The organism is Geodermatophilus sp. SYSU D01105 (assembly GCF_054050095.1).
In genome coordinates this window covers 1-48,785 of the sequence record NZ_JBJGYR010000033.1, presented here as the reverse complement: position 1 = coordinate 48,785, position 48,785 = coordinate 1, and the positions used below count along the sequence as shown (strand labels likewise).

Genomic DNA, 48,785 nt, shown 5'->3' with positions numbered 1-48,785 from the left:
AGCGTTACGGCGGCCATGGCGAGAGGGAAACGCCCGGTACCATTCCGAACCCGGAAGCTAAGCCTCTCAGCGCCGATGGTACTGCCCTGGAGACGGGGTGGGAGAGTAGGACGCCGCCGGACAACCACTCCACGAAGGGGCCCCAGCACACGCTGGGGCCCCTTCGCGCATCCCCGACCACGGCCGGGGCGCACCCCGCAGGGGGCCGGCGCCCGGTGTGGGGGAAGCCCTCAGCGCCGGGACCGCGGCTCCTTCGACGTCGCCCCGACGTTGTCGGCGAACCAGGTGTTGAGCGTGACGAGGTCCCGCCACGCCGTCCGGACCTCCTCGAGGGCGCGTCGGTCGTGCAGCCACTCGGCGGGCTCCCAGCGGCGCGCGGCGTGCAGCGACCTGTGTCGCAGCAGGTCGGCGCGGTCGTCGTCCACGGCGAAGCCCGAGGGGACCCGCGTGTGTCGCTGCCCCTCGATGTCCCAGCCGCCCGACGCGAGCCGGTCCACCTCGGCGCGCAGCCGTCCGCCCTGGAGGTCGTCGGCGACGGCGCGGCGGTAGCGGGCCACCTGGTCGGACTCCAACCGCCAGCACCCCCCGGCCACCATGAGGCCGTCGGCGGAGATCTGCACGTACCAGGCGCCGGCGCCCCGGCCCTCCGGGTTCACCACCGCCCCCTGGTGTGTCTTGTACGGCGTCTTGTCCGAGCTGAACCGGACGTCGCGGTACGGGCGGAACACCTTGGCGGCGCCGAACTCCGGACCCAGTTCCTCGACCAGGGCCTGCAGCGGCGCCCGCACGCAGTCGTCGTAGACGGCGCGGTGGCGGGTCCAGTAGGTCTTGCTGTTGTCGGCCTCCAGGCCCTCGTAGAAGACCAGCCCCTCGTCGGGGAACCCCTCGAAGCTCATCGGCTCCCGTCCGTCTCGTCCAACAGCGCGTGCCAGCGCCGCTCCCGCAGCGGTGCGCCGCCGGTGTCGAGCGTGCGCACCCAGCCGTCCGGTGCCCAGCCGGCCGACTCGAAGAAGTCCGCCGACACCCGGTCCTGTTCCGCCAGCCACGTCTGCAGCCGCACCGCGCCGGAGGCCCGGGCGAGGTCGGCGACGGCGGCCAGCAGGCGGCTGCCGTGTCCGCGCCGTCCCCACCGTGGCTCCACGAGCAGGGTGGCGACCTCGGTGGTCGGCCCGCGCGCCGCGCCCTCGACGTCGGCGGCCTCCGGGGGCCCGTAGGCGGCGAAGCCGACGACGGTCCCCCGCTCGACGGCCACGAGCACGCCGTGCGCCGGTGTCGGCGGGGCGAGCACGGCCGATCGCCATGCCGCCGTGGCCGCCTCCTCGTCCCACGCGTCGAGGACGTCGGCGGGGAGCGCGGCCCGGTACGCCGTCCGCCAGGTGACGGCCTGGACCCGGGCGACGTCGGCGGCGTCCGCCGGGCGGGCGGGGCGGACGGAGACCTCGGCGCTGCCGGTCAGGCGCGGGAAGGGCGAGGTCGGGTCCACGCCGGGCAGCGTAGGGCCGCGCGGCGCGTGTCGTACCCAGCAGGCAGGATCGCCCGCTGTGGGCCTCCCCGTCGTCGACCGTCTGCCGGCTCCGCTGGCGCGCCGCATCGCGCTCGCCGCGCAGGGGTTCGCCGACCCTCGGCCCGACGGCGTCGTCGACGGGCGGCACCTGCGGCGGATGACCTCCCGGCTGGCCGTCGTGCAGATCGACTCGGTCAACGTGCTGTCCCGGGCGCACTACCTGCCGGCGTTCAGCCGGTTCGGGCCCTATCCCCGCGCGGCCATCGACGCGCTCGCGGGCCGCCGCCGCGAGCTGTTCGAGTACTGGGCGCACGAGGCGTCCTTCCTCCCCGTGCGCCTGCACCCGTACCTGCGCTGGCGCATGGCCGCCGCCGAGGAGCACGCCTGGGGGTCGATGGTGCGCATCCAGCGGGAGCGGCCCGGCTACGTCGCGGAGGTGCTCGACCGGGTGCGGGAGGGCGGCCCGCTCAAGGCCAGCGACCTCGCCGAACCCCGCCCCGACCGGCCGGGCAGCATGTGGAACTGGCACGCGGGCAAGGTCGCGCTGGAGTGGCTGTTCTACACCGGCGTCCTCACCACCCGCGGCCGCACCACGGCCTTCGAGCGGGTCTACGACCTGACCGAGCGGGTCCTGCCGGCCGCCGTGCTCCAGACGCCGACCCCGGAGCCGGCCGAGGCGGTGCGCGAGCTGGTGCGCACCGCGGCCCGCGCGCTCGGCGTGGCCACCGAGCGGGACCTGCGCGACTACTTCCGGCTCAAGCCCGCACCCACCCGGGCCGCGATCGGCGAGCTCACCGACGCCGGCGAGCTCCTGCCGGTCGAGGTCGCCGGGTGGGGCGCGCCGGCCTTCCTGCACCCGGAGGCGCGCCGACCCCGCTGGATCCGAGCCCGGGCGCTGCTCAGCCCGTTCGACTCGCTGGTCTGGGAACGACCGCGGGTCGAGCGCATCTTCGGCTTCCGCTACCGCCTGGAGATCTACACGCCGGCGGCCAAGCGGGTGCACGGCTACTACGTGCTGCCCTTCCTGCTCGGCGACCGGCTCGTCGCGCGGGTGGACCTCAAGGCCGACCGCCAGGCGGGGGTGCTGCGGGTGCAGTCGGCCTTCGCCGAGGAGGGCGTCGACCGCGCCGAGGTCGCCGTCGCCCTCGCCGCCGAGCTGGCCCTCATGGCCGGCTGGCTGGAGCTGGGGTCGGTGACCGTCGCCGAGCGGGGGGACCTCGCCGCGGACCTGGCCGTCGCCCTGCGCTGAGGGCCGGTCAGCGGCCCGCCAGCCGCTGCACGACCGCGAGCCCCGCGGGACTGCCCGGCCAGGCCCGCGCCAGGGCCGGTGCGCCCGCGGCGCGCACCACCGCCCGCAGGGCCAGGGCCACCACGACGACGTCGTCGGCGTAGCCCAGCACAGGGACGACGTCGGGCACGAGGTCGATCGGCGACAGCAGGTAGGCCAGCAGCAGCCACAGCCGCAGCCGCACCCCGCGGGGGAGCGACCGGTCGGCGGCCAACCTGCGCACCAGCCGGACCAGGTCGGGCAGCAGGCGCAGCGCCTCCCGGACGGTCAGGTCGGGTGGCCGCGTCCGCCACAGGACCAGCAGGAGCGCGGCCCACAGCACGAGCAGGCCGCCGGCGACCGCGAGCAACCCGCTCCACCACTCCACGGGACGAGTCTGACCGGTGGGGCAGGAGCGGTCCGGGTGCGGGACCTGCGTCGGGGGGCGGCCGTACCCTCGGGCGCGTGACGAGCGCGACCGACGGCCCCATCGACACCCAGTACGAGGACCTGCTGCGCCGGGTGCTCGAGCAGGGCACCCCCAAGCAGGACCGCACCGGCACCGGCACGGTCAGCCTCTTCGGCGAGCGGCTGCGGTACGACCTCTCCGAGCGCTTCCCGCTCGTCACGACCAAGCGGGTCCACTTCAAGTCGGTCGCCTACGAGCTGCTGTGGTTCCTGCGCGGGGACTCCAACGTCGGCTGGCTGCGCGACAAGGGGGTCACCATCTGGGACGAGTGGGCCTCGCCGGAGGGTGAGCTGGGGCCGGTCTACGGCGTCCAGTGGCGCTCGTGGCCCACGCCGGACGGCGGGCACGTCGACCAGATCGCCGCCGTCCTGGAGACCCTGCGCACCGATCCGGACTCCCGGCGGATGCTGGTCTCGGCGTGGAACGTGGCCGCGCTGCCGGAGATGGCGCTGGCGCCGTGCCACGCGCTGTTCCAGTTCCACGTCGCCGACGGCCGGCTCTCCTGCCAGCTCTACCAGCGCAGCGCCGACCTCTTCCTCGGCGTGCCGTTCAACATCGCCAGCTACGCGCTGCTGACCCGCATGGTCGCCGACCAGGTCGGCCTGACCCCCGGGGACCTCATCTGGGTGGGCGGGGACTGTCACGTGTACAGCAACCACGTCGAGCAGGTGACCGAGCAGCTCTCCCGCGAGGTGCTGCCCTTCCCGACGCTCGAGCTCGCGCCCGCGCCCTCGCTGTTCGACTACGCCTACGAGGACTTCACGCTCCACGACTACCGGCACCACCCGGCGATCAAGGCCCCGGTGGCGGTGTGACCGGGTGGGCGTCGCGCTGATCTGGGCGCAGGCCGCAGGCGGGGTCATCGGCGCGGACGGCGCGCTGCCGTGGCACCTGCCCGAGGACCTGAGGCTCTTCCGCACCCTCACCACCGGCTCGATGGTCGTCATGGGCCGGCGCACCTGGGAGTCGCTGCCCGACCGGTTCCGCCCGCTGCCCGGGCGGACCAACGTCGTCCTCACCACCGACCCGTCCTGGTCCGCCGAGGGCGCCCGCCGCGCCGGCTCGGTCGAGGAGGTCCTCGCCGACGGCGGGGACCTGTGGGTCATCGGCGGTGGCCGGGTCTACGCCGCCTTCCTCCCGCACGCCGACCGGCTGGTCGTCACCGAGGTCGACACGCAGGTGCACGGCGACACGTGGGCGCCGGTGCCCGGACCGGGGTGGCGGCGGGTGTCCCGCGAGCCCGCCGAGGGCTGGTCGACGTCGACCACCGGGCTGCGGTACGCGGTGTCGGAGTACCGCCGGGGGACGGCGTCCGCCGCGCCGGGGCGGAACACGGCCGTCCCCGATCGGTAGATTCACCCCATGACCAGCGACCCCGCTCGGCCCTTCGGGCGCGTCCTGACGGCGATGGTCACCCCGCTGGCCGAGGACGGCTCGATCGACCTCGCCGGCGCCCAGGAACTGGCTGCCCACCTGGTCGACCGCGGAGCCCACGACGGCCTCGTCGTCTGCGGGACGACCGGGGAGTCACCGACCCTGAGCGACGCCGAGCAGCGCGCCGTCCTCGAGGCGGTCCTGGACGCGGTGGGCGACCGGGCGACCGTCGTCGCCGGTGTGGGGACCAACGACACCGCCCACTCCATCGACAAGGCCCGGGACGCCGAGCGGCTCGGCGCGCACGGCCTGATGGTGGTGACGCCGTACTACAACAAGCCCCCGCAGGCGGGTCTGCTGCGGCACTTCACCGCCGTCGCGGACTCCACCGACCTGCCGGTGATGCTCTACGACATCCCGCCGCGCACCGTCGTCCCCATCGAGGTGGAGACGCTGGTCCGGGCCGCGGAGCACCCGCGGATCGTCGCGGTCAAGGACGCCAAGGGCGACCTCGGCGCGGTGGCCTGGACCCTCGCCCGCACCGACCTGGCCTACTACAGCGGCGAGGACATGCTCAACCTGCCGCTGCTGGCCGTCGGGGCGGTCGGTGTGGTGAGCGTCGTCGGCCACCTGGTCGGCCCGCGGCTGGCCGAGCTGATCGGTGCGGTCGAGTCCGGGGACCTGGTCAAGGCCCGGGCGGTCAACGAGAGCCTGCTGCCGGTCTACACCGGCATCTTCCGGACCCAGGGCGTCATCCTGGTCAAGGCGGCGCTGAACGCGCTCGGCCTGCCCGCGGGGCCGGTGCGCCCGCCGCTGGTCGACGTCACCCCCGAGCAGCTCGCCACGCTGCGGGAGGACCTCGCCGCAGGCGGGGTGACGCTGTGAGCGCGGCCCCCGGCGGCCCCATCACCCAGCCCCACCTCGACCTCAAGGCACCACCCCCGCTGCCGGCCGGCGGCCTGCGGGTGATGGCGCTGGGCGGACTCGGCGAGATCGGCCGCAACATGGCCGTCCTGGAGTACGACGGGAGCCTGCTGGTCATCGACTGCGGCGTCCTGTTCCCCGAGGCCGAGCAGCCCGGCGTCGACCTGATCCTCCCGGACTTCGGGGTCATCGAGCACCGGCTCGGGGACATCGCCGCCGTCGTCCTCACCCACGGGCACGAGGACCACATCGGCGCCATCCCGTACCTGCTGCGGATGCGCGGGGACATCCCCCTGGTGGGGTCGCGGTTCACCCTCGCCCTGGTCTCGGCCAAGCTCCGCGAGCACCGCATCGACCCGACGCTGGTCGAGGTCGCGGCCGGGGACGACCACGTGGCCGGGCCCTTCCACTGCGAGTTCATCGCGGTCAACCACTCGATCCCCGACGCCCTCGCGGTCGCCGTCCACACGCCGGCCGGGAGGCTGGTGCACACCGGCGACTTCAAGATGGACCAGCTGCCGCTCGACGGCGTCCTCACCGACCTGGGCGCGTTCGCCCGGCTCGGGGTGGAGGGCATCGACCTGCTGCTGGCCGACTCCACCAACGCCGAGATCCCCGGCTTCGTCACCTCCGAGCGGTCGATCGGCCCGGTGCTCGACGACGTCTTCGCCCGCGCCACGCAGCGGCTGATCGTCTCCAGCTTCGCCAGCCACGTGCACCGGATCCAGCAGGTGCTCGACTGCGCCGAGACCCACCGCCGCAAGGTGGCCTTCGTCGGCCGGTCGATGGTCCGCAACATGGGCGTGGCCCGCGACCTGGGCCTGCTGCGGGTGGCGCCCGGGCTGATGGTGTCCCTCGACGAGGCCGCGGCCATGCCGCCGGACCAGGTCGTGCTGGTCTCCACCGGCTCGCAGGGGGAGCCGCTGTCCGCGCTGGGCCGGATGGCGCGGGGCCAGCACCACCAGGTGACGATCGAGGCCGGCGACACCGTCGTCCTCGCCTCGTCGCTGGTGCCGGGCAATGAGACCGCCGTCTACAAGGTCATCAACGGGCTGGCCCGCCTGGGCGCCACCGTGGTGCACAAGGAGACCGCGCGGGTGCACGTCTCGGGGCACGCGCCGGCCGGTGAGCTGCGCACCCTGCTCAACGTCGCCAAGCCCCGCCACCTGATGCCGGTGCACGGCGAGTGGCGGCACCTGCGGGCGCACGCCGCCCTGGCCGAGGAGACCGGGATGAGCGCCGACCGGGTGCTCCTCGCCGAGAACGGCGTCGTGGTCGACCTGGTCGACGGCAAGGCCGCGATCGTGGGCAGCGTCCCGGTCGGGGACGTCTACGTCGACGGGCTCAACGTCGGCGACGTGGGGGAGGAGTCGCTGCAGGAGCGGCGCATCCTCGGCGACGAGGGGTTCGTCGCGCTCACCGTCGTCATCGAGCCCTCGACCGGCACGATCGTGCGCCCGGTGCACCTGTCCGCGCGGGGCTTCGCCGACGACCCCGCCGTCTTCGACCCGGCCCTGCAGCTGGTCGAGGACGCGCTGCGGCGCACCCTCGCCGACGGCGAGACCGACGCCCACCGGCTCTCCCAGGTGATCCGCCGGACGATCGGCAAGTGGGTGTCGGACACCCACCGCCGCCGGCCGATGATCATCCCGACGGTCCTGGAGGTGTGAGTGGGGTGGGACGGCGCGGACGACGCGCCCGTCCCACTCCGCTATCGCAGCTCGATCGGCGCGATGCCCTCCTCCTCGGGCAGGTCGAAGCCCCACACCTGCGCGTAGAAGGACAGCTCGCCGTCCAGCGCCGCGCGGATGTTCTCCGCCCGCCGGAAGCCGTGCTGCTCCCCGGGGAAGAGCAGGTAGGCGTGCGGTACCCCCTTCTCCCGCAGCGCCGTCACGATCGCCTCCGCCTGCTCCGGCGGCACGACGCGGTCCTCCTCGCCCTGGAAGACTGCCAGCGGCGTGTCGAAGGCGGCCACGTGCGAGACCGGGGAGCGCTCGGCGTAGACGTCGGCGCCCTCCGGCCACGGGGCGACCAGCGAGTCGAGGTAGCGGGACTCGAACTTGTGGGTGTCGGCGGCCAGCGCGGCCAGGTCGGCGACGCCGAAGTGGCTGGCGCCCGCGGAGAACACGCCGGGCCGCAGGCACAGCGCCGCCAGCGTCGTGTAGCCACCGGCCGAGCCGCCGCGGATGGCCAACCGGGCGGGGTCGACCCGGCCGCTGTCGGCGAGGAACCGGGCGCAGGCGACGACGTCGTCGAGGTCGACCACGCCCCACGCGCCGCGCAGGGCCTCGCGGTAGCGGCGCCCGTAGCCGGCCGACCCCCGGTAGTCGACGTCGGCCACGCAGAACCCCCGCGAGGTCCAGTACTGCACCTCGAGGTTCAGCACCGGCGTCGCCGCTGCCGTGGGGCCACCGTGGACGACGACCAGCAGGGGCGGGCGCGCCCCCTCCGGTGCGGTCACCTCGGGGTTGGTGGGCGGGTAGACCAGCGCGTGCGCCACGTCGATGCCGGTGCCGTCGTCCGGGGTCGGGAAGGTGAGGTGCTCGGGCTGGGCGAACCACGCAGGGTCCAGGCCCAGGTCGCGGGCGGGCCGCAGCACGTCGGCCGCACCGCCGTCCACCGGCACCCGCAGCACCACCGGCTCGCTGGCCGGGCCCCCGACCACGCACACCACCGCGCCCTCGGCCGCGGTCACGTACCGGAACGCTGCGTAGGGGACGTCGAGCTCACGCACCGTGCCGTCGGTCTCCCGGACGGCGAGCCGGTCGGCGCCCTCCCGCGCGAAGGCCAGGACGACGCGGCCGTCGGGCAGCAGCGCGAAGCGGCGGGCGCCGAAGACCCACTGCGGCCCGGCGATGTCCGCGCCGAGGTCGAGCACCAGGTCGGCGTCCCCACCCGGCCGCCAGCGGTACAGCGCCCACACGTCGGTGCGGTCCAGGCAGAACCACAGGCTGCCGTCGGCGGCCCACGTCGGCTGGACGGCGGACTCCGCGGTGCCGTCGGCCCGACGCCCGCCCGCGACGACGGTCTCGTCCTCGTCGGTGCGGACGACGAGCTGCGCGGCGTCCCACGGCATGTCCGGGTGGTCCCACTGCAGCCAGGCCAGGGACCGGGCGTCGGGGGAGGGGCGCGGGTCGGAGACGAAGTCCGGGCCGCTGACGAGGACCTCGTCCGTCCCCTCCGGCCCGATCCGGACGATCTCGTTGACCACGTCGGCCGCCGCACCGCCGGCCGTGTGCGTCTCCCGGACGGCGAGCAGCGCGCCGCCCCGCGTCGGGGTCAGGTCGGCGTAGCGGACCCCCGCCGGCAGGTCGGGCTCCGGCGTGACCGCGACCGGCTCGCCCGCTCCGGGGTCGAGCCGGTACAGCCGCTGGTCGGCGAACCCGGTGAACCACACGGTGCCCCCGGCGACGGTCCACGCGCCGCCGCCGTACTCGTGCACCCGCGTCCGGGCGTTCCACGGCGGCGGGAGGGCGTCCTCGACGGCGCCGTCCGCGGACCGGCGGACCAGGGCCGACCGGCCACCCTCCCCGGGCCGTGACTCCGACCACCAGACGTCGGTGCCGTCGACGGCCACCTCTCCCAGCCGGGCGGCCGCGCGGACGACGAGCTCCGAGGTGATCGGGGTGGGCCAGCTGCCGTGGGGGAGCGGAGGAGGAGTCGGCATGCCCTGACCGTAGGTGGCGGACACGAGGCGTCGCCTGCCGTCGGCGCGCACCTGCGGCGATTACCGTCTGACGCATGCCTGCTCGCACGACGACGACCCGCGCGTCGGGTAAGTCGCCGGCGCGCGGACGCTCCGGCTCGGGTTCGACCGCGTCCCGGAAGCGCCCGCCCGCGAAGCGGCCCGCCTCCGGCGGCCGCAAGCCCGCCGCCCGGAAGCCCGCGCCCAAGAACTCCGGCCCCGGTCTGTGGGGCGTCATCAGCGGCGGCTGGTCCCTGCTGGCCCGCGGGGCCGGCGGACTGGCCCGCTCGGTGGCCCGGCCCGAGGAGGCCGAGCCGCTCGCGCCGGAACACCGCCGCGACGGTGTCGGGCTGGCGGTGCTGGGCCTGGCCGTCGTGCTCGGTGCCGCGGCCTGGACCAACGGCATCGGCCCGGTCGGGGCCGCGCTGGCCGGCGGCGTCCGCTGGGTGGTCGGCGCGCTGGTCATGGTGCTGCCGGTCGTCCTCTTCGTCGCCGCCCTCCGGCTGCTCCGCCGCGGCCCGCGCCCCGAGGCCCGCGGCCGGCTGGCGATCGGCTGGCTGTGCGCCGTCGCGTCGGTCCTGGGCATCGCGCAGGTCGTCGGCGACGGCGCCGTCCCCGCCGAGGGCCGTCCCGGCACCGGCGGGCTGATCGGCTGGGCGGTCGGCACACCGCTGGTCGCCGGCGTCGGCAGCGTCGTCACCGTCGTGCTGCTGGTCCTGCTGGCCTTCTTCGGCCTGCTCGTGCTCACCGCAACGCCGGTGCACCAGATCCCCGAGCGCCTCCGCGAGCTCGGCGACCGGCTGCTGGGCCAGGCCTCCGACGAGGACGACTACGACGAGGACTGGGCGGACGACGAGGAGGAGCCGGTCCCGGCCCCGGCGCCGCGCTCCCGCCGCCGTTCCCTCGCGGACGACCTGATGGACACCGGACCGGTGGAGACCCTCCCGGCCATCGACCACGCCGCCTACGACGAGGCGCCCGATGCGGTGCACGTCGGGTCCGCGCCCGAGCCCGCCCCGGTGCCGGCGCGGCCGGTGGTCGTCGACCGCACGGCTCCGCCGGAGGACCTCCCCCCGATCGAGGAGCCGCAGCAGCTGCGCATCGAGCCGGTCGAGGGCGAGTACATGCTGCCGTCGGTCACCGTGCTGCGGCCCGGTGACCCGCCCAAGGCCCGCTCGAAGGCCAACGACGTCGCCATCGAGGCCATCCGGAGCGTCCTCGAGCAGTTCAACATCGACGCGGACGTCACCGGGATGACCCGCGGCCCTACGGTGACCCGCTACGAGGTGACCCTCGGGCCCGCGGTGAAGGTCGAGAAGATCACCGCGCTGACCCGCAACCTCGCCTACGCCGTCGCCAACGACAACATCCGCATCCTGGCGCCGATCCCGGGCAAGTCGGCCGTCGGCATCGAGGTGCCCAACAGCGACCGCGAGATGGTCAGCCTCGGCGACGTCATGCGCTCGCGGACGGCCAAGCAGGACCCGCACCCGATGCTGGTCGGCCTCGGCAAGGACATCGACGGCGAGTTCGTCTGCGCCAACCTGGCGAAGATGCCGCACCTGCTGGTCGCCGGTGCCACCGGTGCCGGTAAGTCCAGCTGCATCAACTCGCTGCTGACCTCGCTGCTGCTGCGGGCGACGCCGGACCAGCTGCGGATGATCCTGGTCGACCCGAAGATGGTCGAGCTGACCCCCTACGACGGCATCCCGCACCTGATCACGCCGATCATCACCGACCCCAAGAAGGCCGCGACCGCGCTGGCCTGGCTGGTCGAGGAGATGGAGCAGCGCTACCAGGACATGCGGGCCTCCGGTGTCCGGCACGTCGACGACTTCAACCGCAAGGTCGAGAAGGGCGAGATCACCGCCCCGCCCGGCAGCGAGCGGGTGTACCGGCCCTACCCGTACATCCTCGCGATCGTCGACGAGCTCGCCGACCTGATGATGGTCGCGCCGCGCGACGTCGAGGACTGCATCGTGCGGATCACCCAGAAGGCCCGTGCGGCCGGCATCCACCTGGTGCTGGCCACGCAGCGGCCGTCGGTCGACGTCGTCACCGGCCTGATCAAGGCCAACGTGCCCTCGCGGCTGGCGTTCTCCACCTCGAGCCTCACCGACAGCCGGGTCATCCTCGACCAGCCCGGCGCCGAGAAGCTCATCGGCATGGGCGACGCGCTGTTCCTGCCCATCGGGGCGGGCAAGCCGATGCGCGTCCAGGGCGCCTACGTGTCCGACGCCGAGATCGAGGCGGTCGTCGAGTTCACCAAGCGGCAGGCCGAGCCCGAGTACCGCGAGGAGGTCTTCACCGCCGGCGGCGGCGAGAAGAAGGAGATCGACGAGGACATCGGCGGCGACCTCGAGCTGCTCGTCCAGGCGGTCGAGCTCGTGGTCACCAGCCAGTTCGGGTCGACGTCGATGCTGCAGCGCAAGCTGCGGGTCGGCTTCGCCAAGGCCGGTCGCCTCATGGACCTCATGGAGAGCCGCGGGATCGTCGGCCCGTCGGAGGGCTCCAAGGCCCGCGACGTGCTGGTCAAGCCCGACGAGCTCGAGTCGGTGGTCTTCACCCTCCGCGGTGGCGGGGACGCGGCCTGACGGCAGCCCGGGCTGAGCTCACACGGCGTCGGCCCGGCCGGGTGGCGATGGGCGCCTAGGATGGGCCGGTGACAGCTCCGCCCAACCCTGCCCGCAGAGTGGCGGTGGTGACCCTCGGGTGCGCCCGGAACGAGGTCGACTCGGAGGAGCTGGCCGGCCGCCTCGCCGCCGGCGGCTACGAACTCGTCGAGGACGCCGACGACGCCGACGCCGTCCTGGTCAACACCTGCGGCTTCATCGAGTCGGCCAAGAAGGACTCGGTCGACGCGATCCTCGCGGCCACCGACTCCGGCGCCCCGGTCGTCGCGGTCGGGTGCATGGCCGAGCGGTACGGGTCCGAGCTCGCCGGCGCGCTCCCCGAGGCCACCGTCCTGGGCTTCGACGACTACGCCGCGATCGGCGACCGGCTCGACGACGTCCTCGCCGGCCGGTCCCTGGTGCCGCACGACCCGCGGGACCGGCGCACGCTGCTGCCGATCAGCCCGGTGGCGCGCACCGCCGCGGTGGCCGCCGGCCGGGCGGACGCCGGCGCCGCGCCGGTCATCCCCGGCCACGGCTGGGTGCAGCGCCGCCGGCTGGCGAGCGGGCCCTCCGCCGCGCTCAAGCTCGCCTCGGGCTGCGACCGGCGGTGTGCGTTCTGCGCCATCCCCGCCTTCCGCGGCGCGTTCGTCTCCCGCCCGCCGGCCGAGGTGCTCGGTGAGGCGCAGTGGCTGGCGTCCCAGGGCGTCACCGAGGTCGTGCTGGTCAGCGAGAACTCGACCTCCTACGGCAAGGACCTCGGCGACCTGCGCTCCCTCGAGCGGCTGCTGCCCCAGCTCGCCGCCGTGGAGGGCATCGCCCGGGTGCGGGTGGCCTACCTGCAGCCGGCCGAGCTCCGGCCGGGCCTGCTGGAGGTCATCGCGACCACCGACGGCGTGGCCCCCTACTTCGACCTGTCCTTCCAGCACTCCTCGCCGACGCTGCTGCGCCGCATGCGCCGGTTCGGCGGCACCGACGACTTCCTCGCGCTCGTCGAGCGGGCCCGCGCGCTGGCGCCCACCGCCGGATTCCGCACCAACGTCATCCTCGGCTTCCCCGGGGAGACCGAGGCCGACGTCGCCGAGCTCGAGCGGTTCCTCGTGGAGGGCCGGCTCGACGCGGTCGGGGTCTTCGGCTACTCCGACGAGGAGGGCACCGAGGCGGCCGGCATGCCCGGCAAGCTGGACCAGGCCGAGATCGACGCCCGGGTGCGGAGGATCACCGACCTCGTGGAGGAGCTGACCGCGCAGCGGGCCGAGGACCGCGTCGGCGAGCGGGTCGAGGTGCTCCTCACCGAGGACCTCGGCGACGACGAGGGCCCGGGCACGTGGCTCGGGCACGCCGCCCACCAGGACCCGGAGGCCGACGGGACGACGACGGTGACCGGGGTGCCCGCCGGGGCGGTGGCGGGGCAGCTCGTCGCCGCGGAGGTCGCGGGCACCGAGGGCGTCGACCTGGTCGCCACCGCGCTGGTCCCCGCGGTGGCTCGATGAACCCAGGCGCCGACCCCGCCGCCACGCCGCCGCAGTCGGTGCGGCTGGTCAACCTGCCCAACGCCCTGACGGTGCTGCGGCTGGCGGTGGTGCCGGTGTTCGCCGTCCTCCTGCTCACCGACGGCGGCACGGACGAGGCCCAGCGCTACTGGGCCACGCTGGCCTTCGGTCTGGCGATCATCACCGACCGTTACGACGGGATGATCGCCCGGCGGCGCGGCCAGGTGACCGAGTTCGGCAAGCTCGCCGACCCGATCGCCGACAAGGCGCTCACCGGCACCGCGCTCATCGGGCTGTCGGTGCTGTCCCTGGTGGCGTGGTGGGTGACGCTGACGATCCTGGTCCGCGAGGTCGGCGTGACCCTGCTGCGGTTCTGGGTGATCCGCCACGGCGTGATCGCGGCCAGCCGGGGCGGGAAGGCCAAGACCGTCGTCCAGGCGGTCGCGATCGGGCTCTACATCCTGCCCCTCGAGGGCGTGCTGGCCACTGCCCGCTGGTGGGTCATGGTGACGGCCGTCGTGCTCACCGTCGTCACCGGGCTCGACTACGTCTACCGGGCCCTGACCCTGCGCCGCACGAGCGCCCGGGCGATGCGCGCGGCCGCGGCACGCCGTGCCGCCGGCGGCTCGCGCACCGACGCCACCGCCTGAACCAGGGCCCTGCCCGTCACTGGTCCGCTCGGGGCGGGGCCCTGCGCGGCACCGCCGTCCCTCCCCGCGGCGCCGCCCGCGGGAAGGGACCGACGTCCCCGGGCGTTACGCCCAGAGCGGACGTGCCGGGGATGGCGCGGTGCCGGTCAGTGGCGCCGCGTACCGTGAGCGCACGGCGCCCTCGAGGGCGCCGCCGCTTCCGCACAGGCAGGACAGGAGACGGCCATGACGCTGCTGCGCACCCAGCTCGGGAACACCCTGCGCGGCCACCGGTTGCGTCAGCGCCGGACCCTGCGGGACGTCTCCGGCGCCGCCCGGGTGAGTCTGGGCTACCTCTCCGAGGTGGAGCGCGGGCAGAAGGAGGCCTCCTCCGAGCTGCTCGCCTCGATCTGCGACGCCCTCGACCTGGAACTGGCCGACCTGCTGGCCGAGGTCAGCCTGGAGTTGCGGCACGCCGGCGGGCTGCGCCCGCTGACCCCCGCGCCCGGTGCCGCCGCTCCCGCCGCGGAGCAGCCGGCCGAGGAGCAGGCCGCCGCTCAGCCGGTCGCCGAGCCGGCCCTCGCGCTGGTCGGCGCCTCCGCCCGTCCGGCCGCGCGCAGCGCCGTCTCGCTGGCGGCCTGACCGCCGCGACACGCCCCGGCGCGGCCGCGCGTCCTTGACTCACCGCCCCGGCGGTGCCAGACAGGGAGCCATGGCGACGGTCGACCCGGGGACGTCGGCGTGGGTGCCGCGCGGCCCCGCCCACGCGCCCGGGAGCCACACCCGCGGCGGCAACGCCATGGGCCGCACCCGCGCGGGGCTGCTCGAGGGCGCCGCCCGCGCCTTCGCCGAGCGGGGGCTGCGCCGCAGCACCATGCAGTCGGTCGCCGCGGCGGCCGGCGTCGCCAAGGCCACCCTGTACAACCACTTCCGGACCAAGGACGAGGTCGCCCGCGCGCTGCTCGCCGCCGAGCTGGACCGCCTAGGCGCGCTCGCCGCCGGCCGGCCCGCGGCGACCGCGCTGGCGGAGCTCGCCGACGAGGTCGCCGGGCACCCCGTGCTGCAGTGCCTCGCCCGGGACGAACCCGAGGTGCTCACCGGGCTGCTCGCCGCCCCGCCCGACCGCTGGGTGGAGGTCCTCGACCGGCTCGCCACGGCGCTGGGGACCGACCGGGGCACCGCCGGGGTCCTGGCCCGCTGGCTGGTCGGCCTGGTGCTGCAGCCGGGGGAGACCCCGGCCCGACGGACGGCCGCCGAGCGGCTCGCGGTCCTGGTGGGCGCCCCGCCGTCCTGACCGTGGCGTGGTCGCGACAGCGCCGTGGTGGCAGGGTGACGGTCGGATCCCGCCCAGCCGAGGCGGGTCGGCTGCTGCGACCAACGGAGTCCGCCGTGCGGTACCTCTTCCGGCCACCGGCCACCGACGGGGCCGCCCTGCTGGCGCTGCCCTGGCACCAGCCCCTCGAGCAGTGGGACCCCGAGCTGCTGCTCGAGGTCCCGCAGCGCGGCATCTCGCGGCACGTCGTCCGCTTCACCGCGCAGAACGGGTGCGTCTACGCGCTCAAGGAGATCGCCGAGTCGCTGGCCCGGCACGAGTACGCCCTGCTCGGCCAGTTCGAGGAGGAGGGCCTGCCGTCGGTCTCCGTCCTCGGGATCTGCGTCGACCGCCCCGACGGCCAGGACGCCATCCTCGTCACCCGGTACCTCGAGTACTCGATGTCCTACCGGTACCTGTTCTCCCGCCCGACCTCCGAGCACTCCGCCGACCAGCTGCTGGACACGCTGGTCGTCCTGCTCGTGCGGCTGCACCTGGCGGGGGTGTTCTGGGGGGACTGCTCGCTGTCCAACACGCTCTTCCGGCTCGACGCCGGCACGCTCGCCGCATACCTCGTCGACGCCGAGACCAGCGAGCGCCACCCGAGTCTGACCCCCGGCCAGCGCAACTACGACGTCGACCTGGCCCGGGAGCGTGTGGGCGCCGAGCTGCTCGACCTGCAGTTCGGCGAGCTGCTGCCGCCCGACATCGACCCCATCGAGGTGGCCGACAGCCTGCCGCCCCGGTACGCGGCGCTCTGGGACGAGGTCACCCGCGAGGAGGTCTTCGCCCTCGACGAGCAGCGCTACCGGGTGGCCGCACGCCTGCAGCGGCTCAACGACCTGGGGTTCGACGTCGGCGAGATCGAGCTGGTCACGACCCCCGACGGCGGCGCGAAGCTGCGGGTGGAGACCCGGGTCGCCGAGCCGGGGCAGAACCGCCGGGAGCTGTTCCGGCTGACCGGGCTGGAGGTCCAGGAGCGGCAGGCCCGGCGGCTGCTCAACGACCTGCGCGCGTTCCGGGCCAACCTCGAGCAGAAGACCGGTCAGCCGGTGTCGGAGACCGTGGCGGGCTACCGCTGGCTGGCCGAGGCCTACCAGCCCGTCGTCGACGCCATCCCGCCGGACCTCCGGGGCCGGCTGGCCCCGGCGGAGGTCTTCCACGAGATCCTCGAGCACCGCTGGTTCCTGTCGGAGAAGGCCGGCGCGGACGTCGGGACGACGCGGGCGGCGCGGTCCTACTTCGAGACCGTCCTGCCGCGCACCCCCAAGGAGCTGACCACGCCCTCGGCCTTCGTGAGCCCGTCCGGCTGACCTGCGGGGGAGGCCCCGAGGGCAGGTCACGGGCCGGTGTCGTTCGAGTTGCACGGTGTGGTGACCTGGGCCACGTTACGGGGACCGCGGTGATCACGGGTCGCCGCTCGCCGATGGGGAGGCGACAGAACGGTGTCGAACGACGAGAGGGAGGGGCCGCCGAGCAGCGGCTCCCCACGCCGGCGCGCGCGGTCCCGGAAGACGCTCGGGGGGTCCGCGGCCGCGCTGGTCCTGGCGTCCACGCTCGCCGCCTGCGGCGGTGGCGGTGAGGAGGGCGCGACCCCGACGCTCACCTGGTACATCAACCCCGACTCGGGGGGCCAGGCCGAGATCGCCCAGCGGTGCAGCGACGCCTCCAACGGCGCGTACACCATCGAGGTCTCCCAGCTGCCGCGGGAGTCCTCCGCGCAGCGCGAGCAGCTGGTCCGCCGACTCGCGGCCAGCGACGCCTCCATCGACCTCATGAGCCTGGACCCGCCCTACATCCCCGAGTTCGCCCAGGCCGGCTTCCTCGCCCCCGTGCCCGAGGACCTCGCCCAGCGGGTCAGCGAGGGCGTCGTCCAGAGCTCGGTGGACTCCGCGACGTGGGACGGCGAGCTGGTCGCCGTCCCGTTCTGGGCCAACACCCAGCTGCTCTGGTACCGGAAGTCGGTCGCCGAGGCAGCCGGGCTCGACATGACCCAGCCGGTCACCTGGGAGCAGCTGGTCACCGCCGCGCAGGACCAGGGGAAGACCCTCAGCGCCCAGGGCCGGCGCGCCGAGTCCCTGACGGTGTGGCTCAACGCGCTCATCGAGTCCGCCGGGGGCTCCATCATCGAGGAGAACTCGACCGACCCCGAGGACATCCAGCTGGGCCTCACCACCCCGGCCGCCGACCGCGCGGCCGAGGTGATGAACACCGTGGCGAACTCCGGCGTGGTCGGTCCGGCGTTCTCCACCTCGAGCGAGGACACCAGCGCCACGGAGTTCGAGAGTGCCGACGGCGGGTTCATGGTCAACTGGCCGTTCGTCTACTCCCGCGCCCTCGCCGCGGTGGAGGCGGGCACCCTGGACGCCTCCGTGCCCGAGGACTACGGCTGGGCCCTGTACCCGCAGGTGGACGCCGACCAGCCGAGCGCACCGCCGTTCGGCGGCATCGACCTCGCCGTCTCGGCCTTCAGCCAGCACGTCGACCTGGTCTACGACGCGACCGAGTGCATCACCAGCGACGAGAACCAGGCGTACTACATGACCACGAACGGCAACCCGGCGTCGTCGGCCGCGGTGTACGACGACCCGGAGGTGCTGGAGGTCTTCCCGATGGCCCCCACGATCCTGGACTCGCTGGAGGCCGCGGCCAACCGCCCCCAGACCCCGTACTACAACGAGGTCTCCGGAGGCCTGCAGCGCGTGTACCACCCGCCGTCGTCGGTGTCGCCCGAGACCGGTGAGCGGGCGCAGGAACTGATCAGCGCCGTCCTCTCAGGGGACCAGCTGCTGTGACGACCGTGAGCCGACAGGCGAGTGGGCATCGCAGCGGGGGACCAGCGACGAGCGGAGTGAGTCCGGAGGCGAACCGATGACGCAGACCACACTCCCACCCCGGGAGAAGACCGCACCGGTCTCCGCGCCCGGCGGGACCATCAGTGACCGATCCCGGGCCGAGCGCAAGCTCGGCTGGATGCTGGCCGGACCGGCGTTCGCGGTGATGCTGCTGGTCACGGCCTACCCGATCCTCCAGGCGGTCTACTACTCGCTGTTCAACTACCGGCTCACCGACCCCGCCAACCGGTCGTTCAACGGCCTGTCCAACTACGCGGTGATCCTCTCCGACCCGGTCTGGTGGACCGCCCTGGGCGTGACGCTGTTCATCACCGTGGTCACCGTGGTGGTCGAGCTGCTCCTCGGCTTCGCGCTGGCCCTGGTGATGGCCAAGGCGCTGAGCTCCATCCGGCCGGTGGTCCGGGCCGCGATCCTCATCCCGTACGCGGTGATCACGGTCGTGTCGGCCTTCGCCTGGGCGTTCGCCTTCCGGATCGACACCGGCTTCGTCAACAGCTGGTTCGCCTGGCTGCCGGGCGTCTCGGCGGACACCGACTGGTTCGGTGGCCAGTGGTCCTCGCTGGCGGTCGTGTGCCTGGCCGAGATCTGGAAGACCACGCCGTTCATCTCCCTCCTCCTGCTCGCCGGCCTCGCCCAGGTGCCGGAGGTGCTGCAGGAGGCGGCCAAGGTGGACGGCGCCACGTGGTGGCAGCGGATGTGGCGGGTGACCATCCCGAACATGAAGGCCGCGATCATGGTGGCCCTGCTGTTCCGCACGCTGGACGCGTTCCGGATCTTCGACTCGATCTACATCATGACCGCGGGGGCGAACAACACCGAGTCGGTGTCGTTCCTCGCCTACCGGCAGACCATCGCGCGGGTGGAGATCGGCCTGGGGTCGGCGGTCTCGGTGCTGCTGTTCCTCTGCGTGGTGCTCATCGCCTTCATCTTCATCAAGGGCTTCCGGGTCGACCTGGCCCAGGCGAGAGGGGAACGCTGATGTCCCGGCGGGAGAAGACCTGGTGGATCGTCGGCGGCGTGCTGATCGTCCTGTACTGCCTGTTCCCGATCGCGTGGATCGTCTCGCTGTCGTTCAAGGCGGCCTCGGACATCGCCACGCCGCAGTTCCTCCCGACGTCCCCGACGTGGGAGAACTACACGACGATCCTCACGGGCTCGGCGAGTGACCTGTTCCTGCCGGCGCTGCGGAACTCCTTCGGCATCTGCCTGATCGCCACGGCGATCTCGTGCCTGCTGTCGATGTTTGCCGCCTACGCGATCGCGCGGCTGGACTTCCCGGGGAAGAAGCTGATCCTCTCCACCGCGCTCGGCGTGGCCATCTTCCCGGTCATCTCGATCGTCACGCCGCTGTTCAACCTGTGGCGGCAGATCGGGCTCTACGACACCTGGCCCGGCCTGATCATCCCGTACCTGTCGCTCACCCTGCCGATCTCCATCTGGACGATGTCGGCGTTCTTCCGGGAGATCCCCTGGGAGATGGAGCAGGCCGCCCAGGTCGACGGGGCGACCAACTGGCAGGCGTTCCGCAAGGTCATCGTCCCGCTCGCCGCACCCGGCGTCTTCACCACCGCGATCATCGCCTTCTTCATCGCGTGGAACGACTTCGCCTACGGCATCTCCCTGACGTCGACCAGCGCGTCGCGGCCCGTCCCCGCCGCACTGGGCCTGTTCTCCGGCGCCTCGCAGTTCGAGGACCCGACCGGGGCCATCGCCGCAGCCGCGGTGGTCGTCACCATCCCGGTCGTCGTCCTGGTGCTGCTCTTCCAGCGACGCATCGTCGCCGGCCTGACCAACGGCGCCGTCAAGGGCTGACGGCCGCCGCTTCCCACCGACCTCCCGAGGGGACGAGTACAGATGGCTTCCATCGAGATGCGTCACATCGTCAAGCAGTACGGCGACGGCTATCCCGCCGTGAACGACGTCAGCCTGGACATCGCCGACGGCGAGTTCATGATCCTGGTCGGCCCGTCCGGCTGCGGGAAGTCGACCCTGCTGCGCATGATCGTCGGGCTGGAGGACATCACCAGCGGCGACATGATCATCGGCGGCGTCCGCGTCAACGACAAGGCACCTCGGGAGCGCAACCTCTCCATGGTGTTCCAGAACTACGCGCTCTACCCGCACATGACGGTGTACGAGAACATCGCGTTCCCGCTGCGGCTGTCCAAGACGCCCGACGACGAGGTGCGCCGCCGGGTCACCGAGGCCGCCGAGGTCCTGGAGCTGCGCGACCACCTGGAGCGCAAGCCGGCCAACCTCTCCGGTGGTCAGCGTCAGCGCGTGGCGATGGGCCGGGCGATCGTGCGCCAGGCCGAGGCGTTCCTCTTCGACGAGCCGCTGTCCAACCTCGATGCCAAGCTGCGCGGCCAGATGCGCACCGAGATCTCCCGGCTGCAGCGCCGGCTGGGCATCACGACGGTGTACGTCACCCACGACCAGACCGAGGCCATGACCCTCGGCGACCGGGTGTGCGTGCTGCGGAAGGGGCGCATCCAGCAGGTCGCCTCACCGCGTGAGCTCTACGAGCAGCCGGTCAACCTGTTCGTCGCGGGCTTCATCGGCTCCCCGCCGATGAACTTCCTGCCCGCCACGCTCGAGGGCAACCAGCTGCGGACGCCCTTCGGACCGATCGTGCTCGACGAGGGCCGGGCGTCCGCCGTCGGCGGCCGTGACCTGCTGCTGGTCGGCATCCGGCCGGAGTACTTCGAGGACGCGTCGCTGGTCGACGAGGCCAAGCGGCCGCTGGGCTCGACCTTCCGTGCCCGGGTCGACGTCACCGAGTGGCTGGGCGACTCCCAGTACGCCTACATCCCGTACGAGGCGCCCGAGTCGATCACCAACCAGCTGCGCGAGCTGTCCCGCGAGCTGGACTCCGAGGAGCTGCGCACCCAGGCGATCGTCTCCATCGACGCGACGAGCCGGATCCGGGAGGGCCGCGAGGCCGAGTTCTGGCTCGACAGCCGCAAGGTCCACGTGTTCGACCCGCAGACCGGGGAGAACCTGACCCGGGACGCCGAAGCCGGTGCCCGGCTCACCCAGATGGCCGAGGAGGACCGCGTCGAGCAGGTCCAGGAGGCGCAGACCCAGGGCACCACCGTCACCGGAGGAGGCGGAGCGCACCGGGCCGGCGCCGCCTGACGACGGGGCCGGGGATGCGCTGAACGGGACGGTGACCACCGCAGACGACCGCCGCCCGTGGTGGCGGACGGCGGTCGTCTACGAGGTCTACCTGCGCAGCTTCGCCGACTCCGACGGGGACGGCACCGGGGACATCGGCGGGCTGCGCAGCCGGCTGTCCCACCTGCGCGACCTCGGCGTGGACGCCGTCTGGATCACCCCGTGGTACCCGTCCCCGATGGCCGACGGCGGGTACGACGTCAGTGACCACAGGGACATCGACCCCCGCTTCGGCACGCTGGCCGACGCCGACGCGCTCCTCGCGGAGGCCCACGACCTCGGGCTGCGGATCGTCATCGACCTCGTCGCGAACCACACCTCCGTGCAGCACCCCTGGTTCGCCGCCGCGCTGGCCGGCGGACCCGGCGCCCCGGAGCGGGCCCGCTACTTCTTCCGCGACGGCCGCGCCGGAGGCGCGCAGCCGCCCAACGACTGGATCAGTGCCTTCGGCGGTCCGGCCTGGACCCGGGTCCTCGAGCCCGACGGGCGGCCCGGGCAGTGGTACCTGCACCTGTTCGCCCCCGAGCAACCGGACCTGGACTGGGACGACCCCGTGGTGCAGGAGGAGTTCGACGACGTCGTCCGCTTCTGGCTCGACCGCGGCGTGGACGGCATCCGGGTCGACGCCGCCCCGGCGATGGCCAAGGTCCCGGGCCTGCCGGACGCCGGTCACGGTCCCGGGGCGCTGTTCGAGTCCAGCTCCTGGGTGGGCAACCCGCACTGGGACGTCGACGAGGTGCACGAGGTGTTCCGCCGGTGGCGGCGGATCGGGGACACCTACCCCGGCGACCGGCTGTTCGTCTCCGAGGCGGTGGTCAACGGCCCCGAGCGGCTGAGCCGGTACGTGCGGCCCGACGAGCTGCACACCACCTTCAACTTCGACTACCTCAAGGCGCCGTGGGACGCGCGCAGTCTGCGCGCGGTCGTGGACGGGACGCTGGCCGCGCTGGCACCGGTCGGCGCCCCTGCGACGTGGGTGCTGTCCAGCCACGACGAGACCCGGCACGTCACCCGCTTCGGCCGGGCGCACAGCGGCGCCGCCACCATGGGGTTCGACCCGGCGGCACCGGCCGACCTCGTCCTCGGCCTGCGACGGGCCCGGGCAGCGGCGTTGCTGACCCTCGCCCTCCCCGGCGGTGCCTACCTGTACCAGGGGGAGGAGCTCGGCCTGCCCGAGGTGGAGGACCTGCCGGAGGAGCTGCTGCAGGACCCCACCTGGGAGCGGTCCGGGCACACCGCCCGCGGCCGCGACGGCTGCCGGGTGCCGCTGCCCTGGGCGGGGGACAGCCCGCCGTTCGGGTTCACCGTCGACGGCGTGCAGCCGTGGCTGCCGCAGCCGGCCGCCTGGCGGGAGCTCACCGTGGCCGCCCAGCAGCGCGACCCGTCGTCCACCCTGTCGCTGTACCGCGCCGCCCTGCGGCTGCGCCGCGGGCTGCCCGGTCTGGCCGACGACGAGGCACTGGTGTGGCGTGAGCTCGGCGACGACGTCCTCGCCTTCGACCGCGGGACGGCGTTCCGGTGCGTCGTGAACCTCTCCTCCCGGCCGCTGCCCCTGGCCGGGCTGGGGGACCCCGTGCTCACCAGCGAGGCGGTGCAGGACGACCTCCCGCCGGACACCGCCGCCTGGTTGACGACCGGCTAGCGAGCCAGGGAGCGGGTCAGGACCAGGCGGTCCTGACCGGGGCCGGCGCGATCGGCCGCCGGGTGCCCGCTCGCGCCCAGCCCCACGTGGAGGGCGACGGCGGCGTCGTCGTCCGGCCGCGCGACCACCTGGACGATCCGGGCCCCGGTGCTGACGGCCACCTCGTCGAACCACCGCACGAGGCGGGCGGCTAGGCCGGTGTGCCGCCGGTCGTCCCGGACGGCGAGGAGGTGGACGTAGGCCAGCCGGTCGGCGGTCGCCACGCCCAGGAGGTAGCCGACGTCCTCGCCGTCGGCGCTGCGGGCCAGCGCGCCGAAGCCGCCGAACTGGTCGAACCACACCGGGTCGTGGAGGGCGCGCGTGTCGACGTCCCAGAAGCGGTCGTGCGCGGCCAGCAGGCGGGCGCGGACGACGGTCGCCGACAGCTCGGCGAGGCCGACCAGGGTGACGTCGTCGGGCGTGGTCACCGGCGGGCCGCCGCGAGCTCCTCGCGGGTCGGCGGGTCGGCGCCGACCCGGGTGCAGTTGAGGGCGGCGACCAGGGCGGCGTCGTCGACGATCGGCAGCAGCTGCTCGTCGGGGAGCTCCTCCAGCGCGACCCGCGTGGTGACCCCGGCCGCGAGGAGCCCGGCGAACAGGCCCGCGGCCAGGGAGTCCCCGGCGCCCACGGTGTCGACGACGGTCACCCGCGGCAGCTCGCGGTGCAGCAGGGCGCGGCCGGGCCGGGCCACCCGCAGGGGCGCGGCGCCGTCGGTCAGCAGGACCAGCGCCGCGCCCCGGTCGGCCCAGCGCAGCGCCGTGGCGTCCAGGTCGTCGCCCGCGTCGGGTTCGAGCCAGGCGAGGTCCTCGGCGCTGACCTTGACGATGTCGGCCCGGGCGAGCAGCCGGTCCAGCCGCGCGTGCACCTCGGGAGCGGTGTTGCCCAGCGCCGCGCCGACCTGCCCCTCGGCCAGCATCGGCCGGATGTTCGGGTCGACGCTGACCAGGGCGCGGCCGCTGCCGGCGACGCTCTCCACCAGGCGGGCGATCGCCTCGCAGCCGGGCGGGGTCCAGCTGGAGATGGAGCCCACGTGCAGGATCGCCGTCCGCTCCGGGAGGACCGCGGCCAGCTCGGCGTCGGTCCACTGCCAGTCCGCCGCGCCCAGGACGTGGAAGCCGTAGTCGGGGGCGCCGTCGTCGTCGAGCCCGACGACGGCCAGGCTCACCGGCTCGGCGGCCGTCACGAGCCCGCCGGGGTCCACCCCGGCCAGCTCGACGTGCCGGCGCAGTGGCGCGGCCAGCGGTCCCGAGCCCAGCCGGGCCAGCAGTCGCACGGGGGTGCCGAGCCGGCCCGCGGCCACGGCGACGTTGAGCGCGTTGCCGCCGGGACGGGCGACGTACTGCGGGGCAGTCCCCTGGGGACCGGCGCCGGCCTCCGGGACGGGGATCAGGTCGACCACCAGCTCGCCGAGGACGCTGAGGACCGGGGTCTCGGTGGACACCCCGAGACCCTAACGGGGGAAGCCCTCAGGGGCGTCCCTGGTGGCTCACGGAGGGCCACACCTGGGACGATGGGAGGTGACGACCACCGCTGCGGCTCCGCCGGGCCGGAGACGACCGGCAGAGGAACCCGCGCTGAGCAGGAGGACCGATGCCCAACCCGTTCGTGAAGCTGTGGAAGTACCTCACGGCCTCCGCCAACGCGAAGATCGACGAGAAGGCCGACCCGAAGATCCAGATCGCGCAGGCCATCGAGGCCGAGCAGCAGCGGCACCAGGCGCTGGCCAACCAGGCCGCGGCGGTGCTGGGCAACCAGCGGCAGCTGGAGATGCGGCTCAACCGCCAGCTCGGGGAGGTCGAGAAGCTGCAGGCCTCCGCCCGCCAGGCGCTGGTGCTGGCCGACCAGAGCCGGGCGGCCGGTGACGCGAACAAGGCCGGTGAGTACGAGAACGCCGCCCAGGCCTTCGCGACCCAGCTGGTGGCCGCGGAGCAGGCCATGGAGGACCTCAAGCGCAGCCACGACGAGGCGCTGCAGGCGGCCGAGCAGGCCCGCGGTGCGGTCGAGCAGAGCCGCATGCGGCTGCAGACGACCCTGGCCGAGCGCACCAAGCTCATGAGCCAGCTCGAGCAGGCGAAGATGCAGGAGCACGTGGCCTCCTCGCTCAAGCAGGTCAACGAGCTCTCCGCGCCGGGCAACACGCCGAGCCTGTCCGAGGTCCGGGACAAGATCGAGGCGCGGTACGCCAACGCGCTGGGCCAGGCCGAGCTGGCGCAGACCTCGGTCGAGGGCCGGATGCTCGAGGTCCAGAAGGCCACGCTCGACGTCGCGGGGTCCTCGCGGCTCGACCAGATCCGTGCGTCGATGAACCAGCTGCCCAGCGGCACGTCCGGGCCGGCCGCGGTCACCGGCGGCGCCGCGGGCCCGGCGCTGGAGCAGGGCAACCCCTCGGTGCAGACGCCGGCCGCCCAGCCCGCAGCCCAGCCGGCCGAGGCGCCCGAGCAGAACGCCTGACTCACCCCGCCCGACGGGCCGGCCGCGCGTGGCGGCCGGCCCGTCGTGCTGTGCAGACCCGTGGCCGAGCGGGGCCCGAGGCCACGGCCGGCGGGGTCAGTCGCAGGCCGAGCGGGCCATGTCCTCCTCCACCGCCAGCTCCGACGCCGAGTCGGCCTGCCCCGTCGCCGCCTCGTAGCCGCGGATCGCGTCGACCTTGGCCGCGGACGCGGAGGCGGGGTCGAAGTGGTAGCCGAGCCACTCCCGGGCCAGCCGCCGGGCCAGCTCGATGCCGATCACGCGCTGGCCCATGCAGAGCACCTGCGCGTCGTTGCTCAACACCGAGCGCTCCACCGAGAAGCTGTCGTGGGCCGTCACGGCACGCACCCCCGGCACCTTGTTGGCGCTGATCGCCACACCCAGCCCGGTGCCGCAGACCAGCAGCGCGCGGTCGGCCCGGCCCTCGGCGACCAGCTGCGCCGCGGCGACGGCCACGTGCGGGTAGGCGGTGGTGTCGTCGGTGCCGACGCCCACGTCGGTCACCTCGGCCACCCGGTCGTCGGCCTCCAGGTCGGCCTTGAGCCGCTCCTTGTACTGCAGCCCCGCGTCGTCGCAGCCCACCACGATCCTCAACCCATCGGGCACACCGACTCCTCTCCGAGATCGGGTCAGACGTCCTTGAGCAGTTGCCCGATCGTGGTCAGGCAGGCCGCCAGTGAGACCGCGCCGGCGTCCGGCGTGCCGACGCTCCGCTCGGCCAGTGGTCGCGCCCGGCCGACCCGCGGCCGCAGCTCGGCGGTGGCCCGGGCGGCGTCCTGTGCCCGCCGTGCCGCCTCGTCCCAGGACCGAGCCAGGTCCTGCCCCGCGTCCACGGCGGCGGAGAGGGACTCGGAGAAGGGCAGGAGGGCGTCGAGCATGGTCTTGTCCCCGGGCTGGGCCCCGCCGAGACGCACCAGCGCGTCGTAGGCGTCGCGGACCCCGGCGGCCACGGTGCGGGCGTCCGGGGCGCCGGTGTCGCCCAGCCGCCGCCCCATGGCCGTGAGCGCCGCCCCCCAGAGGACGCCGGAGGTGCCGCCGGCCTTGGCGGCCCAGGCATCGCCGGCCTGGACGAGGGCCGTCCCCGGGCCGGCGCCGCCGGCGTCGACCGCCCTCCGGGCCGCGTCGCGGGCGGCGGCGGTGCCGCGGACCATGCCCCGGCCGTGGTCGCCGTCCCCGGCGACGGCGTCGATGCGGCCGAGCTCCTCCTCCATGTCGGCCACGGTCTGCGCCATCGCCTCGACCGCGGCGAGCACGACGGCCGCGCACTCCCGGGCCGCGTCGTCGACCTCGACGGCCTCGGCGGTCGGTGCGGAGGCCGCGGCCGCGACCTCGGACGCGGACCGCCGTTCCTCCCCGGAGTCGGCGGCCATCGTGCCCTTGCGGTAGGCGGGCGTGTCGGCGGGGGCTCGCCAGAAGCGCTCGAGCTCCTCGTCCAGCCACATCAGGGTCAGTGAACAGCCGGCCATGTCCAGGCTGGTGACGAGCTCGCCGACCTCGGGCTCGACGACCTCCAGCCCGGCCTCCCGCAGCCGGCGGGCCACCGAGGCCCAGACGATGAACAGCTCCTCGTACTTGGTCCGCCCGAGGCCGTTGAGGATGGCCGCCACCCGGGTCCCGGCGCCCTCCGGGGTCTCGGCCAGGAGGCCCTCGACCAGGATCCCGGCGAGCTCCGAGGCGGTGGGCATGGGCTGCTCGGCCACGCCCGGCTCGCCGTGGATGCCCAGCCCCAGGCCCATCTTCCCGTCGGGCACGGTGAACAGCGGCTCCCGCGCGCCGGGCATGGTGCAGCCGTCGAACGCGACCCCGAGGGTCCGGGTGCGCGCGTTGCTGTGCCGGGCCACCCGTTCCACGCCGTCGAGGTCGTACCCCTCCTCCGCGGCGGCCGAGGCGGCCTTGAAGACGGTGAAGTCACCGGCGATGCCGCGCCGCTTCGGGATCTCCGAGGCCGGCGCGCTGGCCACGTCGTCGGTCACCGCGAAGTAACGGGCGTCCCGCCCCTCGGCCCGCAGCCGCTCCACGGCCAGGCCGAAGTTCATGACGTCCCCGGCGTAGTTGCCGGTGGTCAGCAGGACGCCGCCGCCGCCATCGGCCGCCCGCCCGACGGAGGTCGCCTCGGCCGCGGACGGCGAGGTGAACACGTTCCCCACCACCGCCCCGTCGGCGAAGCCGGGGCCCACCACGCCGCAGAAGGCCGGATAGTGCCCGGAGCCGCCCCCGACCACCACGCCCACCTTGCCCGGACGCGGCCGGGTCGCGCGCACGACGCCACCCGGGACGCCGACCACCCGGCCGGCGTACGCGTCGAGGAAGCCGGCCAGCATGTCCTCGGTGAACTGCGCCGGGTCGTCGTACAGGCGGGTCACGGGCGTCCTCCCGTCGGTGGTGCGGCGGCGCCGCGGTCAGCGGATCCGGTCGCCGGTGTCCGCATCGAAGAGGTAGACCCGCTGCGGTGGGGCGGACAGCCGCACCGGCGTGCCGTGGTCCCAGTCCTCGTCGGCCGGCGTGACCGCGACGACGGGGCCGTCCACGCCGGGCACGTCGACCGTGGCCTGGCCGTACTCGAGCAGGTGCTCGAAGACCCGCACCTCGCCCTCGATGGCCGGCTCACCCTCGGGGACGTCGACCCGGCAGTCCTGGGGGCGCAGACCCACCACGACCGGCCGGTCGTGCTCCGGCGTCTGCGCGGCCGTCGGCAGTGCCCCGGTCCGGCCGATCCGCACCCGGACGTCGCCGTCCTCGCGGGTGATCGTCCCCTCGACCAGGTTGATCTTGGGCTCGCCGACGAAGTCGGCGACGAACTGGTTCGCCGGGTCGTCGAAGACCTCGTCGGGCGTCCCGAACTGCTGGATCACGCCCTTGTCCATCACCGCCATGCGGTCGGCCAGGCTCAACGCCTCCAGCTGGTCGTGGGTCACGACCACCGTCGTGTAGCCGAACTCGCGCTGCAGCACCTTCAGCTCCCGGCGCACCCGCTGCCGCTGCGCGGCGTCGAGGTGCGACAGGGGCTCGTCCAGCAGCAGCACCGGGGGGTTGCGGATGAGGGCGCGGGCCAGGGCCACCCGCTGCTTCTGCCCGCTGGAGAGGTTGGCCGGGCGCATCGGCAGCAGCTCGGTCATCTCCAGCCGCTCGGCGAGCTCGTCGACGCGGCGGCCGGCGTCCTTGACCCCCCGGGCCTTCAACCCGTACGCGAGGTTCTCGCGGACGTTCAGCGGTGGGTAGAGCGCGTAGCTCTCGAACCCGACCCCCACGTTCCGCTTCCCCGGCGGCAGGTCCTGGACGGCGCGGTCGCCGATCCGGATGCTGCCCGAGGTCACCGTCTCCAGTCCGGCGATCATCCGCAGCGTCGTCGTCTTGCCGCAGCCGGAGGGGCCGAGCAGGGCGATCAGCTCACCCGGCTCGATGTACAGGTCCATCCCCTTGACCGCCTCGAAGGACTCCCGCCCCCGGGAGACGTAGGTCTTGCGCAGTTGCTCGAGGACCAGCGGCTGCGGTCCCTCCGCGGTGGTGGTCTGCCGTCCGCTCCCGGTGCTGGTCATCGCTGCTCCTGGTGTCCGACCGGTTGCACGCCCCCGCGCAGCCGGCCGCTGGGCTCCATCGCCCCGCCCAGGCGGCGGGTGTCCTCGCCGGCGGGGCCGTCGGCGAACAGGTGGACGTGCTCGAGGGGGACCTGCAGCTCCACGTCCTGGCCCTCGTCGACGTGCTGGACGGCGGCGTCGACCGCGATCAGGTCGACGTCGCCGACCCGGACGTCGAGCTCCAACTGGCGGCCGAGTCGCTCGGCGAGCCGGATCCGGCCGCTCATCCGCAGCCAGCCGGGACCGCCCCGACCCGGGCGGACCACCTCGACGTCACGGGGCCGGATGCCCAATCGGACCCGCTGGCCGCGCTCGAGGTCCAGCGGCGGGACGGCGAGGTCGATGGCACCGCCGGCCGCGCGGATCCGGCCGTCCTCCACCACCGCGTCGATCACGTTGATCTCCGGCTGGCCGAGGGCCTTGGCCACGAAGCTGTCCACCGGCTCGCGCCACACCTCCGCCGGTGTACCGACCTGCACGAGGCGGCCGTGGCGCAGCACCGCGATCCGGTCGCCGAGGGAGAGCGCCTCCTGGTAGTCGTGGGTGACGTACAACGAGGTCGTGTGGGACATCCCCCCGAGCTGCTTGAGCTCCGCACGCATCGCGGCGCGGAGCTTGGCGTCCAGGTGCGACAGCGGCTCGTCGAGCAGGTACACGTCGGCCGGCCGGACCAGCACCCGGCCCAGCGCCACGCGCTGCCGCTGACCGTTGGACAGCTCCCGCGGGAGGCGCTCGAGCAGGTGGTTAATCCCCAGCGTGGTGGTGACCAGGTCGATCCGCCGCCGCTGCTCCTCCTCCGCGTACCGGCCGGTGCGCCCCGACCGCAGCGGGGAGGCGAGGTTCTGGAACACCGTCTTCTGCGGGTACAGCGCGTAGCTCTCGAAGGCCATCGCCACCCCGCGGTGGTACGGCTCGACGCCGCTCATGGGCTTGCCCGCGATCACCACGTCGCCGCGGTCGACGTCGACCAGCCCGGCGACCGACTTCAGCGTCGTCGTCTTCCCCGCCCCGGACGGGCCCAGGATCACGAAGAACTCACCGTCGCCGACGTCGAGGGTCAGGTCCTCGATGCCGACCGTGGACCCGTAGTGCTTGGTCACGCCCTGCAACTGCACCGCACCCATCAGGCCTTCACCGCCCCGAACGACAGGCCTCGCACCAGGTACCGCTGGATGGTCAGAGCGAGGATCAGCGGTGGCAGGGCGCCGATCAGCGCAGCCGCCGCGGTGAGGTTGTAGAAGGCCTGGCCCCCGCCGCCGAGGAACCGCGAGATCGCGACGGTGACCGTGGCGTTCTCCGAACCGGCGAGGATGAGGGGGAACACGTAGTTGTTCCAGGCGAAGATGAAGGCCAGCAGGGCGGCCGCCGCGATACCGGGCCGTACCAGCGGCAGAGCCACCATCACGAACGCCCGGCGGCGGGTGTACCCGTCGAGCAGCGCGGCCTGCTCCAGGTCGGCGGGCAGGTCCTCGAAGTAGGACCGCAGGATCCACACGACCAGCGGCATGGTGACCAGCTGGAGCACCCAGATCATGCCCAGGCGGGTGTCGAACAGACCGATCTGGTTGTAGATCACGAACAGCGGCACGATCACCATCAGCTCCGGGGCGAACCGGAACGACAGGATCGTGAACATCAGGTCGTTCGAGCCGCGGAAGCGGTAACGGCCGGCCGCGTAGGCAGCGGGGATCCCGATGAGCAACGAGACCAGGACCGCGCCCCCGCAGTTGACGACGCTGGAGAGGATCGCCCCGGGGTAGTTGACGCTGGTCAACCGGGTCCCCTCGTCGCTGAGCACGATGCCGAAGTTCTCCAGCGTCGGCGAGAAGGCGAAGTACGTGGTGGTCTGTTCCGCCGGCGTCTTCAGCGCGAGCAGGACCATCCAGAGGATGGGGAACAGGGAGAACACGAACCACAGCACCAGCAGCACGTCCGCGCCGATCGAGGCCGGTGTGAAGCGCTTCTGGCCGGGCATCAGTTCAGCGGCCATGTCAGTCCTCCGCTCCGGCGGCGCGACGCTGGGCCTTGCCGAGCACGCTGACCAGCCAGCGGGCGGTGATGAAGACGAGCACCCAGAGCAGGAACATGTAGGTCGCCCCGCGTGAGTAGTTCAGGTTGATGATCGAGTCCTGGTAGGCCCCGATCTGCAGGGTCCGGGTCTCGTTGCCGGGGCCCCCGGCGGTGAGGACGAACACCTGGTCGAAGACCTTCAGCGAGTCCATGAACCGGAAGATCACCGCGACCAGGATGTAGGGCCACATCATCGGCAGCATCAGCCGGCGGAACATGTAGAACCAGCCGGCACCGTCCACCTGCGAGGCCTCGAACGGTTCCCGTGGCAGCGACCGCAGGCCGGCGAGCACGAGGATCGCCACGAACGGCGTGAAGATCCAGATGTCGACGAGGATGACCGACCACAGCGCGTTGTCCCGGCTGAGCCAGTCGAAGTTGCCGAGCCCGAACACGTAGTTGAGGACGCCGAACTGCGGGTTGTACATCAGCCCCCAGATGACGCCGGCGATCACCGGCGCGATCATCAGCGGGAGGATGAGCACCCGCTCGAAGACCCGCCCGACGAAGCTCGCCCGGTAGAGCAGCAGCGCGATCCCGACGCCGAGCACCGTCTCCAGCACGGTGGCGGCAACGGCGAACACCAGGGTCGTCCGGACGCTCTCCCAGAAGACGCTGCTGCCGAGGACTGCCTGGAAGTTCTCGAGACCGACGAAGGTCGGGTTCGGGTTGACCGCCGAGTAGTTGATGAAGGCGTAGTAGGCGCCGAGGACGAACGGGTAGAGGATGCCGATCGTGATGGCGAGCGCCGGCACCGCCAGGACGTAGGGACGTAGTCGCCGACGCCAGCTCGGGACCACGGGAGGCGGTCCACCCGCGCCCGGGGACGGGGCCTGCTGTTCGCCGGGCGGCCGGCCCGGGATGGTCGTGGTCACGAGCTGCCCTTCCGCAACGGGTGCGCTGCTGGTCGCCGACCGTCCCCCCGGTCAGCCGTTCACGATCTCGGTGCTGCGCTCCGCGAGGTCGTCGAGGCGCTGCTTGGCGTCCGCGCCGTCGTAGATGTCCTGGAGCGCGACCGACCACTCCTCGGTGGTCTCGAAGAAGTGGGTCTGGGGGGTGAACTGGATCGCGGTGCTGTCGATGACGGTCTCGAAGGTCTCCAGGTAGCCGGGGAAGTTCCCCAGGGTCTGCTTGAAGGCACCGTCGAACACCGAGGCGCGGGTGGGGTCGGCGAAGGTGCCCTGCTGGACGGCCTTGGACATGGCGTCCGAGCCGGTCGCCCACTGGATGAACAGCCAGGCCGGGAGCTTGTTCTGGGAGGCGGAGTTCATGGCCCACGACCACGTCCACAGGTTCGTGGCGTAGCTGCCGTCGGGGCCGGCCGGCCCGGGGTGCCAGGCGATGTTGCCGGCCTGGGCGCTCGCCCCCGGGACGTTGAGCGGGTAGGTGGCGCTGTCGGCGTCGTAGGCCATCATCGCCGCCCCGTTGCCGAGGTCGCGGGTGACGTCCGGGTACTCGTAGGTGGTCCAGCCCGCGGGGCCGGCGTCCCGGGCGAGGGTCACCCACGCCTGGGTGAAGTCCACCGCCTCGGGCGAGTTCATCGCGGCCTGGAGCTGGCCGCCGTCCTCGGTGTAGTCCCGGGCTCCCTCCCGGGTGTACTGCGTCATGTACCCGGGGTGGATCGACGCCCACGAGCGGGAGCCGCGGAAGGCGATGCCGTAGCGTCCGGCGGCGCGGTCGGTCAGGTCGACCGCGATCTGCTGGAGTTCCTCGAAGGTCTCCGCCGGCCGGATGCCGCGGCGGTCGAACTCCGCCTTGTTGTACGCGATGACGTTGGTCTCGAACCCCCACGGGATCGCCCACTGGCCACCGCTGCCCAGTGGGCTGCCGAGCTGGAAGTCCCAGCGGGTGGCGTTGCGCAGGCCCTCGTAGATGTCCTCGAAGTCGTAGTCCGGGTTCGTGGCGGAGTCGTTGTCGATCCAGGGCTGCAGGTCCTCCATCCAGCCAGGGGGGCCGTACTGCCAGATGAAGTAGGCGCCGGTCATGAAGGCGTCGTAGTTGCCGGCGCCACCGGCGAGCTCGGTGTTCAGGCGGGTGAAGTAGTCGGCCTCGGGCACCAGCTCGACGTTCACCTGGATGCCGGTCAGCTGGGTGAACTCGGCCAGCAGGGGCTGGAAGCTCTGCTGGTAGGGGTGCGGCGTCTGCAGGATCGAGATGGTCTGGCCGTCGGCCTTCTTCCAGTCGAACCCGCCGGTCACCTCCGCGGCACCGTTCTCCGCGTTCCCGCCCCCGGTGCTGGTGCCCCCGGTGCCGCACGACGACAGGAGGGGCACGCCGGCGAGGCCGGCCGCCCCGAGCCCGAGCGCCTGCAGCATCGAGCGTCGGGACAGCTGGTGGTGCCCGAGGTCGCGGCGGTACATGGGGTGGCTGCCGTGCATGGAGGTCTCCAGGTGTCTGCGGAGTCGTGCCGGGGCGTGGGACGGGGAGGGTCGAGCAGGCGGGGCGCGGCCGGCCGCTTCAGCCGGGGATGAGGGAGACCTTGACGGACTTGGTGCCGGAGCCGACCAGGTCCAGGCCCTCCTTGAAGTCCTGCACGGGGAGCTGGTGGGTCACGATCTGGTCCATCGGCAACATGCCGGACTCGAGCATGCGGGCGGCGGCCGGCCAGCAGTGCGGGCCGAGGTGGGCACCGCGGACGTCGAGTTCCTTGTCGTCGCTGATGATGCTCCAGTCGACGGTGACGTCGTCCTTGAAGACGCTGTACTCGACGAAGGTGCCGAGCTTGCGGAGCAGGTTGAGTCCCTGCGGCACGGCCGACGGGTGGCCGGTCCCCTCGAGGTAGACGTCGGCGCCGTAGCCGTCGGTCATGTCCTTGATCCTCGCGACGGCGTCCTCCTCGGCGATGTTGATGGCGAGGTCGGCACCCACCTGCCTGGCGAGGTCGAGCTTGGCCGGGGCGACGTCGAGGGCCACCACCTGGGCGGGGAACTTCGCCTTGGCGCCGGCGATCATGCCGAGGCCGATCGGGCCGCACCCGGCGACGACCACGACGTCCTCGAAGTGGATGTCGGCCCGCTCGACGGCGTGCAGGGCGCAGGACAGGGGCTCGATGAAGGCCGCGTGCGCCGCTGGCAGGTCCTTGGAGATCTTGTGGACCAGCGCCTCGGCCGGATAGACCATGTAGGAGGCCATGGCCCCCGGGGTGCGGCGCTTGAAGCCGTAGAGGTCGTGCGGCGCGCACATGTGGTACTGGCCGCGCAGGCAGTAGCGGCACTTCCAGCAGGGCACGATCTGCTCCGAGGTGACCCGGTCGCCGACGTCGATGCCCCAGCGGCGGTGCGCCTCCTCGTCGAGGTCGACGACCTCGCCGACGAACTCGTGCCCGGGGATGACCTCGGTCTCGGCCCAGGCGGGACGGTTCTCGTCCCCCCAGAACTTCGCCGCGCCGTGGTAGCACTTCAGGTCACTGGCGCAGATCCCCACGGCCTCGACCCGGACCAGCGCCTCCCCGGGTCCGCGCTTCGGGACGGGGACCTCCTCGAGGCGGTAGTCCTCGGGGCCGTGACAGACGACCGCTTCCATGGAGTCCGGCATCGCTGCCTCCTTGCACCCGGACGTGTGATGGACCTCACACGCGGCGTTGACGTGCCGTGGAGGCTATGGGGGGCACCTGTTCCGGGCAACATCTGCGCCGATGGACCGGGCTGCGGCGGCCTGCTGGGTGGCCCGGTGCCTCCCCGCGGGTCCACCATGGCCGGGTGGCGGTGCGCAGCGACGCCCCGGGAGCCGGGCACGGCGACCCCGGTTACCGCCTCCTGCTCTGGGCCGTCCGGGGAGCATGGGCGAGCTGCGCCCTCGGGGTCGTGGCGATGGCGGCCGGCCTCGTCCTGCGGTCGCCGGCTCTGGTCGGCGTGTTCGGCGTCGGTCTGGTCGGGTCGGTCGTGGCGACCGGTGCCGCGCTGCTGTCCTTCCTGGCGCTGCTGGTCTCCCCGGCGCGCCTCGCCACGGTCGTGGCGGCGACCCCTCCTCCGTCCCTGCGCCGGCGCGCCGAGACGCTGCTCGCCGTCCTCCTCGTCGACCTCCTCGACCCGGACGAGCCGGGCCGGTAGGCCGTCCGACCGCGGCTCCTGGCACGGTGGCCGCACGACCGGAGGACCCGCCGCTGTCGGCGCCGGGGTCGGCGTCGGTCAGGACGAGCCGACCAGGGGGCGGGGCCGGCCGGGCTCCCCGGTGCGGGCCGCCGGGTCGATGGGGGAGCGGGCCGCCTGGCAGTTCGGGCACCAGTACGTGACGCGTTCCTGCGAGTCCGGCCCCTGGTCGCCGAGCAGGATCGGCGTGCCGCAGCGCCGGCAGGGACGGCCCTTGAGGCCGTAGACCCAGTGGGTCTCGCCGCGGCGCAGGCTGCCCGTCGTGCTCTGCTCGGGGTGCTCGAGGTTGGCCCGCATCAGCGTGCGGGCCCGTTCCACCAGGCCGGCGAGGTCCGGGACGTCGGCCACCCGGGTCCACGGGTGGGTGCCGGTCAGGAACAGCGACTCGACCTTGTAGAGGTTGCCGATGCCGGCCAGGTTGCGCTGGTCGAGCAGCGCGACCCCGATCTGCTCACCGGGCCGGCTGCGCAGCCGGCGCAGCGCCTCGTCCAGGTCCCAGTCCGGGCCGAGGACGTCGGGGCCGAGGTGGCCGACGAGCTGGTCCTCGTGCTCGGTGCGGACCATCGCGACGTCGTGCAACCGGTAGCCGACGCACTCCCACTGCTCGGTGGCCAGCACCGCGCGGACGGCGAAGGCCGGCCCGCCGCGCCACTTCCCGCCCGGCCGGTAGATGTGCCAGCTGCCGTCCATGCGGAAGTGGGTGCGCAGCGTCCACCCGTCGGCGAAGCGGATGAGCAGGTGCTTCCCGCGGGGGACGACCTCCGACACCGTGCGGCCGGCGAGGTCGGTGGCGGCCAGCTGGGGCACCCGCAGCTCGCCGCGGCGCAGCGTCGCGCCCGCGAGGGCGGTGTGCATCCGCTTCGCCGCCAACCAGACGGTGTCTCCCTCGGGCACGCCGCCAGTGTCCCCCGCGTGTCGCTGAGCTGCTGTGAGACCGCTGACAGCCGGGATGACGCCGCGGCGCCGATGCGCTCGACCTCGCGTGGCTGTGACGACCCTGCTCCGCTCCCGGCTCGCCCGCACCGAGGTCGCCGGGCGGGTGCCCGAGCCGGTGACGGTCACGGTGGCGCGGGTGGTGCGCCCCCAGCGGCGGCAGGCCTTCGAGCGGTGGGCAGCGGAGACGCTCGCGCTCGCGGCCACCTATCCCGGCAACCTCGGCGGCACCCTGCTCAAGCCCGGGCTGGGCAGCTCCGAGTACCACCTGGTCTACCGGTTCAAGGACGACGCCTCGCTGGCCGGGTGGGAGCGGTCGCCGGAGCGGCGAGCCGCCCTCGAGCGGATGCAGGAGATGGTGGACGAGGAGCGGTACGCCCGGGTCGCCGGTCTGGACAGCTTCTTCACCCGCCCCGCCACCCCCGGCCCGCGGTGGCGCTCCACGGTGCTCACCATCGCCGCGGTCTTCCTCATCACCTCGACGCTGCAGGTGCTGGTCATGCCGCACGTCGCCGGCTGGCCCTGGCCGTTCCGGCTGCTGCTGTCGGCCTGCATCGTGGTGGTGCTGCTCGGGTTCGTCGTCATGCCGGCGCTCACTCGGCTGTTCGCCGGCTGGCTGCGGCCGCAGCGCGACTGACGCCGGCTGGCTGGGGCCTGGCGCGACTGACGCCGGCTGGCTGGGGCCCCGGCGCGACTGACGCCGGCTGGTCGTGGTCCCGGCGCGACTGACGCCGGGCTGGCTGTCCGCGCCGCACGACCGACGCCGACCCGGGTGTCCGCGCCGCGCGACCGGCCCGGCCGCGTTCACAGCGCGACCGAGGACGGCCCCGCTGCATTCACAGCGCGATCGAGGCCGGCCCGGCTCCTCGATCTCAGGCGCGCACGCGCAGGCCCCGCGGGGTCGCGGCGAAACCGGCCGCCTGCAGCGCCGCCGACAGCGGGGTGGACTCGTGCACCGACGCGCCGTCGGCCTTCTGCACCACCATCCGGCCGAGCGCACCGGCGGCCACCGCCCCGGACAGCGCCGTCGCCGCCTCCTTGAGCACCGTCTCGTCCTCGGTCCACGACAGCAGCGTCTTGCCGCCCCGCTCGACGTAGAGCACCAGGTCGCCGTCGACGAGCACCACCAGGGCGCCGGCCTTGCGACCGGCCCGGTGCCCGGCGCCGGACCGCCGTCCGCCGCCGGTGCCCTCGCCGACGTCCACGGCCGCGGCCCCGTCGACGGCACTGCCCCCGTCGTCCCCGGCCGTCGACCGCTCCGGCCACGGCAACGCCGCCCCGTACACGTTGGCCGGGTCGGTCGCGGCCAGCACCACCGCCCCCGAGGGGACCCGGTCGGGCGTGGCGAAGCTGCGCAGCCGGTCCACCGCGCCGGGGGTGCCGAACTGGGCGGCGCCGAGGGTCTCGACGAAGTAGCCCCGCCGGGCGCGACCGTTCTCCTCGAAGGCGCGGAGCACCGGGTAGACCGCGGAGAAGCCGCCCGGGACCTGCTCGGCCATCACCGCGCCGCGGGTCAGCACGCCGTGCCGTTCCAGCAGCGCCTCGGCCCGGGCGGTCGTCCGCTTCGTGGCGTTGGCCTCCCGGTCGGGCAGCCGCGACCAGCGGCCGGCGACCGTCGGGGGCCCGGTGCGGGTTGGCATGGCCGGCCGGCCGAGCCGGGGGCGCCCGTACCGGGTGCGGTCCGGCCGGGCCCGCGGCGGCGCCGGCTGCCGCTTGTGCGTGCCGCCGCCGGACAGCCGGGTGCGCAGCGGGGCGAGCGTGTCGTTGGTGAGGGCACCGGCCCACACGAGGTCCCACACGACGTCGGCGAGCGCGGCGTCGTCGGTGGAGCCGACGAGGTCGGACAGGCCGCGGAAGAACATCGCCTGCCCGCCGGCCAGCCCTGCGAGCACGGCCGCCGCCACGCTGCCCTCGTCGGGCAGTTCCAGCGGGTCGGGGAGCAGCAGTGGGGCGAGGTCGGCCGGGACGAGGCTCATCCAGCCGTCCCCACCGGGCAGCCCGCCGGCCCCGGCCCAGAGCACCTCACCGGCGCTGGTCAGCTCGTCGAGCATGGCGGGGGAGTAGTCGCGCACCCTGGCCGGCAGCATCAGGGACTCCAGCGCGCTGGCCGGCACCAGCGCGCCGGCCAGTTGCTCCACGACGGCCAGCACGCCGTCGGGCCCCCGCATCCGGCTGCCCACCGACTGCCAGGACGGCGTGAACCGGGCGAGGGTGTCGATCGGCACCGGCTCCACCTCCTGCCGGAGCCGGGCCAGGCTGCGCCGGCGGATCGAGCGCAGCACCTCCGCGTCGCACCACTCCTGCCCCGTGCCGCCGGGACGGAACTCGCCGGTGACCAGCCGCCCGGTGCCGACCAGCCGCTGCAACGTGGCGGTGACCACGGCCACGCCCAGGCCGAGCCGGTCGGCCACCTCGGCGGGTTGGAAGGGGCCGTGGGTGCGGGCGTAGCGGCCGACCAGGTCGCCCAGCGGGTCGGGAACCGGCTCGGTGAAGACCTCCGGGACCCCGACGGGCAGCGCGGTGCCGAGCGCGTCGCGCAGCCGGCCGGCGTCCTCGATCGCGACGTGCCGCTCCTCGCCGGCGACCCGCACGACCAGCGCCCGTCGTGCGGCGACCAGCTCGTCGAGCCAGGCGCGGGGAACGCCGCGGGCCGCGGCCTCGGCAGGGGTCAGGTCGCCGAGGATGCGCAGCAGGTCGGCCGCGCCGTCGAGGTCGCGGGGGTGGCGGTCGGCGGGCAGGCGCTGCAGCTCCTTCTCGACCTCGGCGAGCGCCTCGGCGTCGAGCAGCTCGCGCAGCTCCGAGCGGCCGAGCAGCTCGGCCAGCAGCCCGGTGTCGAGGGCCAGCGCCTGGGCGCGCCGCTCGGCCAGCGGGGCGTCGCCCTCGTAGAGGAACTGTCCGACGTAGCCGAACAGCAGCGACTGGGCGAACGGTGAGGCGGACTGGGTCTGGACGTCGACGACCCGGACCCGGCGGGACCGCACGTCCCGCATCAGCTCGACCAGGCCCGGCACGTCGTAGACGTCCTGCAGCACCTCGCGGGCGGCCTCCAGGGTGATCGGGAAGCTGGAGAACTCGCTGGCCACCGACAGCAGCTGTGCGGCGCGCTGGCGCTGCTGCCACAGCGGCGTGCGGCGCCGGGGGTCGCGGCGGGGCAGGAGGAGGGCGCGGGCGGCGCACTCGCGGAAGCGGCTGGCGAACAGGGCGGAGTTGCCGACCTCCGCGGTCACCTCACGCTCGACGTCGTCCGGGTCGAGGACGGCGAGGTCGGCCTCGGGCGGTTCCCCCGTGGTGTCGGGCAGGCGGAGCACGATGCCGTCGTCGGAGTGCATCGAGGCGACGTCCACGCCGTACCGCTCGCGCAGGCGGGCGGCCAGCACCAGCGCCCAGGGGGCGTTGACCTGGGCGCCGAAGGGGGAGTGGACGACCAGTCTCCAGTCGCCGAGCTCGTCGCGGAAGCGCTCGACGAGGAGCGTGCGGTCGTCGGGGAGGTGCCCGGTGGCCTGCTTCTGCTCGGCCAGGTAGGTGAGCAGGTTGGCCGCACCCCACTCGTCGAGCCCGGCGGCCCGCGCCCGCTCGAGGCCGGCCGCCGGCGTCGCCGACCCGACCTCGCGGAGGAAGGCGCCGAGCGCGCGGCCGAGCTCCAGGGGTCGTCCGGGTGCGTCACCGTGCCAGAACGGCATCTTCCCGGGCTGGCCCGGGGCCGGGCTGACGAGGACCCGGTCGTGGGTGATCTCCTCGATCCGCCAGGAGGAGGAGCCGAGCAGGAAGACGTCGCCCACCCGGGACTCGTAGACCATCTCCTCGTCGAGCTCGCCGACCCGTCGACCACCGGAGCCCTCCCCGCCCACGAGGAACACGCCGAACAGCCCCCGGTCGGGGATCGTCCCGCCGCTGGTGACCGCCAGCCGCTGGGCGCCGCTGCGAGCGGTGAGCGTGTCGGTGACCCGGTCCCACGTGAGCCGCGGGCGCAGCTCGGCGAAGGCGTCCGACGGGTACCGGCCGGCCAGCATGTCGAGGACCGCGTGCAGCGCGGAGTCCGGCAGCGACCCGAACGGCGCCGACCGCCGCACCAGCGCCGCCACCTCCTCGACCGTCCGGGGCGCCTCGGAGACCATCGCGACGACCTGCTGGGCGAGGACGTCGAGGGGGTTGCGCAGGTACCGGATCGACTCGATGGTCCCCGCCCGCATGCGCTCGGCGACCAGCGCGCACTGCACCAGGTCACCCCGGTACTTGGGGAACAGCACCCCCCGGCTGACCGCACCCACCTGGTGCCCGGCCCGCCCGACCCGCTGCAGGCCCGAGGCGACGGTCGGCGGCGCCTCCACCTGGACGACGAGGTCCACCGACCCCATGTCGATGCCGAGCTCGAGGCTGGACGTGGCGACCACCGCCGGCAGCCGACCCGACTTCAGGGCCTCCTCCACCACCGCCCGCTGCTCGCGGGAGACCGAGCCGTGGTGGGCCGCGGCGACCGGCTGCACGCCCTCCGGCACGCCGCCCCCGGAGCCGGCCTGCGCCATGAGGGCGGCGGCGTTGGTGCCGGGCGGGACCGTCTCACCGGTGGCCCGCTCGTAGGCCAGCTCGTTGAGGCGGCTGGTGAGCCGCTCGGCCAGCCGCCGGGAGTTGGCGAAGACGATGGTGCTGCGGTGGGCCTCGACCAGGTCGAGCACCCGCTCCTCGACCGCCGGCCAGATCGAGGTCCGCGGCTGGTTGCCGGCCGCCGAGCCGTCCAGCTCGCCGGTCGGCTGCCCGAGGCTGCTCATGTCCTCGACCGGGACCACCACCGAGAGGTCCCAGACCTTGGCCGCGGGCGGGGCCACGACCTCCACCGGCCGGCCGCCGGCCAGGAAGGTCGCCACCTCCTCGATCGGCCGCACCGTCGCCGACAGCCCGATCCGCTGCGCCGGCCGGTCGAGCAGCTCGTCGAGCCGGTCGAGGGACACCGCCAGGTGCGCTCCGCGCTTGGTGTCGGCGACGGCGTGCACCTCGTCGACGATCACCGTCTCCACCCCGCGGAGAGCCTCACGGGCCGAGCTGGTCAGCAGCAGGAAGAGCGACTCGGGCGTGGTGATGAGGATGGCGGTGGGCCGGCGGGCGAAGGCCCGGCGCTGGTCGGCCGGGGTGTCCCCGGAACGGATGCCGACGGAGATCTCGGGGCGGGGCAGCCCCAGCCGGGCCGCGGCCTGCCCGATGCCGGCCAGCGGCGCCCGCAGGTTGCGCTCGACGTCGACGGCGAGGGCCTTGAGGGGGGAGACGTAGAGGACCCGGCACCGGGCCCGCTCGTCCTCCGGCGCCGGGGTGCTGGCCAGCCGGTCCAGCGACCACAGGAAGGCGGCGAGGGTCTTCCCGGAGCCGGTCGGGGCCACCACGAGGGCGTGCCCGCCGCTGCTGATCGCCTGCCACGCGCCCTCCTGCGCGGGCGTGGGTTCGGCGAAGGCCCCGGTGAACCACGCGCGGGTGGCCTCGGAGAACCGGTCGAGAGCGGACACGGGCACCAGTGTCGCCCGCAGCTACGACAGTTCGCCGGGCCGCGACCGGGGCGCGGGAACGCCTCCCTCGCGCGACAGCGACGTGGTCCGGGAGCGGGGGTGGCGTCGGGCACACTGACGGCCATGCGCCGCTCCCTGTACGAGGCCGAGCACGAGGACTTCCGTGACATGGTCCGGGCCTGGGCCGAGAAGACGATCGTCCCCTTCCACGACCAGTGGGAGAAGGAGGGCATCGTCCCGCGGGACGTCTGGACCTCGGCCGGCGCCCAGGGGCTGCTGGGCATCGACATGGAGGAGCGGTACGGAGGCGGTGGCGTCCGGGACTTCCGCTACCAGGCGGTCATCGACGAGGAGCTGATGCGGATCGGCGCCACCGGCGTCGGCATCACGCTGCACAACGACGTGACCGGGCCCTACCTGCGTGACCTCGGCACGGAGGAGCAGAAGCAGCGCTGGCTGCCCGGGTTCTGCAGCGGCGAGCTCATCACCGCCATCGCCATGACCGAGCCGGCGGCGGGCAGCGACCTGCAGGGGATCCGCACCACGGCCCGCCGGGACGGCGACGCATGGGTCCTCAACGGCAGCAAGACCTTCATCACGAACGGCATCAACGCCGACCTGGTCATCATCGTCGCCCGCACCGACCCGGACGCGCCCGGCTCCAAGGGGATCAGCCTGCTCGTGGTGGAGCGGGGCATGCCCGGCTTCACCCGCGGCCGCAACCTCGAGAAGGTCGGGCTCAAGGCACAGGACACCGCCGAGCTGTTCTTCGACGACGTCCGCGTGCCCGCGGAGAACCTGCTCGGCACCGAGAACCGCGGCTTCTACCACCTCATGGAGAACCTGCCGCAGGAGCGGCTGTCCATCGCCGTCGGTGCGGTGGCCTCGGCCGAGACGGTGCTCGCCCAGACCGTCGAGTACGTCACCGGCCGCACCGCGTTCGGCCGGCCGGTGAGCAGCTTCCAGAACACCCGGTTCGTGCTGGCCGAGCTGCAGACCGAGGTCACCATCGCCCGCACCTTCGTCGACGAGTGCCTGCGGCAGCTCGACAGCGGGGACCTGACCCCGGTCGACGCTGCCATGGCGAAGTACTGGACGACCGAGCTGCAGAACAAGGTCGCCGACCGCTGCCTCCAGCTGCACGGGGGCTACGGCTACATGGACGAGTACCCCGTCTCCAAGGCCTGGCGCGACGCCCGCATCCAGTCGATCTACGGGGGGACCAACGAGATCATGCGGGAGATCATCGGCCGCTCCATGGGGCTGTAGGCAGGGTCCGCGGTGACCGTCGAGACGCGTGCCCTCCCCGACCCGGTGCCCGTCCAGCGCCGGACCCTGGGTGTGCTGGGCGCCGGCGTGGCCCTCGCGGGGCTGGGGGTCACGGTCGGCATCACCGTCGGCGGTCTGCTGGCGCGGGACGTGGCGGGCACCGACAGCGCCGGGGGCCTCGGCCAGACCGCCGGGGTGCTCGGGGCCGCGGTGATCGCCGTCCCCCTGGCGCGGATCAGCGACCGGTCCGGCCGCCGGGCGGGGTTGGCCGTCGGCTACGCCGTCGCCGTCCTCGGTTCTGTCGTCACGGTCGTGGCCGCGCTGCTGTCCTCCCTGCCGCTGCTGCTGCTGGGCCTGTTCGGCTTCGGCGCCGCCACCGCCTGCGGGCTGCAGGCGCGCTACGCCGCCGCCGACCTGGCCGCCCCGGAGCACCGGGGACGGGCGCTGTCGCTGGTGGTGTGGGCGACCACCGTGGGCTCCGTGCTCGGCCCCAACCTGGCCGGCCCGGGCGAGTTTCTGGGCGACTCGCTCGGCCTGCCCCCGCTCACCGGCGCGTTCGCCATCTCGATGGCGGTCTTCGCCGTGGTGGCGGTGGGCCTGCTCGTCCTCCTGCGACCGGACCCGCTGCTGCTGGCCCGGCGGCTGAGGGGCACGGGGGCCGGCGGTGTCGTCCGCCCACGGCGGGCGACCGCGACGGCGTTGCGCGCGGTGTGGGCCGACCCGGGCGGCCGCCTGGGCCTGACCGCGGTCGTCGTCTCCCACTCGGTGATGGTCGGCGTGATGGTGATGACGCCCGTGCACATGGGGCACGCCGGGGGCCCGGAGGGGACGACGCTGCGCGTCATCGGCCTCGTGATCAGCGTGCACGTCGCCGGCATGTACCTGTTCTCCCCACTGGTGGGGCAGCTGGCCGACCGGGTCGGGCGCCGCGCCGTCGTCGCCGTGGCCGCGGCGCTGTTGCTGGCCGCGGCAGCGCTCGCCGGCACAGCCGCCCCTGGGGCGGCCCTCCAGCTGGGGGCGGGCCTGTTGCTGCTGGGCCTGGGCTGGTCCTGCGGGCTGATCGCCGGCTCCACCCTGGTGACCGAGTCGGTCGGGGAGCAGCAGCGGCCCACGGCGCAGGGCGGGACGGACCTGCTCATGGGACTGGGCGCGGCGCTGGCCGGCGTCGTCGGTGGCCCGCTGTTGACCTTCGGCGGCTACGGGCTCGTGGCGGCGGTGTCGGCTGCGCTGGTCGTCCCGCTCGTGCTGGTCTGGGCCCGGGCCGGCCTGGTGCCGGACCCGGCTCAGCGCCCCCGGTAGTTGCGGTAGAGCAGGACCAGCGAGACCACGAGGCACAGCACGATGCCGATCTCGAGGACGAGGTCCCACGTCGACGACCCGGTGCTGGGGATCACACGACCAGCGTAGGAGCCCGCCGGCCCGGGCGGTCCTCCGCGAGCGCGCGCTAGCGTCGAGGACGTGCGCCTGCAGGATTTCTGGTCCCGCCTCACCTCCCACTTCGGCTCCATGCGGGCCGAGAGCGTGGCCCGTGACCACGTCTTCGCCTCCCTCGGCGGGCGCACCGCGGTCGAGGCGATCGAGGCGGGACTCCCGGTGCGCAGGGTGTGGCTGGCCATCTGTGAGGAGTACGACGTCCCGCAGAAGGAGCGGTGAGTCGACGGCGCGGCGTGTCACCCTGGCAGTCGAACACACGTTCGGTCTAGATTGGTCCGGCAGTCCACAGGCCGGGTGCCCGTCCACAGGTCCACCGGTTCCCCCGGAAGTGTCAGACCCCCGCCCTAGCGTCGACACCGACCCGCTCCACGCGACTTCCCGAAGGTGAGCACCATGGCAACGCTCGACCGCGACAAGGCCCTCGACATGGCCCTCGCCCAGATCGACAAGCAGTTCGGCAAGGGCTCGGTCATGCGGCTGGGCGACAACGCCGCACAGGCGATCAAGGTCATCCCGACCGGCTCCATCGCCCTCGACATCGCACTCGGCATCGGCGGCCTCCCGCGCGGCCGCGTCATCGAGGTGTACGGCCCCGAGGCCTCCGGTAAGACGACGGTCGCCCTCCACGCGGTGGCCAACGCCCAGGCCGCAGGTGGCATCGCGGCGTTCATCGACGCCGAGCACGCGCTCGACCCGGAGTACGCCCGCGCGATCGGTGTCGACACCGACGCCCTGCTGGTGAGCCAGCCCGACACCGGTGAGCAGGCGCTCGAGATCGCCGACATGCTGATCCGCTCCGGCGCGCTCGACATCATCGTCATCGACTCGGTCGCCGCCCTGGTGCCCCGCGCCGAGATCGAGGGCGAGATGGGTGACAGCCACGTCGGTCTGCAGGCCCGGCTGATGAGCCAGGCGCTGCGCAAGATCACCGGTGCACTGAACAGCTCCGGCACCACCGCGATCTTCATCAACCAGCTGCGCGAGAAGGTCGGCGTCGTCTACGGCTCCCCGGAGGTCACCACCGGTGGCCGCGCGCTGAAGTTCTACTCGTCGGTCCGGCTGGACGTCCGTCGCATCGAGACCCTCAAGCAGGGGACCGAGGCCGTCGGCAGCCGGGTGCGCGTGAAGGTCGTCAAGAACAAGGTGGCCGCACCGTTCAAGCAGGCCGAGCTCGACCTCCTCTGGGGCACCGGCTTCAGCCGCGAGGGCGGCCTGATCGATGCCGGTGTCGAGCAGGGCTTCATCCGCAAGTCCGGCGCCTGGTACACGTACGAGGGCGACCAGCTCGGTCAGGGCAAGGAGAACGTCCGCAGCTTCCTGCGCGACAACCCCGACCTCGCCGACGAGATCGAGAAGAAGGTCAAGGAGAAGCTCGGCATCGGCCCGAAGCTCGACGCCCCTGCGTCCGCTGACGAGCCGGTCGACTTCTGACCGTGAGCAGCTGGCCCGAGGCCCGGGAGCGCTCCGCTCCCGGACGCCGGCGCGGGCGGCGATCCGTTCCGTCCCCTGACCCGGACGGTACGGACGCCGCCCTGCCGGCCGCCGGCCCGCATCCCGAGGACGACCCGGGTGACCCCGAACAGGTCGCCCGGTCCATCTGCCTGCGCGCGCTCACCGGCGCCCCGAAGACCCGCCGGCAGCTCGAGGAGCTCCTGGCCAAGCGCGGTGTCCCCGATGAGGCCGCTGAGCGGGTGCTGGACCGGTTCGGGGAGGTCGGCCTCATCGACGACGCCGCCTTCGCCCGCGCCTGGGTCACCTCCCGGCAGGCCGGGCGCGGCCTCGCCCGACGCGCCCTCAAGGCCGAGTTGCGTGCCAAGGGTGTCGACGGGGAGGTCGCCGAGGAGGCGGTCGCGCTCGTCGACGACGAGGACGAGTGGGCGACCGCCCGACGTCTGGTGCAGCGACGCCTGCCGAGCCTGCGGCGGGTCGACCGGGCCACCGCCGAGCGCCGGCTCATCGGCATGTTGGCCCGCAAGGGGTACGGATCGGGGCTGGCGGGATGGGTCGTCCGTGAGGCCCTCGACGAGGACCGCGCCGGCGAGGAGACCGACGAGCCCGGCCCGCACGGCGACCTGGGGCTCGACGCCTGGCTGCCCTGAGCGCCTGACGTCTCGGTGCCCGGACACCTGAGCGCCTGAACACGGGGGCGCGCGAACCCGAGGCGCGCGGACTCTCGGGCACCCCGGACCGGACGGCAGCGCCCGGCCGGATCTCCCCGGGCGCGACGCGACGCGACGCAACGCGACGGGGGAATCGCGCGAGACCGGCGTGCGCCGGAGGGTGGCCGACGTCGTTCACCCCGGCACGGCGACCGACGCCGGGGTCGGCGCCTCCCGCTCAGGACCCGCGACGAGGTGGGTGGAGCTGGTCAGCCCACGGGGCGGGCCGTCGCCGACCAGGCCGAGACGTCGACGGCGACTCCGTCGTGTGCCTCGTCGTCCGGCACCAGCCAGTCGCCGTCGGTGCCCCGGCCGTGCGCCAGCCAGGTCTGGATCTGCAGGTCGAACGCGCGCTCCGGTGAGGACGACACCCGGCTGACCGGGCCGAGGAAGGTCAGGTCGGCCTCCTCGCCGCCGGCGAAGCGGAGCACCACCCGGCAGCGCGACCGCCGGTGACGGGCCGGCGGGACCACCTCGCGGACCACCGCGCTGTTGGCGCCGGCGGCAGCGGCGAAGTCCGGCGCCGCCGCGCGCATGCGCGTCACGAACTCCTGAGCCGCATCGGTGATGCCGTCGGGCACCCGCACAGCGGCCGGCAGCGGCGGTACGGCGGGGCGGAGAGCGGTGTCCACGGAACAGGACTCGGCAGCTGAGGGGCCGGACGTGACCACCGGCGCCCCACGGGTCCCAGCGAGATCGCCCGTCGCCGTCAGACCCGGACCGCGCCGCCTCCACCGCCCATCTGCACGTCCGCGGGCAGCTCGGCCTCGGCCGTGGCCGCCGCCTTCGCATTGCGCCGGGTCCGCCGCTCGACGTACCGGGCCAGCCAGGACAGCAGCAGGTTCACCACGATGTAGATGAGGCCGGCGGCCACGTAGAGCTGGAACGTGTACCGGTTGCCGAACTCGAAGTTGAAGAACTCCACGAGGCTGCGCGCGGTCCGCAACAGCTCCAGGTAGCCGACGATGAAGCCCAGCGAGGAGTCCTTGAGCAGGACGACCAGCTGCGCGACCAGCACCGGCAGCATCCGGCGGACCGCCTGTGGCAGCAGCACGAGGGTCATCACCTGGGTCTTGCGCATGCCCAGGGCGAAGGCCGCCTCCCGCTGGCCGCGGTCCACCGAGAGGATCCCCGCCCGGAAGATCTCGGCCAGGACGGCCATGTTGTAGAGCGTCAGGCCCAGGACCAGCGCCCGGAACGCCGTCATCGAGACGCCGATGGTCGGCAGGAACAGCAGGCAGAACAGGATCAGCAGCAGCAGCGGTACGGCGCGGAAGAACTCGATCACCACCGTGACCGGGACCCGCACCCAGGCGTGGTCCGAGAGCCGGCCCGCGGCGAGGAGCGCACCCAGGACGGTGGCCAGCACCATGCCGACAGCGGCCGCCGCGAGGGTGTTGAGCAAGCCGTCCCAGAGGGCCTGCGGCACGCCGGTGGCCGGGTCGAACAGGATCGCCCAGCGCTCGGGCTCCAGCTGTCCGTTGGCGCCCAGCCGCCACAGGGCCAGCGCCACGAGGCCCAGGACCAGGAGGACGCCGACGACGGTCCCGACCCGCTGCCGCTGCCGGGCCCGCGGTCCGGGGAGGTCGAAGAGGACGGTGCTGCTCATCGGACGATCGCCACCCGCTTCTCGACGGCCCGGATCGCCCAGGCGGAGGGCAGTGTGATGACCAGGTAGCCGATGACCACCGCAGCGAACACGGCGAGCAGCTGGTCGGCGTTGACGTTCGACAGCCGCTGGAGGGCGGCGGTCAGGTCGGTCACCGCGAACCCCGCGGCGATCGAGGTGTTCTTGGCCAGGGCGATCCACACGTTGCCCAGCGGGGGGACGACGGTGCGGAACGCCTGGGGGAGGACCACCGTGCGCAGCGTCTGCCCGAAGTCCAGGCCCAGGGCGCGGGCCGCCTCGGCCTGGCCCGGCGGGACGGCGTTGATGCCCGAGCGCAGCGCCTCGCACACGAAGGCCGCGGTGTAGAGCGACAGGGCGGTGACCGCCGCGACGAACCGGCTGGGGAACTGCAGGTCGACGTAGACCAGCCCGAAGACGAGGAAGAAGAAGACCACGGTGAGCGGGGTGTTGCGGAACACCTCGACGTAGAAGGTGGCCAGCCCGCGCAGCGGCGGCACGGGGCTCACGCGCATGCCGGCGAGCACGGTGCCCAGTACCAGCGAGCACACGCCGCTGACGACCGCCAGGGAGAGCGTCGTCAGGAACGCGCTCCACAGCAGATCGAAGTTGTCTCGGATGAACTGCACCGCGCCCTCGGGAGGTCAGTGGTGGACGCGGCGTCGCCGGGCTCGGGGGCCCGGCGAC

43 protein-coding genes and 1 rRNA gene are annotated in these 48,785 nt (G+C 73.8%); 25 read left to right on the top strand and 19 right to left on the bottom strand.

Annotated elements, in window-relative coordinates:
* Positions 1-5: 5 nt before the first annotated feature.
* Positions 6-122: ribosomal RNA gene (rrf, locus tag ACI79I_RS22665) — 5S ribosomal RNA — on the top strand.
* A gap of 108 nt (positions 123-230) precedes the next feature.
* Here the strand turns inward: rrf and ACI79I_RS22660 are convergent.
* Positions 231-896 carry a DUF2461 domain-containing protein gene (locus tag ACI79I_RS22660; protein WP_456994578.1) on the bottom strand — a complete coding sequence of 222 codons (666 nt, stop codon included), beginning with the start codon at positions 894-896 and terminating at the stop codon, positions 231-233.
* Entirely contained in the window at positions 893-1,483 is a 591-nt protein-coding gene (locus tag ACI79I_RS22655) for an N-acetyltransferase family protein (RefSeq protein ID WP_456994577.1), read from the bottom strand. Before ACI79I_RS22655 ends, ACI79I_RS22660 begins: the two co-directional genes overlap by 4 nt.
* Positions 1,484-1,541: 58 nt before the next feature.
* On the opposite strand from ACI79I_RS22655, the gene ACI79I_RS22650 reads away from it, so the two are divergent.
* On the top strand, positions 1,542-2,753 hold the full coding sequence (locus ACI79I_RS22650) for a winged helix-turn-helix domain-containing protein (protein WP_456994576.1): 1,212 nt from the start codon (positions 1,542-1,544) through the stop codon (positions 2,751-2,753).
* A 7-nt stretch (positions 2,754-2,760) separates the two neighbouring features.
* Here ACI79I_RS22650 and ACI79I_RS22645 read toward each other — a convergent pair whose 3' ends face one another.
* Positions 2,761-3,159 (bottom strand): YkvA family protein, encoded by a 399-nt coding sequence (locus ACI79I_RS22645; protein ID WP_456994575.1) that lies wholly within the window; start codon positions 3,157-3,159, stop codon positions 2,761-2,763.
* 77 nt (positions 3,160-3,236) lie between these two features.
* Here ACI79I_RS22645 and ACI79I_RS22640 point away from each other — a divergent pair, with 77 nt between their 5' ends.
* The 4 genes from ACI79I_RS22640 to ACI79I_RS22625 are packed head-to-tail and all read left to right on the top strand — an operon-like array spanning position 3,237 to position 7,208.
* Entirely contained in the window at positions 3,237-4,055 is an 819-nt protein-coding gene (locus tag ACI79I_RS22640) for a thymidylate synthase (RefSeq protein WP_456994574.1), read from the top strand.
* A 4-nt stretch (positions 4,056-4,059) separates the two neighbouring features.
* Positions 4,060-4,593, top strand: a complete 534-nt coding sequence (locus tag ACI79I_RS22635; RefSeq protein ID WP_456994573.1) for a dihydrofolate reductase — start codon at positions 4,060-4,062, stop codon at positions 4,591-4,593.
* A gap of 9 nt (positions 4,594-4,602) precedes the next feature.
* On the top strand, positions 4,603-5,499 hold the full coding sequence (gene dapA, locus ACI79I_RS22630; protein ID WP_456994572.1) for a 4-hydroxy-tetrahydrodipicolinate synthase: 897 nt from the start codon (positions 4,603-4,605) through the stop codon (positions 5,497-5,499).
* Positions 5,496-7,208, top strand: coding sequence for a ribonuclease J (locus ACI79I_RS22625; protein WP_456994571.1), 1,713 nt, complete (start codon positions 5,496-5,498; stop codon positions 7,206-7,208). Before dapA ends, ACI79I_RS22625 begins: the two co-directional genes overlap by 4 nt.
* Before the next feature lie 41 nt (positions 7,209-7,249).
* Here ACI79I_RS22625 and ACI79I_RS22620 read toward each other — a convergent pair whose 3' ends face one another.
* On the bottom strand, positions 7,250-9,205 hold the full coding sequence (locus ACI79I_RS22620) for a prolyl oligopeptidase family serine peptidase (RefSeq protein WP_456994570.1): 1,956 nt from the start codon (positions 9,203-9,205) through the stop codon (positions 7,250-7,252).
* A gap of 74 nt (positions 9,206-9,279) precedes the next feature.
* Here ACI79I_RS22620 and ACI79I_RS22615 point away from each other — a divergent pair, with 74 nt between their 5' ends.
* The 11 genes from ACI79I_RS22615 to ACI79I_RS22565 all read left to right on the top strand — a co-directional run bounded on the left by ACI79I_RS22615 (position 9,280) and on the right by ACI79I_RS22565 (position 22,943).
* Positions 9,280-11,817: a DNA translocase FtsK 4TM domain-containing protein gene (locus ACI79I_RS22615; RefSeq protein WP_456994569.1), complete on the top strand. Its 2,538-nt coding sequence runs from the start codon at positions 9,280-9,282 to the stop codon at positions 11,815-11,817.
* Positions 11,818-11,885: 68 nt separating this feature from the next.
* A complete protein-coding gene (gene rimO, locus ACI79I_RS22610) occupies positions 11,886-13,328 on the top strand; it encodes a 30S ribosomal protein S12 methylthiotransferase RimO (protein WP_456994568.1) in 1,443 nt (480 codons plus the stop codon).
* A complete protein-coding gene (pgsA, locus tag ACI79I_RS22605; protein WP_456994567.1) occupies positions 13,325-13,978 on the top strand; it encodes a CDP-diacylglycerol--glycerol-3-phosphate 3-phosphatidyltransferase in 654 nt (217 codons plus the stop codon). Before rimO ends, pgsA begins: the two co-directional genes overlap by 4 nt.
* Positions 13,979-14,203: 225 nt before the next feature.
* Positions 14,204-14,599: a helix-turn-helix domain-containing protein gene (locus ACI79I_RS22600; RefSeq protein WP_456994566.1), complete on the top strand. Its 396-nt coding sequence runs from the start codon at positions 14,204-14,206 to the stop codon at positions 14,597-14,599.
* Positions 14,600-14,669: 70 nt separating this feature from the next.
* On the top strand, positions 14,670-15,251 hold the full coding sequence (locus ACI79I_RS22595; RefSeq protein WP_456994565.1) for a TetR family transcriptional regulator: 582 nt from the start codon (positions 14,670-14,672) through the stop codon (positions 15,249-15,251).
* 95 nt (positions 15,252-15,346) lie between these two features.
* Entirely contained in the window at positions 15,347-16,582 is a 1,236-nt protein-coding gene (locus ACI79I_RS22590; protein WP_456994564.1) for a DUF4032 domain-containing protein, read from the top strand.
* A gap of 132 nt (positions 16,583-16,714) precedes the next feature.
* Entirely contained in the window at positions 16,715-18,064 is a 1,350-nt protein-coding gene (locus ACI79I_RS22585) for an extracellular solute-binding protein (protein ID WP_456994563.1), read from the top strand.
* A gap of 76 nt (positions 18,065-18,140) precedes the next feature.
* Entirely contained in the window at positions 18,141-19,103 is a 963-nt protein-coding gene (locus tag ACI79I_RS22580) for a carbohydrate ABC transporter permease (protein ID WP_456945594.1), read from the top strand.
* On the top strand, positions 19,103-19,936 hold the full coding sequence (locus tag ACI79I_RS22575) for a carbohydrate ABC transporter permease (RefSeq protein WP_456994562.1): 834 nt from the start codon (positions 19,103-19,105) through the stop codon (positions 19,934-19,936). The genes ACI79I_RS22580 and ACI79I_RS22575 overlap by 1 nt, the downstream gene beginning before the upstream one ends.
* A gap of 42 nt (positions 19,937-19,978) precedes the next feature.
* A complete protein-coding gene (locus tag ACI79I_RS22570; protein WP_456945592.1) occupies positions 19,979-21,262 on the top strand; it encodes an ABC transporter ATP-binding protein in 1,284 nt (427 codons plus the stop codon).
* 31 nt (positions 21,263-21,293) lie between these two features.
* Entirely contained in the window at positions 21,294-22,943 is a 1,650-nt protein-coding gene (locus tag ACI79I_RS22565; protein ID WP_456994561.1) for a glycoside hydrolase family 13 protein, read from the top strand.
* On the opposite strand, the gene ACI79I_RS22560 is transcribed toward ACI79I_RS22565, so the two are convergent.
* Both ACI79I_RS22560 and ACI79I_RS22555 read right to left on the bottom strand, forming a co-directional pair.
* The gene (locus ACI79I_RS22560) at positions 22,940-23,410 is read right to left on the bottom strand and encodes a GNAT family N-acetyltransferase (protein WP_456994560.1); all 471 of its coding nucleotides are present in this window, start codon (positions 23,408-23,410) and stop codon (positions 22,940-22,942) included. The genes ACI79I_RS22565 and ACI79I_RS22560 overlap by 4 nt on opposite strands.
* A complete protein-coding gene (locus ACI79I_RS22555) occupies positions 23,407-24,423 on the bottom strand; it encodes a carbohydrate kinase family protein (RefSeq protein ID WP_456994559.1) in 1,017 nt (338 codons plus the stop codon). Before ACI79I_RS22555 ends, ACI79I_RS22560 begins: the two co-directional genes overlap by 4 nt.
* Positions 24,424-24,572: 149 nt before the next feature.
* Between ACI79I_RS22555 and ACI79I_RS22550 the strand changes: the two genes are divergently transcribed.
* The gene (locus tag ACI79I_RS22550) at positions 24,573-25,433 is read left to right on the top strand and encodes a PspA/IM30 family protein (RefSeq protein WP_456994558.1); all 861 of its coding nucleotides are present in this window, start codon (positions 24,573-24,575) and stop codon (positions 25,431-25,433) included.
* Between the two features lie 96 nt (positions 25,434-25,529).
* Here the strand turns inward: ACI79I_RS22550 and ACI79I_RS22545 are convergent, their stop codons facing one another.
* The 8 genes from ACI79I_RS22545 to ACI79I_RS22510 all read right to left on the bottom strand — a co-directional run bounded on the left by ACI79I_RS22545 (position 25,530) and on the right by ACI79I_RS22510 (position 34,630).
* Positions 25,530-26,057, bottom strand: a complete 528-nt coding sequence (locus tag ACI79I_RS22545; protein ID WP_456994557.1) for a ribose-5-phosphate isomerase — start codon at positions 26,055-26,057, stop codon at positions 25,530-25,532.
* A 23-nt stretch (positions 26,058-26,080) separates the two neighbouring features.
* Entirely contained in the window at positions 26,081-27,814 is a 1,734-nt protein-coding gene (locus tag ACI79I_RS22540; RefSeq protein ID WP_456994556.1) for a dihydroxyacetone kinase family protein, read from the bottom strand.
* A gap of 36 nt (positions 27,815-27,850) precedes the next feature.
* Positions 27,851-28,987, bottom strand: a complete 1,137-nt coding sequence (locus ACI79I_RS22535; RefSeq protein ID WP_456994555.1) for an ABC transporter ATP-binding protein — start codon at positions 28,985-28,987, stop codon at positions 27,851-27,853.
* Positions 28,984-30,150 carry an ABC transporter ATP-binding protein gene (locus ACI79I_RS22530; protein WP_456994554.1) on the bottom strand — a complete coding sequence of 389 codons (1,167 nt, stop codon included), beginning with the start codon at positions 30,148-30,150 and terminating at the stop codon, positions 28,984-28,986. Before ACI79I_RS22530 ends, ACI79I_RS22535 begins: the two co-directional genes overlap by 4 nt.
* Positions 30,150-31,016: a carbohydrate ABC transporter permease gene (locus ACI79I_RS22525; RefSeq protein WP_456994553.1), complete on the bottom strand. Its 867-nt coding sequence runs from the start codon at positions 31,014-31,016 to the stop codon at positions 30,150-30,152. The genes ACI79I_RS22530 and ACI79I_RS22525 overlap by 1 nt, the downstream gene beginning before the upstream one ends.
* A gap of 1 nt (position 31,017) precedes the next feature.
* Positions 31,018-31,971: a carbohydrate ABC transporter permease gene (locus ACI79I_RS22520; RefSeq protein WP_456994552.1), complete on the bottom strand. Its 954-nt coding sequence runs from the start codon at positions 31,969-31,971 to the stop codon at positions 31,018-31,020.
* A 51-nt stretch (positions 31,972-32,022) separates the two neighbouring features.
* Entirely contained in the window at positions 32,023-33,474 is a 1,452-nt protein-coding gene (locus ACI79I_RS22515) for an ABC transporter substrate-binding protein (RefSeq protein ID WP_456994551.1), read from the bottom strand.
* A gap of 79 nt (positions 33,475-33,553) precedes the next feature.
* Entirely contained in the window at positions 33,554-34,630 is a 1,077-nt protein-coding gene (locus ACI79I_RS22510) for an alcohol dehydrogenase catalytic domain-containing protein (RefSeq protein ID WP_456994550.1), read from the bottom strand.
* A gap of 164 nt (positions 34,631-34,794) precedes the next feature.
* Here ACI79I_RS22510 and ACI79I_RS22505 point away from each other — a divergent pair, with 164 nt between their 5' ends.
* Positions 34,795-35,145, top strand: coding sequence for a hypothetical protein (locus tag ACI79I_RS22505; RefSeq protein WP_456994549.1), 351 nt, complete (start codon positions 34,795-34,797; stop codon positions 35,143-35,145).
* A gap of 78 nt (positions 35,146-35,223) precedes the next feature.
* Here ACI79I_RS22505 and ACI79I_RS22500 read toward each other — a convergent pair whose 3' ends face one another.
* Positions 35,224-36,078 (bottom strand): DNA-formamidopyrimidine glycosylase family protein, encoded by an 855-nt coding sequence (locus ACI79I_RS22500; RefSeq protein ID WP_456994548.1) that lies wholly within the window; start codon positions 36,076-36,078, stop codon positions 35,224-35,226.
* Positions 36,079-36,166: 88 nt separating this feature from the next.
* On the opposite strand from ACI79I_RS22500, the gene ACI79I_RS22495 reads away from it, so the two are divergent.
* Complete coding sequence (locus tag ACI79I_RS22495) at positions 36,167-36,754, top strand: antibiotic biosynthesis monooxygenase (RefSeq protein WP_456994547.1); 588 nt, start codon at positions 36,167-36,169, stop codon at positions 36,752-36,754.
* Between the two features lie 235 nt (positions 36,755-36,989).
* On the opposite strand, the gene ACI79I_RS22490 is transcribed toward ACI79I_RS22495, so the two are convergent.
* Positions 36,990-41,609 (bottom strand): ATP-dependent helicase, encoded by a 4,620-nt coding sequence (locus ACI79I_RS22490; RefSeq protein WP_456994546.1) that lies wholly within the window; start codon positions 41,607-41,609, stop codon positions 36,990-36,992.
* A 123-nt stretch (positions 41,610-41,732) separates the two neighbouring features.
* Here ACI79I_RS22490 and ACI79I_RS22485 point away from each other — a divergent pair, with 123 nt between their 5' ends.
* The 5 genes from ACI79I_RS22485 (at position 41,733) to ACI79I_RS22465 (ending at position 46,411) form a co-directional block, all read left to right on the top strand.
* On the top strand, positions 41,733-42,878 hold the full coding sequence (locus tag ACI79I_RS22485) for an acyl-CoA dehydrogenase family protein (RefSeq protein ID WP_456994545.1): 1,146 nt from the start codon (positions 41,733-41,735) through the stop codon (positions 42,876-42,878).
* Positions 42,879-42,890: 12 nt separating this feature from the next.
* The gene (locus ACI79I_RS22480) at positions 42,891-44,177 is read left to right on the top strand and encodes an MFS transporter (RefSeq protein WP_456994544.1); all 1,287 of its coding nucleotides are present in this window, start codon (positions 42,891-42,893) and stop codon (positions 44,175-44,177) included.
* Between the two features lie 159 nt (positions 44,178-44,336).
* Positions 44,337-44,531, top strand: coding sequence for a DUF3046 domain-containing protein (locus ACI79I_RS22475; protein WP_456994543.1), 195 nt, complete (start codon positions 44,337-44,339; stop codon positions 44,529-44,531).
* 174 nt (positions 44,532-44,705) lie between these two features.
* Positions 44,706-45,743 carry a recombinase RecA gene (gene recA / locus ACI79I_RS22470; protein ID WP_456945572.1) on the top strand — a complete coding sequence of 346 codons (1,038 nt, stop codon included), beginning with the start codon at positions 44,706-44,708 and terminating at the stop codon, positions 45,741-45,743.
* A 2-nt stretch (positions 45,744-45,745) separates the two neighbouring features.
* Positions 45,746-46,411: a regulatory protein RecX gene (locus ACI79I_RS22465; RefSeq protein WP_456994542.1), complete on the top strand. Its 666-nt coding sequence runs from the start codon at positions 45,746-45,748 to the stop codon at positions 46,409-46,411.
* 269 nt (positions 46,412-46,680) lie between these two features.
* Here ACI79I_RS22465 and ACI79I_RS22460 read toward each other — a convergent pair whose 3' ends face one another.
* From ACI79I_RS22460 to ACI79I_RS22450, 3 genes are all read right to left on the bottom strand, one after another.
* Positions 46,681-47,103 carry a hypothetical protein gene (locus tag ACI79I_RS22460; protein WP_456994541.1) on the bottom strand — a complete coding sequence of 141 codons (423 nt, stop codon included), beginning with the start codon at positions 47,101-47,103 and terminating at the stop codon, positions 46,681-46,683.
* Between the two features lie 77 nt (positions 47,104-47,180).
* The gene (locus ACI79I_RS22455) at positions 47,181-48,080 is read right to left on the bottom strand and encodes an amino acid ABC transporter permease (protein WP_456994540.1); all 900 of its coding nucleotides are present in this window, start codon (positions 48,078-48,080) and stop codon (positions 47,181-47,183) included.
* Complete coding sequence (locus tag ACI79I_RS22450) at positions 48,077-48,727, bottom strand: amino acid ABC transporter permease (RefSeq protein WP_456994539.1); 651 nt, start codon at positions 48,725-48,727, stop codon at positions 48,077-48,079. Before ACI79I_RS22450 ends, ACI79I_RS22455 begins: the two co-directional genes overlap by 4 nt.
* Between the last annotated feature and the right edge of the window lie 58 nt (positions 48,728-48,785).

Bases quoted from the DNA above. Each gene is read 5' to 3' on its own strand.
- recA (WP_456945572.1), top strand. From the start codon at position 44,706: ATGGCAACGCTCGACCGCGACAAGGCCCTCGACATGGCCCTCGCCCAG.
- ACI79I_RS22485 (WP_456994545.1), top strand. From the start codon at position 41,733: ATGCGCCGCTCCCTGTACGAGGCCGAGCACGAGGACTTCCGTGACATG.
- ACI79I_RS22570 (WP_456945592.1), top strand. From the start codon at position 19,979: ATGGCTTCCATCGAGATGCGTCACATCGTCAAGCAGTACGGCGACGGC.
- ACI79I_RS22525 (WP_456994553.1), bottom strand. From the start codon at position 31,016: ATGGCCGCTGAACTGATGCCCGGCCAGAAGCGCTTCACACCGGCCTCG.
- ACI79I_RS22530 (WP_456994554.1), bottom strand. From the start codon at position 30,150: ATGGGTGCGGTGCAGTTGCAGGGCGTGACCAAGCACTACGGGTCCACG.
- ACI79I_RS22455 (WP_456994540.1), bottom strand. From the start codon at position 48,080: ATGAGCAGCACCGTCCTCTTCGACCTCCCCGGACCGCGGGCCCGGCAG.
- ACI79I_RS22515 (WP_456994551.1), bottom strand. From the start codon at position 33,474: ATGCACGGCAGCCACCCCATGTACCGCCGCGACCTCGGGCACCACCAG.
- ACI79I_RS22620 (WP_456994570.1), bottom strand. From the start codon at position 9,205: ATGCCGACTCCTCCTCCGCTCCCCCACGGCAGCTGGCCCACCCCGATC.
- pgsA (WP_456994567.1), top strand. From the start codon at position 13,325: ATGAACCCAGGCGCCGACCCCGCCGCCACGCCGCCGCAGTCGGTGCGG.
- ACI79I_RS22510 (WP_456994550.1), bottom strand. From the start codon at position 34,630: ATGCCGGACTCCATGGAAGCGGTCGTCTGTCACGGCCCCGAGGACTAC.
- ACI79I_RS22595 (WP_456994565.1), top strand. From the start codon at position 14,670: ATGGCGACGGTCGACCCGGGGACGTCGGCGTGGGTGCCGCGCGGCCCC.
- ACI79I_RS22600 (WP_456994566.1), top strand. From the start codon at position 14,204: ATGACGCTGCTGCGCACCCAGCTCGGGAACACCCTGCGCGGCCACCGG.
- ACI79I_RS22575 (WP_456994562.1), top strand. From the start codon at position 19,103: ATGTCCCGGCGGGAGAAGACCTGGTGGATCGTCGGCGGCGTGCTGATC.
- dapA (WP_456994572.1), top strand. From the start codon at position 4,603: ATGACCAGCGACCCCGCTCGGCCCTTCGGGCGCGTCCTGACGGCGATG.
- ACI79I_RS22580 (WP_456945594.1), top strand. From the start codon at position 18,141: ATGACGCAGACCACACTCCCACCCCGGGAGAAGACCGCACCGGTCTCC.
- ACI79I_RS22660 (WP_456994578.1), bottom strand. From the start codon at position 896: ATGAGCTTCGAGGGGTTCCCCGACGAGGGGCTGGTCTTCTACGAGGGC.
- ACI79I_RS22615 (WP_456994569.1), top strand. From the start codon at position 9,280: ATGCCTGCTCGCACGACGACGACCCGCGCGTCGGGTAAGTCGCCGGCG.
- ACI79I_RS22535 (WP_456994555.1), bottom strand. From the start codon at position 28,987: ATGACCAGCACCGGGAGCGGACGGCAGACCACCACCGCGGAGGGACCG.
- ACI79I_RS22550 (WP_456994558.1), top strand. From the start codon at position 24,573: ATGCCCAACCCGTTCGTGAAGCTGTGGAAGTACCTCACGGCCTCCGCC.